Source organism: Haloferax mucosum ATCC BAA-1512 (assembly GCF_000337815.1).
GTDB lineage: Archaea > Halobacteriota > Halobacteria > Halobacteriales > Haloferacaceae > Haloferax > Haloferax mucosum.
Genome location: NZ_AOLN01000006.1, coordinates 1 through 57,187, shown reverse-complemented (window position 1 = coordinate 57,187; position 57,187 = coordinate 1). Strand labels below are relative to the sequence as shown.

Genomic DNA, 57,187 nt, shown 5'->3' with positions numbered 1-57,187 from the left:
ACCGACCACGACCGGGAAGAACAGTTCGAATTCGAGAACCGCCCGCGGAGACCCGAAAGTGACCCATCCGGCGCTGGTGAGAACGCCGCCCACGCTCGGGGCGGCGAGCCACGTCAGCGCGCCACAGATAGCGAACGCCACCGCCGCCGCGACGAGGTGTCTGGCGGCCGCGCGGAGCGTGACCGCGGCGTCGCGGCCGGTTAGCAAGACGAGGTGCGCGCCGCCGCCGAGGGCACCCGCGAGAGCGGTCAGTTCGAGGCGGACGAGGAACACCGGCGACTGCACAGCGAGGGCGTCAGTTCGGATTCCCGCGGTCGGCGACAGGGTACTGGGGTCGCGGACAACGGCGAAAACGACGACCGCGACGAGGAGACTGCTGACGGTGAGTCGTCGCACCCGACATCTGAGTGTCGCGCCGAGCGGCGACAGCCCGTGTCTCCGTGGGTCAGCCGATTCGACGACACCTGTCGCGTCCATATCGTGGCTGTGGCGGCACCTCGTTGTCAACTTTTTGACGGCGGGACGAGAGACACGTCGGTGCATCGAAAACGCACGCGTGACGTATCTTGAAGCGCCCTGCCTGCGAGGCCCGTCGCATGGAGGTCACACTCGCCACCGGTGCGGTTCTGTTCGGTGTCGTCGCGTTCGGCGGATTCGTCACCGGCGTCAACGGGTTCGGGTTCGCCGTCGTCGGAACGGCGCTTCTCGCCGCGACGGTGGGACCACAGACCGCGGTCGTCGTGATGATACTCCCGATACTCGCGGGGAACGCCGCGCTCGTGCGCGAACTCGACCGCGAGAGTCTGTCGGCCTGCGTCCGTCGCTTCTGGCCGTACGTGGGCGCGGCGCTCGTCGGAACTCTCGTGGGGATGCAACTCCTCTCGGTGGTCCCGACCGAGCCGTTGACGCTGGCACTCGGCGGTTTCGTTCTCGGTTACGTCATGTTCTCCCAGTCGTTGGTTGCCGTACCGGGAGAAGCCCGCCTCCGAGCGTGGTGTTTCACGGACGGGACGGCGATGAAAGCGGGACTAGGACTCGTCTCCGGTCTCGTCTTCGGCGCGAGCAACGTCGGCATGCAAGTAATCGCGTACCTGCGAAGTCTCGGACTAGACCGATCGACGTTCGTTGGTGTCACGGCGATGATTTTCCTCGGCATCTCGGTCGTTCGCGTCGTCGTAGCCGCGACACTCGGGTTGTTCGAAAGCAACGAGGTCCTGTTGTTGTCCGCGGTCGCCGCGATACCGGGACTCGTCGGTGTGAGCGTCGGCCGCAGAGTTCGACCCCGGATTCCGAGTCGGTATCAAAAAGCGGGGACGATGGGATTGCTCACGCTTATCGGTCTCCGACTGGTGAGCCGGGGAGCAGGGTTCTGACGGCGCTCAGTCGCTCGCTCGACCTTCGAACCGGGACGGCGGAAGGTAGCTCGCGTCGGCTTCCGTTTCGAACTCGGGTGGCTCGGGAATCACACAGCGGTTCGGCTGTCTGTTGACGTGCTCGTACTCGTCCGGTGCGTTCGCAAGCGGGTGTGCGGGGTTCTCCCGGCTGTCGATTCGGGCGGCACGAAGTTCTTCGAAGCCGGCGATGCGCGCTTGAATCCCGCGCCAGTGGTGTTCGCTTCCGGCGGGGACGATGATGCGCTTCGGCGACTTCCAATCGGGGTGGTCACCAGCGAGAACCGCGTTGTTGACGTTCGCCGCCAACTCGTCGTGGTCAACCAACACTCCGACGCGGGACCCCGGTGGTGCTCGGTGTGCGAGCACGTCCAGTCCGAGATGGAGCGCTCGATACTCCGAGACATTGTTGTCCGGAGCGATATCTGAGAGTGCGATACGGGCGACGCGCTCGCCGTCGCGGGTCTCTATAACGACACCGAGACCGCCACCGTTCGGACGGTACGACCCGTCGGTTGCGACGTAGAAGTGACGTTGGTGCGTCCGCGGTGGGTGTGCGATGTGGGGCGTCGGCGACTCGTCGAACAAGTCCCTGAGGTTAGGACGGCCGGTCACGGCCATACAAGACGTTCGGCGATGGGAGTTAATAAGCGTACCCCGTGTTAGCGTGGGGACGGCACTATGGTATTATGGAACAATATATAGAGAAGTAAAGATGTGGCCGGGTCGCGGCGCTGTATCTCAGGAATACCGTCGAACTCGGTCCCACAGACGACCACTTCGAGAGTCCGTGTGAGACGCGACGCCCGGCCGTCGGTGACGCGCCGCACCCCGTGGCGACTCCGGCGAAACAGCCCCGTAACGAAACGTTCAGGCTCCCGGCGAGCGCACCACCGCTGTGACACGGTATCGCAACCTCGGGCTATTCGTCGTTCTCGCCGCCGTTTGGGGTTCCGCGTTCATGGCAATCAAGGCCGGATTGGCGCACTTTCCGCCGGTTCTCTTTGCCGCGCTCCGATACGACGTTGCGGGCGTGATAATGCTCGTGTACGCGGTTTACGCGACTGATTCTCCCATCCCGGGTGGCCGAGCGGAGTGGACAGAAATCGCCATCGGGGCGGTCTTTCTCATCGCAAGCTATCACGCGCTCTTGTTTATCGGCGAAACCGACCCGGCCGTCACGAGCGCCGCCGCGGCCGTGCTCGTGAGTCTCAGCCCGGTTTTGACGACCGGATTCGCCCGCTTGTTGCTTCCGAGCGAGCGTCTGACACCGCTCGGCGTGGCCGGACTTCTCCTCGGACTCGTCGGGGTCGCGGTGCTCTCCGAACTCGACCCGAGTAACCTGCTCGCCGGCGGAACCGTCGCAAAACTTCTCATCTTCGGTGCGGCGGCGGCGTTCGCACTCGGTTCGGTTCTCACCCGCCGCGTGGATTCCGAGATGCCGATAGAGACCATGGAGGCGTGGTCGATGCTCGGTGGTGCAGTACTGATGCACGTCCTTTCCGCCGGACTCAACGAGTCGTTCGCGGCGGTGAGCATCAATCTGGAGTCGGTCGCCGCGCTCGCGTATCTGTCGCTCGCGGCGAGTGCACTCGGGTTTCTCATCTACTTCGACCTGCTGGAGCGACTCGGCCCCATCGAGATCAACCTCGTCTCGTATATCGCGCCCATTTTCGCGGCGCTGTCTGGGTGGGTGTTTCTCCAAGAGGTCCCGAATGCAACCACGGCGATTGGATTCGCTCTCATCTTCGTCGGCTTCGTACTGTTGAAACGCCGGGCGATTCAGGACGAACTCCGGTATCGCTTCGGCAACGAGGTTTCGACGTCCGACTGACCGTTAGTCGTCGATTCGCTCGACTGAGACGACTTCGCCGACCATCGTCCATCCGTTTTCTCCCGAGGGTTGCCGTCCAACGATGACGCGTTCGTTGTCCTCGGTCGTTGCAAACCGATACGTTGCGTCGTCGCCGTCTCGTTTTCCCTCTGCTTGAAACTCCGTCTGGAAGAACTCGGCGCTCTCCAGTGTGAACGCTCCTTCGAGTTCCTCGCCGACGACGAGATGCATGCTGTTCGGATGGATGTTGTACATGCGCTTTGCGACGCGATTGAGATCGGGCATCGTTCGACAGTCGTTGTCGGCGAATAAATCCCTACGGAACGACCAACGTCTACGACGTCTACAGACGAGCAAGCGAGGTCTCGCAAGTTGGTCTGCGATTTGCTGGAGACAGACCCGCTTCGATTTCCCTTGGTTTGCACCCCAGTTCACCAAATCTGTCGTCGCATGCCTGGCACCGTGCCCGATACAACTTGCCGAGTGTATCGACGGTACCGACGCTCAGCTCGGCCGTGATTCATGGCAGATAAGTACCACAGTGACACGGGGTAGTCAGGGTTTCGTGACGTTCTAATAATTCAGATTGTTATCATGAATAAAAGAGTTAAAAGATGTTTTAAAGTGTTAAACGGTTTTTGAGAAGATAATAAACGTTCACGTTTAGCAGATTGTAACAGGTAAATGAGGATGAAACGAATCGAATTCTCGTGTGTAATTATGACCCCTCGTATCTATACAGTAGGTGTAGGTGTCCCCCAAATGTCGAACTCCTCATCTACGGTCCCACGTGAACGCCTCTCTCAGCTCCGAGAGAAGGTCACGGACGAACAGCAACTCAGTACCGGGCTTCGCCTCGTTACCGCACCAGTCAGATTTGTCGGCTTCTGGGCCGCAGTCGCACTGCCGTTTCTCTACCTTCCGCTGTTGGTCGGTGGACTCTCCGAGACAGTGACGCTGTCTGCGAACCTCTCCGGAAACGAACTGACCGTCTTCGTCGCGCTCGTCACACTGAACGTGGTCGCGCTCGTCATCGGCCACGACTACGCGCGCTCGTAGAGTCGATTGCGGTGTCCTGCCCTCCACATCCGTTACAGCCCCTCCTCGATTCCGGTCTCGGTTGCTATCGGTATTTCTTCTTTCCCTCCCTCTCTTTTCTCCTTCGCCTGCGTGCGAGACAATAGATTATATGAGTGATCGGTAAATCGAGGGCCTTTACCACTGGTCCGGTCGTCGAATTTTGTATGTCGCTGGAGATGGTTCCACTGGGACGGACCGGAACGAAAGTTTCCGAGATCGCCTTCGGAACGTGGCGGTTCGGTCGGCAGAATGACGGTGGTTTCGTCGAGGTCGGAGCCGAACGAGCACACGAACTTCTCGATGCGTACGCCGCCGCCGGTGGGAATTTCATCGATACCGCAGATATGTACGGCGACGGAGCGAGCGAGACGTTCATCGGTGACTGGCTTTCTGACCGTGACCGAGAGGACTTCGTCATCGCGTCGAAGATTTTCTGGCCGACCCGCGAGGACGCGAACGGTCGGGGACTCAACCGGAAGCACCTCCGTCGCCAAATCGACCTCATTCTCGACCGACTCGGCACTGATTACGTGGACCTCCTGTATATCCACCGCTGGGACGACGACACGCCCGTCGAGGAGTTCATGCGAACGCTCGATGGGTTCGTCCGCGACGGGAAAGTGAACTATCTCGGCACGTCAACGCTCGAACCCAACGCGTGGAAGGTCGTCAAAGCCAACGAACTCGCAGACAAACGCGGCTACGAACCCTTCCGGCTCGCACAACCCCGGTACAACGCGGTCAACCGCGAAATCGAAGGAAACTACCTCGATATGTGCGCCGACTACGACCTCGGCATCATTCCGTGGTCGCCGCTGGCCGGCGGGTTCCTCACCGGAAAGTACACGCGCAACGAACGCCCGCCCGAGGACTCCCGTGCCGCAAACGACCAGCACTTCGCCGACTCGTATCTCACTCCCACGAACTTCGACACGCTCGACGTCATCGAGACCGTCGCGGCCGAAGTCGATGCGTCACCCGCACAGGTGAGTCTCGCGTGGCTCAGACACCACCCGCAAGTCACCGCACCGATCATCGGCGCGCGGACGGTTGCCCAGCTCAAAGAGGACATCGTCGCGGCCGATATCGACCTCACCGACGACCAGTTCGAACGCATTTCGGCCGCCAAACGGCACCGTTCCCAGTGAACACGTCGAACCGTCAGGTGTAGGTGTCGCCGGCGGATATCTTCGGCCATGACCGACGACGCGTTCGACCCCGAGACATACGTCGCCGAACTCCGGGAGAAACGGGCGGAAAAAGACGACTTTTTCGACACCCACCCGCAGTCGCCGATTCCGCCGGCAGAGCGAGACTCGTTCGACGGGCTGGACTATTTCGACCCGGACCCGGACTACCGCGTGACCGCCTCGGTCGAGACCCACGACGACCCCGAACCGGTCGTGATGGACACTTCGACGGGCCGTGAAGTTCGGTATCTCCGCGTTGCGACGTTCCACTTCGAACTGCGCGGGACCGATCTCGAACTCGGTGCGTACCGGCAGGAACACGACGATTCGCAGACGCTTTTCGTTCCGTTCCGTGACAAGACGACCGGACAACAGACGTACAACGGCGGTCGCTACATGGAACTCACGCCCGACGCGTCGCTCGACGAATTGGACGACGTCGTCGTCGATTTCAACCTCGCGTACAACCCGTTCTGTGCGTTTACGGACACGTTCGACTGTCCGTTACCGCCGGAAGAAAACTGGCTCGACGTAGTCATCCCCGCAGGTGAACAAACGTACGAATCCGCGTAGCAATCGAAAGCGCAAGTTCCATATCGAACGCTTCCGGAGCGGTAGATATGGGACTGCTCAGTTCGCGCAAGGCCATGGTCGGGTTGGTGCTGATGATTATCGGGACGGTCGGCATGATGCCGGGGTCGCTCCCGGGTAGCGAACCGTCGTTGACCTACGCACTCATCCCCGGAGCGCTCGCGCTCACGCTCGGAACGTGGATGGTCGGGACGTCCGAAGGCGGACGCCCGGTCTAGACTCGACCCGCTTTTCTTAGCACCGCTTAAAAAACAGCCTTCGGTGAGTTACGCCTTTGGACCGCTCCATTTCCGGAGCGTCGCGGAATTCTCACCGGACTCGGAATTCCAAACGATGCGAACGACCTGATTGTGGAGCGAACTCCCACTTTCAGGCTTGATTGTGAGTGACGTGCCTGCTTTCACATCGACTTCCGACCCGCCGTTCAGAGCGGTCCACGTTCGGGTTTCGGCGGCGTTGCTAGCGTCAGCTTCCGCGGTACCGTAGATTTTGACGCCCGCCGTAACGTTGAGTCGATCAGAGTTAATCTGGTCGCCGCTTTCGTGGGTGATGTTGAGGAAGTCGTCACCACTCTGATTGTAATCGAAACTGAAACTCGCCTGGGGTGCCGTTGCCGTTTGCTGTCCGAGACCGAGCACAAACGTCCCGATAACAGCGGCGAGGATAACTGTGATTGCGACCATCAGAATGACTCCGATGACCGGCGAGACTGCGTCGTCGTCCGTGAGTAACTGTTTGAATCTCATTGGTATGAATGTCAGCTCCAATGAATGTTCAGTTTGACTGGACCTAAAGCTACCGGGAATTCTGACGTCCAAAGAAAACAATTGCGTGAAGATTGATTCGTCGTTAGGCGTCGGGTCCGGACCACTTCTGCAAGGTGGCGGAGTTACTGCCACTTTCGGAGGTCCAGACGATACGGAAGGTTGCGCTATCGAAGTCGTTGTCTCCGACCTGCACAGACGTTCCTGCCGTCACATCTCCGGAGACTCCCATGGCGGCGAACGTCTTCGAGTCGTTTGTCGTTCCATCGGGCGTGCCCGACGTGATGAAATCGAAGTCCGTCGTCGAACTGAGGTTGAGACGTTCACCGTCGATAGCGGTTCCACTTTCGTGGGTGACAGTTAGGTTGTCGTTCGGTGAGCCATCTTCGTAGTCGAAGGTGAAACTCGCCTGGGGTGCGGTGTTGCCGACTTGGTCGCCGAGACCGAGGACGAACGTGCCGATGACGGCGGCGAGGATGACGGTAATCGCAACCATCAGGATGACCCCGATAACGGGGGAAACCGCGTCGTCGTCAGCGAGGAGTTGCTTGAAGTTCATTATCCGCTGTAGGTCCACTTCTGGAGCGTGGACGACGTACTGCCGCTTTCGGAGGTCCAAACAACACGGACAGTCTCGCCTTCAGTGAACGCGTCATCACCCGAACTTTGGATGATTACAGACTCTCCCGCCGATATTTGGCTCGCACCGAGGTCGGACCACTTATTATTCGGATCGGAGACGTTGACATCTCCAGTGACAGTGACAAGACCCCCGTCGATCTGTTCGCCACTTTCGTGGGTGATAGTCAATTCACTGCCATCGTAATCGAACGCAAAACTCGCTTGCGGTGCCGTTTCGCTCACCTGGTCACCGAGTCCGAGGACGAAGGTTCCGATGACGGCCGCGAGGATAACGGTAATCGCAACCATCAGGATGACCCCGATGACTGGGCTGACTGCACGGTCTTCCGTGAAGAGATGTTTGAGTTGCATACTTGTGTCCGACACCCGGACGGTGTTGCCGCCGAACTAGGCTGGCGCGCAGTGCTGGTGCGCGTTTCAGCCAGCTCCCTGCCCGGCACCCGTCACGGTGTGTCCACCCGACTGGTATCCCCGGGGTAACTTAAATGTACGTGACAAATTAATGTGGTATTTCCAGCTCAGTTTAGGCACTTAATATACTGTTTATATGCTATTTAAGAGTAGAGTGTAGATACACCGTTACGGCCTCTAATAAATTTTTGACACGTTTGTTCGGGTTCTCTATTCGCCGGTCTTCCATTAACACAACGCGGTGGCCTACGCGTGCGTCACGCGCGAAAGAAGCACATATCATTATCCGACAGCAGTGGCTCAGGGGTTAGTTACTTCGAGAACGAAAACGCCCCCGGAGAACCGGGGACGCCGTTCCTACCCAAGGTGGCGTGCGCACGCACTAGATACTCATCTGTAACGCTACAAATGCTTTGTGGACCATATGCCGAGTTCGGCGGCTGTATTACACGAATGCTAACGTTTCTAAAACGCTTCAATCACACAAAGTATTTACCGGGAACGCCCAACAGGTGAAACTGTACCCCTGCCCATGGAGACATTCGTGAGTACCTCGCCTCGGCCCGGGTTCTGCCCGGCTTGGTTCCGTCCGAGGACTGACGAAAACGATGTCCCCGACTGCAACACCCATCAAATCAACAATGACACGCAATAAGCAAATCCGCGCGGTACTCCTCGCTGCGCTGATGGTCTTCTCGGTCTTCGCCGGGTCCATCGCGTTTACGGGTAGTGCTGCTGCAGATGCGTCCAGTGTGAGCGGTTCTGTGTCTGGCGACACGGCAACTGTCTCCGCGACGCTTGCTGGCGACGAAGGTAACGCTACCGCGTTCCTTGACGTCAACGGCAACGACGCATTCGATTCGAGCGAACCGTCTACAGAAAATACGTCCCTCGGTGGCGCCACCAATCTCGAAGAGGAAGTTGACGTCAGCGGCGTCGCTGGCGGTAACTACGACGTCGGTGTCGTGACCAACATCACGGCTTCGTCCGAAGCGACGACGATGGCTGGCTCCTCGCTCACCATCGACGACAACGAAGCTCCTGAACTCGAATCCGCCGTCCACTACACGGACGCGAACGGAGACGACGTTCTTGAGCTCTCCTTCACCGAGGAGATGGACGACTCTACCCTGAGCAACATCGAAGTCTACCAGGACGACGAGAAAGTCACGGGTGCTGTCGTCTCGTCCACGAACCAGCCGAACCCCGGTCAGGTTGTCGTTCAGACGACCGACCTCTACACTGGTGACATCGTTGTCAACCTCGAAGGTGTCGAAGACACCTCCAGCACCGAAATCGGCGACGGTCTCGACGACGACAACAACGCGACTGTTTCCGTCGCAACCGTCACCATCACCGAGAGTGGCTCGGGCGTCACCGACGCCTACAAGGGCGAAATCGTCGCTCTGACGAACGGTGACCTCAACACGCCTGTCGAAGTCGAATCCGACGAAGGACAGGACGACAACGAAGGTTACTCGTTCTCGGGTTCCACCGGTCAGACCTCCGAGGTCTTCACGTTCGACACCCAGAAGCGTGCCGTCGGTGAGCGCTACAACGTCACCATCGCTTCTGACGACGACAGCAAGGTCAAGGTCCTCAACCTCAACCTCTCCGTTGCGCTTGAAGACCTGAACGTCACCAACGAAGACATCATCGAGGGCACGGCCTCTGCACGCGCAGGCAACCGTGAAATCGACGTTAACCTCCTCGACGACGACGGTGACGAAGAAGACTCTGTCTCCGCAGAACTCAGCGGTCAGGGTGAATACGACTTCGAATTCGACACTGAATCGCTCGACCTCGACGTCGGCGACTACACTGTCGAAGTTGTTGACACCGCATCCGGTGTCACCGTCGAGTCCGACACCATCACCGTGACCAAGGCTGGCGAAGGTAAGACGGACTTCAACAACTCCGTCATCGAGGATGACCGCGGCGACGTCGTCGCCATCCCGGTCACGCTCGAAAACACCGACATCGCAACGGTTTCTGTCGGTACCCCTGACCAGGGTTACGCCGCAAACGTCACCGTCGAAGACGGTAACGACGACGGTACGGTCACTCTCCTCTGGGACAGTTCCAAGTCCACGGTAACGAACAACCCGCAGAACAACGTCTTCGATGTTGAGGATAGCGACGACGACATCCTCTCTGGTAACGACGGCACGACGGAAGTCACCGTCAGCACCAGCGAACTCATCGACACGGGTACCTACGACCTTGAGGTCCGCACGGGCGACTCGCCTTCGGACGCAGAGAACGTCGCTCAGCTCACCCTCAACGAGGCTGGCGTCACGAACGTCCAAACGTGGACGGCTCCGTCTAACGAGCCCCTCACGGACCTCGAAGAAGTCAACGACGCACTCGACAACTCGAACCTGACGCAGGACCAGAAGATTGCCTACGAGGACAAGGTTATTGTCCAGATCGAGGCCGCTGGTCTCGAAGGTACTGTCGGTGCCCAGGACGACGAGACGCCGAACTTCTTCGACTCCGGTAACGGATTCGGTGACTCCTACCGCCTGACCGTCAACCAGTCCAACCCTGGACCGAACCGCGACCCCAAGATCCTCGACGTCGCTAACAACGCATCTGTCGTTGCTGATGGCGACAACAACACGTACTTCGTCGTGTTCGACTCCAACGACATCGAAGCATACCGTGACTCCAACGACAACGGTGTGCTCACCAACAGTGAGCGAACCTCGGCGAACAACGTTGACGTCGAAGACGACGACGAGTACAACGTCGAGTTCAAGATGGTCGAGAAAAAGGAAGTCCAGAGCAGTCTCGCACTCGTTGACGATAACTCGTCGGCAGTGAATTCCTACAGCCACGTCGAAGCCGAGCATACGTTCGATGTCTCCGACAACGACGAGGTCAACGTGACGAACGCTGAGGACCAGGTTATCTCTGGTTCCTCCAACGTCGCGCCCGGTACGGAAGTTACGCTCAAGGCCGAGTCCTCTGGCGACACGCAGCCGAAATTCCTCAAGACCGCCACGGTCTACGTGCAGGAAGACGGTACGTTCTCCGCCAGCTTCGACTTCTCGGAACAGAGCGTCGGTGACACGTTCGAAGTGACCGCCGACGGCGGCGTCGCACCTGACGAGACGGTCGACGGCAACGTCCTCGAAGAGGTCCAGACGGAGACCACGACGACTGAGGACAACGGAACGGACACCACGACGACTGAAGAGCCAACGACGACTGAGACCACGACGACCGAGACCACGACGACTACGTCGAACACCACGGAGGAGACCACCACGGGCTCCACGCCTGGATTCGGCGTTGTTGTCGCTCTCGTCGCTCTCGTCGCCGCTGCGCTCCTCGCAGTCCGTCGCGACTAACTCCACTAACTAACCACCGGGACCCTTCCCGGCCTTTTTCCTTTCTTTCGACGCTTGACAGGGAGCGACAGCGCTCGCTGGTGCCGCAACCAAGTCTGTGATTACTGACTCGGTAGCGTCGCTACGCGCAATCAGCCACATCGACAGCACGCGCGCCTGGATAGCAGATGCTATTCTGAGTGGTATCCCACTGAAACGACGAACACAACTGGTTATCGTCGTCTCAAAACGACCCGAATATCGGATCGCCGAAGGCGGTTCTGGAGACCGTGATACGGCCGAATAATCGGTGAAGGGCACAGTTCCCCTACAGCGTTAGCCGCTCTGTATGCCACAGGAGATACGAAACTGAGGTGCTTACTGGGTGGCACCTCCGGCTGGAGGCTGGACGCTGGAGAGTCCTCACCTTCGCTGGGGGTGTGACTACTGAGGGACGGTCTCGGTGTCCACTGCGTTCAAAATTGTTCAGTCGTGTCTGTCGTTTCCGAAGCCATCGGAAGCGTCGATTCGCACTCCTCGCTGACAGTCCGTCGAGTCTCCTCGACTAATCGCTACAACGTCCTCGGAAGTCGAGATACGTCGCAGTAACTGCAGGGTGTTGTTATAATAGAAGATGAGAGCGGAAAAGCGGGAGCGCGTCCCGCGGTCGGTCAATACGCGATTAGCGTGCCGTCAGCACTCGGACCAGCCGCAGTTCTGACAGGTCTTACAGCCCTCAGAGTAGTAGAGGTCCATCTCTCCACACTCAGGGCACTCGGGGCTTTCGCCCGCCGCAAGGAGGTCGGCAACGGCATCCGAGTTCTCGTCGGAGCCTTTGTCAACGGCGACACCACCGTCGGTATCGGTATTGGTGTCTTCGGCGACCGCGGTCTCGGCTTCGACTTCGGTCAGGTTCTTCTGCTGTGGGTAGCCCTTGTCGATATCGCCGTCGAGATACCGGCGCATCGCGGTGCCCATAGCGTCCGGGATGGAGTTGATCTGCTCGCCTTTGTCCCAAGCGACCTTCGGACTACGGATACCCTTCAGTTCGTCCGCAATCTCTTCCGGGTCAACACCCGAGCGGAGCGCGGTGGAGACGGTCTTTGCGAGCGCCTCGGTAAAGGAGGCGGTGAAGCCGCCGGAGTTGCCGATGTTGGCGAACAGTTCGAACGGTTCGCCCTCTTCGTCTTCGTTGATGTTGACGTAGAGCTTCCCGTAGCCGGTGTCGATGCGCTGGGTGACGCCGTAGAGCACGTCCGGTCGGGGGCGCTTCTTACCGACTTCGCTGGGCGAGTCGGCGAAGGCGAGTTCGAGTTCGTCGCCAATCAGGTCGGAGGCTTCCTCGGATTCGAGGAAGGCATCCACGTCGCCGAAGACATCTCGAATCTGCGAGACGATTGCCTCAGCGGCTTCTTCGTCGTCGGAGAACTCAGTGTTCTTCGCGCGCGTGGTGAGGACCTGCTTCGAACGGGTGCCGTCACGGTAGACGGTGACGCCCTTACCCCCGTGGTCGTAGATGTAGCGGTAGACCTCGTCCATGTCCGCCTTGCTGGCGGAGTTCGGGAAGTTACAGGTCTTCGAGATGGCGGAGTCAACGCCCTTCTGGAGGGCGCACTGGACGCCTGCGTGTTCGAGACCGGTGAGGTCGGACGTGACGACGAACAGTTCGCCGATAGCGTCCGGAACCGTCGAGAGACCTTCGACGCCGTCGAACTCGTTTGCGGCCATCTGCTCTTGTGCTTCGAGTTTGACTTCCTCGACGTCGATGTCGTTGGACTCCAGCACACGGAGGAAGTAGTCGTCGAACTCGACGAGCATCTCGTCGCCCTGCACGTCGTCGGAGACGTTCTTGTAGTAGGCGACGTTGTAAATTGGCTCACAGCCACCGGTGGTGTTCGACACCATCGAGGTGGTGCCCGTCGGCGCGATGGTCGTCGTGTTGTGGTTGCGGATGGGGAAGCCGTCTTCCCAGTCGTCGGCGGACTCGCCGGTGTGGTGTTCGAACCACTCGCGGTACTCGGTCGGGTTCGCGTACTTGGAGTCGTCCCACGCCTCGAACGAGCCGCGTTCTTCGGCGAGTTCGTGCGAGGCCCACTTGGACTGGTGGTTGATGTGGGTCATGAGCTGGCGCGCCATCTCGTTACCCTCGTCGGAGCCGTAGCGGACGCCGAGCTGGATGTAGAGCTGTGCGAGACCCATGATGCCGAGGCCGATCTTCCGGAGTTCGCGGACCTTCTGTTCGATCTTTTCGACCGGGAAGTCCGACATCGTGACGACGTTTTCGAGGAAGCGCGTGCCGTTTTCGATACGGTGGTCGAACGCGTCCCAGTCGATAGCGTCTTCGAGGAAGGCGTCGATTGCGTCCGAGATATCGTCGTACTCGTCGCCGTGGCGGTCGTACCAGACGCGCCAGTCGGGCGCGTCCATGTCGACGAGCGTCGAGAGGTTGATGTGACCGAGGTTACACGCCTCGTACTCTTCGAGCGGCTGTTCGCCACACGGATTCGTTGCGAGGATGCGGTGGTCGGGGTGTTTCTCGACGTCGAAGGAGTGCTGTTTGTTCGCGCGTTCGAGGTAGACGACGCCGGGTTCGCCGTTCTCCCACGCGCCGTCGATAATCTGGTCCCAGAGTTTGGCGGCGGGAACAGACAGGATTTCGCCGACTTCGACGTACTCGCCGAGACCGAACAGGTCGTAGATTTCCTTGGTCTGCGGCGACGCGATGTGCGGCTCTTCGGTGCGGGGGTTCGTGAAGATGAACTCCTCGTCGTTGTAGAGCGCCTCCATGAAGTCGTCGGTGATACCGACCGAGATGTTGAAGTTCGAGAGGTGGCCTTCGACGGCATTACGGAGGTGCTTGGGGACGCGACCGTCCTCGTCGATGAGTTCGCGCGCCTCTTCGAGCGCGTCGGCGAACTTGGTGTGCGTGAAGTCGTCGGGGTCGTTGAGACGGAGCGTGTGCGCCAGCGAAACGTCCTTGTTCTTCGCGTGGAGGAACTGGATGACGTCGGGGTGGCTGACGCGCATAACGCCCATCTGCGCACCGCGGCGCGCGCCGCCCTGTGCGATGGTCTCACACATCTGGTCGAACGTCCGCATGAACGTGATTGGCCCGGAGGCGATACCGCCGGTCGAGCCGACTGCGTCACCGTAGGGGCGAAGCTTCCAGAATGCGTAACCCATGCCACCGCCGGACTGGAAGACCTCTGCGGCCTCCTTCGCCGTCTGGTGGATGTCAGTGATGTCGTCGCCGGGAGAATCGACGAAACACGCCGAGAGTTGCTGGAGTTCGTCGCCAGCGTTCATCAGGGTCGGCGAGTTCGGCATAAAGGAGAGCTGTTCCATCATGTCCTGGAACGTCTCTCGTTTCTCGACGACGGCCGTGCGAATCCCCTCTGGGAGTTCGGGAACGAGCGTGTCGTAGGCGAACTTGTTGACGTTGTAGACAGAAAGCGTCGTCTCTGCGTCCGCGTCGTCTGCGGTCGTACCCTTTCCAAAGACTTCTTCGGCGAGTTCGTCGCGGCGGGGGTGGCCGGGCTTGATGAGGTCCGGCGTGACGGTAATCTCGATGCCGCGTTTTTCGGCCTCGAAGACGGCCTCCGCGAGAGCGATATTCTTTGCGACGCGGGGGAAGAGGTCCTCCTGCGTCTCGACGAGTTCGCCGTCGGCGTCCTTACGCAGGTACCGCGCGGGGAGAATATTGTTGTACGCGTTGCCAGTCATCCGCTCGGCGAGCGTGTCGCCTTCGGTTCGCTTGACCGGCAGAACGAGTTCGTCCGTAGAGAGTTCTGCGTCGCTCATTTACTGTCCCTCCCACCCGTGGCGTGTTCGGGTGAGGTTGCGTCGATAATGTCCGGTAATTCCGCTCATTGGTAACGGTGTTGGTGTGTGTGATGTGGTCGGTTAAGGCTTCGGTCTCAGGCGCGTTTCAGGCCCGAATATATCACATTTAGTTCAAATGTATTCGAGTGCAGTGCCCGACCCGAAGTGCACATCTTCCTAAAACGAAGGCGGGTCACATAACGGTAGCCAGAGCGGAGTGAAAGTAGAATTCTATTCGGAAAAATCGCAAGACGTGGCCGTGATATCCAGTAGAATGTGAGGGGGGATGAACAGCGCTCGAAGCAGTCGCATGGTGATGTTTCTCGTGTTGCACCGTCAAATATAAAGCAACACACGAACGTCGGAACCCACAAAACTATCAGAATTCGTATGTTGTGGTTACGACCGATTTAGATGACGCTGAAATCGTTCGTTTCACCCCGGATAGTCGGCACTCCACACTGGTTGGAACATCCCCCCACAAGCTTATTCTTCCCACCGGTGTCATATCGGTGTATGGTACTTTCCCCACTCGCGGTTACACCGCTCCAGCTCGGCGGGCTTCTGTCCGGGCAACTCGGCCAAATTCTGCTGGTACTTGTGGCGATTGCCGTCGTCGTTCTCGTGGGTCGTCTCGTACTGAAAGTCGCGTGGCGACTCGTCACGATTGCCGCAATTATCGTCGGTGCGTTGCTGTTGCTCTCGTTTTTCGGCATCAACGTGCTCTGAAAACCGGCGTGTCTCTCTCGGCGAGTTTCGGGCGAGTTAGCGTTCGATGATGTGAGTTTAGCGTTCGGCGATATTCGCGGGCCGAACCACCGTGACCGTGATCACCTCACGCCACGTCGAACCCGGCGACCGCCGAAAGAAAGTTTCTGACGACGCCGTGTCCCGACCCGGTGAGCACGCTCTCGGGGTGGAACTGGACGCACTCGATAGGGTACTCACGGTGTCGAACGCCCATGACGAGCGATTCGCCGTCGTGGTCGGTCGTCGCCGACACCGAAAAGCAGTCGGGAACCTCGGTTGCGACGAGCGAGTGGTACCGACCGGCTGGGAACTCGTCGTCGAGTCCCGAAAAGACTCCGGCCCCGTCGTGGGCAACGGGAAAGGCTTTCCCGTGGGTTGGCTCCGGCGCGTGGCCGATGGTCCCACCGTAAGCGTACACCGCGGCTTCGAGACCGAGACAGACGCCGAGCGTCGGGGTTTCCGGCGACAGTTCGGTGAGAACGTCATTCGTCACGCCGATGTCACGGTCGTTTTCCGGATGGCCCGGTCCCGGCGAGATGACGATGGCGTCGGGGTCGAGCGCGCGGATTTCGTCCAGTGACGCGGTGTTCTTCCTGACTTCGATGTCGAGCGGGCCGCCGCCGACAGTCTGTTCTGAGAAGTACTCGACGAGATTGTACGTGAACGAGTCGAAGTTATCGACGATGACGAGACGCGTCATCGCCGCACCGCCGTGGGTTCGTACTCGATGCGACGAATCGCGTCGAGCACGCCGCCCATCTTCTGTTCGGTCTCGTCGTACTCTGATGCGGGGTCGGAATCGGCGACGATACCCGCACCGGCTCGGACCGTGACCACGTCTTCGGTGCCGTCGGATTCGACCGTCGCGGTCCGGATGACGATTGCCATGTCTGCGTCGCCGGTCCACGAGTAGTAGCCGACGCCGCCGCCGTAGACGCCGCGCGGTTCGTCTTCGAGGTCGTCGATTATCTCCATCGCACGAACTTTCGGTGCGCCGGTGAGGGTTCCTGCGGGGAATGTCGCGCGCGTAGCGTCGAACGAATCCGCGTCGGCGTCGAGCGTCCCCGTGACGGTCGATTCGATGTGCTGGACGTGGCTGTATTTGATGATGCTCATGAAGTCATCGACGCGAACGCTCCCGGGTTGCGAGACCCGCCGAACGTCGTTGCGACCGAGGTCAACCAGCATGGTGTGTTCGGCGCGTTCTTTCGAGTCTGCGAGGAGTTCACCGGCGAGTCGGCGGTCTTCGACCGGGCCGCTTCCGCGCCGGCACGTCCCCGCGATGGGGTTGACGGCGACGCGGTCGCCGCGGACAGAGACGAGTGTTTCGGGGCTGGCACCGATGACGTGCCGGTTGCCGTGTCTGAGCAGGAACATGTACGGCGACGGGTTAACATCGCGGAGTGAGGCGTACAGGCCGACGGGGTCAACCTGTCCGCGGAGTGTTCGGGTTCGAGAGAGAACACCCTGGTAGATGTCGCCGTCGCGGACGTGCTCTTTGGCTTTCCGAACTGCGGCCTCGTACGATTCGCGCGACCCGGCCTCCTCGCCGGTTCGCTCGAACCCGCCGGGCGATGGCTCGTCAGCGGCGGACAGCGTTTCTGCGACCCGCTCGGCCTCCGCGACGACCGAATCGTAGACTACTCCAGGGTCGTCTTCGGGGCGGACGACGGGCGTACAGACCAGTCGGACGGTTCCGTCGCGGTGGTCGAACGCGAGCGTTCGCGTCGTGAGTACGAACTCGGCGTCCGGGTCGTCCGTGTCAGGGCGTTCGCGGCCGACTTCGTCCAACCAGAGGTCGTAGACGGCCTCGTAGGCGAGGAATCCGACCAGTCCGCCGGTGAGCGTCTGGCGGTCGGTTTCGGGGAAGTTGACGCGCGGCAGGTCGGGGAGTGCGCCGCGGAGGGAGTCGAGCACGTCGCCGTCGGGTTCCGTGACGAACTCGGACGCGGGACCACCGAGGTCGGAAACCGAGACGCCGTCCGGGCCGACCGTCACGACTGCCTCGGGGTCGTAGCCGACGAACGAAAAGCGTGCGTGGGAGTCCGCGGTCGTCGTCTGCGACGAAAACGCGCCCTGCGGGTCGCTCGAAGAGACCTTCTCGGCGCTCTCCAAGAGAAAGCCGTAGTCGCTTCGGTCGGCGAGCGCGGTGTACGCGGCAAGCGGGTCTACAGCTACGTCGAGCGCTGAACTGAGGTGTGTCACCACTGGTTCGGCACCGTCACCGACACGGGACCGCTGGGCCGACGTGCTTCGGTCGGTGGCGTCGGTGACAAGTTCGACGAACTCGTCGCGCGAGGTCTCGGGGCGCGTCACGCGACCACCTCGTGTTCGTCGTGGTCCTCGGGACTCTCGTGTGCGGTCGTCGCTTCGGCGACGAACGCGCGAACCGCGTCGTGGTCTTTGACCCCGCCGGCCGCTTCGACGCCGCTTGCGACATCGACGCCGTACGGTTCGACTGTTCGAACCGCCGCGGCGACGTTCGCCGGGGTCAAGCCTCCGGCGAGTACCACTGGCACGTCGACGGCCGCCGCGAGCGTCCGAGAAGCGTCCCAGTCGTGTGTCTGCCCGGTTCCGCCGGCACCCGACTCGGAGGGCGTGTCTACGAGAATGGCGTCCACGGCGGGGGCGAGCGCGCGTGCACGTTCGACGTTGGTCGCTTCGACGACGGGAACGGCCCGAACGCCCTCGGCGCGGACCGCGGCGAGTTCGTCGGCCGAGAAGTCAGCGTGGAGTTGGAGCACGTCGGGTTGTACGTCGCGGACGAGGTCGCGCGCCTGTTCGACCGACGTTGGCATCGTGACGAGAGTCGTCGAGAGGAACGGCGGTGCGACGTCGAACAGTTCGCGGGCGCGGTCGGGGGTAACTTCCCGGGGTGTCTCGACTGGGACGTCACAGATAGCGCCGATTGCGTCCGCGCCCGCGGCGGCAACGGCTTCGAGGTCCGATTCACGGGTGACGCCGCACACTTTCACGCGGACCATCTCACGCCTCCCGGAGCGCGTCGAGTTTGGCTTTCGCCGCGCCGGTGTCGATGGCGTCGCGGGCGACATCGACGCCCGCTTCGAGCGAGTCCGCGAGACCGGCCACGTAGACCGCGGCCCCTGCGTTGGCGAGGATGAGATCACGTTTCGGACCGGTTACGTCGCCGGTCAGGATACCTTCGAGGTCGCGGGCGTTCTCTTTTGGCGTGCCGCCGGCGACAGCCTCGATTGGGGCCTGTTCGAGACCGAGGTCGGCCGGCGTAAGCGTGTACTCTAGAATCTCGTCGTCGGTGACTTCGGCGACCGTCGTGGCGTCGTGGAGCGCAATTTCGTCCATGCCAGAGCCGTGGACGACGAGCGCGCGCTCGACGGGCATATGAGAGAGCGCGCGGGCGACTATCGGCACGAGGTCGGAGTCGTAGACGCCGAGCACTTGTGCGTCGGCCCCGGCGGGGTTCGTCAGCGGGCCGAGAACGTTGAAAATCGTGCGCATACCGAGTTCTTTCCGCGGGCCGATGACGGCCTTCATCGCGGGATGGAAGACGGGTGCGAGCATGAACCCGAGACCGTTGTCGTCGATACACCGTTCGACGGCTTCGGGTTCGGCTTCGACGTTCACACCGGCGACGTCGAGCACGTCGGCACTTCCGGAAGACGAAGAGACAGAGTAGTTCCCGTGTTTTGCGACCGCCGCGCCCGCCCCGGCGGCGACGAGCGCGCTGGTCGTCGAGACGTTGATGGTGTCGTAGTCGTCGCCGCCGGTGCCGCAGGTGTCTACGAGCGGGCCGCGAGACGGTTCGATAGTCAACGCGGCGTCGCGCATGCCTTGCGCGAAGCCGGCGATTTCGGCTTCCGTCTCCCCCTTCGCGCGAAGTCCGGTCAACAGCGCGCCGATCTGTGCCGCTGTCGCACCGTCGAAGATGGTTTGTGCGGCCTCCCGTGCCTCATCGACGGTGAGGTCTGACCCGCCAGTGACGCGTTCGATATAACCTTGCATTAGTAATCACCAGTGTACGTATTCGAGACGTGATGTACAAATTCGTACACTGACTTAAGCATGTCGGGGCGGCGAAAATCGCCGGCTCCGCGCACGCCTCTTGGACCTCAATCTGGAGCCTTAGCCGGTGAGGCCGTGCTGTGCTGTGAATCGCCGCACGTGGTCCGATTCGAAAGCTTAAATTGTAACCCCGGATAACGGAGAGATACGTCCGAACGGACGTGGGAAGCACCGTAACCGGGTTGGTGGTCTAGTCTGGTTATGACACCTCCTTGACATGGAGGAGGCCGGCAGTTCAAATCTGCCCCAACCCACTTCTCTTCCCACGTTTTGGAGTTCGGTCGATGTCAGCAACACATCGGGTTGGTGGTCTAGTCTGGTTATGACACCTCCTTGACATGGAGGAGGCCGGCAGTTCAAATCTGCCCCAACCCACTTCTCTTCGACGCAACGACCGCGAGAGACCTCTGTGTCACTTGCATCTGTGTCGTGTGACGCAACCACGGCAGATTTGAACCCACGAGCAACGCGAAACGTTGCGAGTGAGGTCCAAATCTGCCTTAACCCGCCTTCTGACACTTCGCAGTTTCGCTCGACGTGGGCGGGGTGTGTATCCGTCGGGATACGGAATGCGGAACCGATGGCACAGCTCAGTCAGTGCGTCTGTTGAGAGACAACTACGGGTATGCAGTCCCTCCAGATTCCAGTCGGCCCGGAGCTCCTGATTCTTGCCTCCTGTTTTCATCCTCACGACGTTCATCTGCCTCTGCTACGAGGTTATCCAGGCGCTCCGCACGTTCGAAGATGGCCAGTCGAAACAGTCACTGACGCTTATCGTCCTCGCCGCGCGGGAGAATCTCAGTACTGACACAACAGTACGTCTTCGTTCGAATATAGTTTGTTCCGCGCTGGCCCGCAGACCTGACTGCGCGAGACGGACGCAAGCCGGGCCGAGTCGGTGTGTAGGGGCGCACCAGAGGTCTGGTACGACCGGTAGACGACGAGGTCGTCCGTCGCGGACTCGCCGGGTGGAACCGTCATCTGCGCGGCGAGGTGAGCACCGGTTCGCCTGAAGACAGCCGTGTAGGGAGCGTCGGTGAATATCGGTGGCGTCTCCTCGTTCGTGACGTCCCCGATAGTCTGGACGGCATCGACTTCCGACTCAGTGAAGGCGTATCGCTGTTGCTTCGAGTCGAAGACCGGGTTGTCCGGCGTCGCCGGTCCGGCGACCAGCATGATTCCAGGGGCGGCGACGGCCAACAGGACGAGCGCGGCGGCGGTCACCCGCGGGTCGAGGTGGTAGACGGCGTGGCGGACGCCGAGCGCGCCGCCGACGACCATCGGGACGTACATAAAGGCGTACCAGCGTCCGGGGAGGAACAGGCTCAATCCGAGAATCGGGAGCACGAGAACGAAAAGCGCCATGAACGAGATGGTACCGAGGTGGAAGATTCCGGCGTGGCTTCGCTGTTGCCGTCGCAGGAGATAGAGACCGCCGACCCCGGCGAGACAGAGCAACAGCAGGAATCCGAAGACGTCGATGTATGCGATTATCTTCTCGACGAAGGCCGTGTCCGCGCTTCCGGCGGTCGAGGCGACATTCTTCGAACTCGACACCTCCAGCGCTCGGTCCGCCCCGCCGAACAGCGTGTCGCGGAGTCGTCGGAGCATGACCGACGTAAAGGTTCCCTCACCGTACGGGGTGAGACTCCAGTCGAAGGTGATGACGCCCCCGGTGAACGCGAAGAGTCCTACCGTGTTCGTCGGTTGCGAACTGGGTACGAACCGGTCGCTCGTGGCGACGAGTTGGGTGAGGAGCGCGACGCCGACGACCGTGAGAAGAATAAATGCGGCCACCTGGTTGGTGACCGTGATAGCGACCGCAAAAAAGCAAAACAGCAGTACGTCGTGCACGTGAAAATCATCCTGTAAGACTCGGACGAGGACGACCATCGCGGGGACGAAAAACGCCAACCCGAGACTGGTCGGTTTGAGGTTGAGTCCCCAGCGCACGACCTGCGAACTCAGCATAAAAAGCGCTGTCGCAAAGAGCGCCCAGCGCGAAGTGAGAAAGCGCCGCGCGCCGAAGTAGACGAACACCGACGCGAACACCGCGACGGCACCGACGGAGACATAAAGCGCATTGCGAAGCGAGACGCCCGCCGTGTCGGCGACCGCACTGACGAGCAGGTGGTACAACGGCGCGGCGATGTACTTCGTCTCCAGCACGCTGAGCGTTCCCTGACTGCGAATGGTCTCGACGAACTCCATGTGGGTCCACACGTCGATGCCGACGAATCCGGCGACCGAGAACAGCCCCACGAACCGAACCGCAGTCGAGAGAGCGAGCAGTTCGACGAGGACGACCCCCGGCCGAAGCGCCCGGTCCGAGACGAATACGATTTGCACCAACACGAGCGCGCCGACGACGCTGGCGAGGTAGAAGAAGGCAGTCGCCCGCTCACCCCAGACGGCACCGATCGAGAACAGTCCGGCTACGCCGAAGAGGACGAGCGACTCAAGTACCGCGCCGCCGGTCTGGGACACCGTCGGGAACGGATAATCCAGTTCGCCCTCGCGTCTCGTCGTCCAGAGGTAGACGCCCGCGGCGACGGCGAGTGTAACGGGCAGTGTCGTCGTGTAGATGTGTGGGACGACGAAGCGAAGCGGGAGGGTAAGGAGGGCGAAGACGAACGCGAGAGTGGCGGCGACGCGGTCGAGTTGTCTGTGTTCGAGCCACTTCGAGATGCGCTCTCTGTTAGGTAAGTTCGGCATCGATAGAGTAGTGTATAGATGTTTGCCAACGCACACTTGCTTAATTCTATCGGGTTTAATATATTGGTTATTTATTAAATTCCGATGATGTAAATCAATCAATAAGATAACACCATACGTATGAATGGATACAAAATACAGAGATATTCATAGTAAATTTCATAGTTCATTTGAAAATGGTTTAAACAAGAACGGGTTGTCGGCGTCAAATATTACTTTGTAAATAATCGGTAGCGTGGCTCTCTATCCGAGTGTCGTTCCACTGATGTGGATTTCACACATGGTTGGTAGAAAGGATTATTTATCGAGAACTTGCCGGTCATGACAGATGACGAATCTAGTTAGCCGGTGGACACTCGACATCGTATTCGGTATCTATCTAACGCTCCTCGTCTCGGCATTGGTCGTCTTCGCCGACGCTCCGACACCAGTGCGGGCAGGGGTCGTCCTCCCGTTTCTGACATTCGTCCCCGGATACGGACTGATCGCCGCGCTGTATCCCGAGCGTCGCACGGATTCCGACAGGAAGAACGAGGCGCAAACGAGTCCGTCCGCATCGGTTGCGTCTGGTGGTATCATCTCTACGGCGGAGCGAGCCGCGCTCACGCCTATCGCCAGTGCGGCCCTCGTGGGTTCCGTCGTTCTCGTCCTCGAATTCACACCGTTCGGATTGGAGCCTCTCCCGATACTCGGTTCCATCGCGGTTGCGACGTGCACGTGCTTCCTCGTTGCGTTCGGCCGCCGGGCACAACTACCCCCGGAACAGCGGGGCGGTGTCGCCGTCGCACCCGCCTTCGACCATCTTAAGAGCCAATTCGTCGTCACCGCGTCGTCACCGTTCGGCTTCGAGAGCGATGGAGCGACGAATCACCGTCACGTCGTCTTGAACCTGCTCGTGGTCGTCGCACTCGTCGCCGTCGTTGTGAGTGCGGGAACGCTGGTTGTGTCAGAAACTGCGGGACAGGAGTTCACCGAGTTCTACCTCGTCGGAGAGAACGAAACCGGAGCGTACACCGTCAACAGCGTTCCGCAGAACTTCACCGTCGGTGAGTCGCGTTCCGTCGTTGTCACGTTGACTAACCAAGAGGGTGAGCCGCACAACTACACCGTCATCTCGAAGTACCAGCGTGTCAACCGAACGCCGAACGAGGCGCAGGTCGTCTCAGAGCGTCGATTGGGGACGTTCGAAGAAGACGTTGCTCCCGGTGAAACCGCCCGCATCCGCCACCGCCTCGAACCGAACCAGCCGGCGACTAACGCGCGAGTGGTGTATCTCCTCTACACGGGAGACCCACCGACGAACCCGACCCGTGCGAACGCTGACCAGTCGCTCAGACTCTGGATATCTGTTCGCGGGAACTAGCACGCTCTGTCTTTTCGCTCGGGTCAACGGCGGTTCGTTCCGGACCAAATAGAGATTCATATATAGTACTTAATTACTCCATTAAATACATTGACATTCTATGCCACATTACCTAGACTATGACTAACACACTTGAGTTCTTGCGGAGAGAGGTGCTCGAACTCACTGGGTCTGCATTCGTGGGAGGTGGCACTGGTAGACGGGAACCGAATCAGGTGGGGGAGACAACCGGCTCACAGGCCGAAGACGCAACAGTCGAAGAGACGTTTCGTGGCTCCCTCGTACAGACCGACCACCTGCTTACGGAGTCTCGAAACGTGGATGTCGTCATCTGGAAAGACGACGACGGCACCATTCATGCAGACGGCGGCGACGAAGTCATCGCCAGCGACGACGACTTCTCGACGGTCGTCCAGTCTGCGGTTGCCACTGGCGTCTCGAAACTCGCTATCGACGACGGCCACTACGTCGCGACCGAGCAAATCGAACTCGATTCGGGCACGATAGTCGAAGGGATGGGCACCCAGACGACCATCGAAGTCGCGGGGAACGTCGCGTTCTCGGTCTCTGGTGAGCGGGGTTATGAGACGCGAATCACCGCGGACCTCGAAGAGGGGGACGACTCCGTCTCCGTGGTGGACGCATCGCAGTTCGATGAGGGGCAGTTAGTGCTGATAACCTCCGACCGGACGACAGCCTACCGAAACCAGCCCTACGGGGAGATTCATCAGTTGTCCGCCGTCGATGGAGAGAGCGACCGCCTCAGAGTCTCCGAAGGTGGATTACTCGACTTCTATCGTACCTCGGACGACGCGGTCGTTCACGGATTGGACGCCGTCTCAGACGTCGTCGTGCGCGACATGGAGTTCATCGGGAGCGACCAGAACGCCTACCGGTCGGGTGTCACGGCAACGTATGCGAACCGCGTGTTCGTCGAGAACTGCAAGATGCACGACCTCGGCTACGCCGGTGTCGCCTACATCTCGACGGTCTTCTCTGCCGTCTCGAACTGTGAGATGTACGACATCGGCTACGACGGTGGCGGCGTCGGGTACGGTGTTTCGCTCGTCGACGCGGTCCGGAACATCCACGTTCGAAACAGCGTCTTCCACCAGCTTCGAAACCACGGGACGACTGTCGGTGGCAACCGCGAGGACGGTCTGCCTCGGCTCATCACGTTCCAATCGAACGAGTACTACCGTAACGACGCCGACGTGCACGTGGGCGGCGTAGTTCAGTTCGACGGCAACCGCTTCGTGAACGCGAACGGGAGTATCATATCCGGCGCGGAATCGACCATCGTCCGAGACTGCGAGTTTCGGGGACTCTCAAGCGACGCCATCAAGAACCGCGGCGACCCCGAGATGCTGGTCGTCGATGGGTGCCACTTCCGGAAGATTGCGGGTCGAGGAATCGACTTCTACGACAACATCTCGACCATCGATTCGCTCACGATATCCGGGTGTGACTTCAGCAACGTTGACTCGAACGTGTTCCGATTTCGCATCCCCGACGGACACGTTGTTGACAACATCACAATCACCGGAAACGAGATGCGGTCTTGCGGAACCAACGCCGTCATCATCGAAGAACTGGGCGCTAGCGAAATCACCGATCTCGAGTTCTCGAACAACCGAATCGACGACGTGGCCGGTGTCGCACTCCTCGCAAGCGAGGTTTCGGGAACGGTTCGCGTGCTCGGAAACGCCGTCTCCAACACAGACGGTTCCTACGTCGTCGCCGTCGGCGGCCGACGGAACCTCGTATCGAACAACGATTTCAGGACGTTCACCGACCGCGGCCTGCTCGTCCGCGGGGGCGGACTCGTCACGGGGAACACCGTCGTCAACGGTGACAACGACGCGGTACTCGTGTACCGAACGGCCGGTGTCGTCGTCGCACAGAACCAGTTCGTCAACACCAGCGGTGCCGATATCAACGAAATCGACTCGACGGACTGCAAGTTCGTCGGCAACGACCTCGCGTCCGGTCTCGATAGCGACGGCGAGTCGAACGTAGTACGGGAGAACTTCGGCTATCAGACTGCAGTGTCAGGAACCTATACGACCAGCGGCGACGGTACAGTACGGTTCGAGATTCCGCACGAACTCGACGGCAACGCGGAACTCGCCCACGTGTGGGCCGAAAGCGCCGACGCCGCCGGAGCCTTCTACGTCTCCGACAAGGGGGCGGATACCGTCTCGGTGACGTACGATAGCCCCCCGCCACGAGGGTCGAACAACGTGACGTGGGGCTACGAGTTCAAGACATACACCGATTGACATCCCGACGGCGGCCCTGCGAACGACGTTTCGGTGACTGCGGTGCCCTGACCACAGAGTACCCCCCGCCGAGTGGTTCCGAACAGTCTGTGGCTCCCCCGGTGTTTCTCGAAGGCGGGTGACGCGGTTGCCGACCGGACGCTAGCGTCGCTCAGTCGTCGGCCGGAGCGCGAATCGCGCCGAGTCGTTCGGACCGGTTACAGTAGACGGACACGAGTTGCAGGACGAGACCGTAGCCGACGATGGCGAGCACGACGGCGAGAACCGTATTCCCGAGCAGTTGGCGAAGCACGATGTCGAACCCGGCGTCGAGAGACACGTCGGCGGCCGAGACACCGGGGACTGGGCCGAGGAGATACGACCCGAGCCAGAAACTCGCGCCGTAGACGGCCCACTTGACCGGTGGGTTGAACACGACGAGCGTGGCGGCGAGTGCAAGCTTGTTCGCGCGCTCGACGAAGTACGCGACGAGTGCGAACAGCGCGAACGCGGTTCCCGCGGTCGGCATCGCCACGACGAACACGCCGAACGCAAAGCTCGCGGCGATCTCGTGCGGGGTGTGGTCTGCCGCCACCGCGTGTTCGAGACCCGACCGGATGCGGTCTCGAATCGACGCTATTTGCTTCTCCACGTGACACTGTAGAGACGAGAGACTCGTATGAATTCTTCGGCGAAAGTGACTGGCACCTATCTGAACCGGCGGTCGGAGTCCCACTTTTCTCGGAGTCCGACGACGTCGCCGATGTCCTGTGCGACGTCCGAGAGGCGGAACACGATGTCGGTCACCGTCACGATACCGACCATCTCCATGTCTTCGACCACGACGAGTTTCTTCACGCGCTCCTCGCGCATCTTTTCTGCGGCGACGCGAGTTGACAACCCCGGACGGACCCACTTGATGGGACTCGACATGTTCGCGCGAACCGGAAGCGCAGAGAGCGGTTCGTCCGCCTCGATGCCGGCCCGGAGGATGTCGGATTCGGTGACGATACCGATGGGGCGGTCGCCATCGACGACGACGACACTACCCGCGCCCTCGCTGAGCATCGTCCGCGCGCAGTCGGCGAGACTGTCTTTCGCATCGGCGGTCGCCACCTCCTCGGTCATAATCTCGGCGACGTGCATCGTCAGTCGTCCGCCGGCGATTGTACCTGTTCGCCGTGTTCGTCGGGGTGGTCAGCGGTTGATTCCGAGTGCTGTGTCTGTGACTGGCTTCCGCCGTCGGTTCCGACCTCGAACGCGTCGAGGAGGTCGTCGAGGTGGTTGACGTTCGTCGAAAGCTCGCGGATGTCCTGATTCACGCCGTCGAGCGCGGCGGTTTGCTGTTCTGCGGCCGCGGAGACGGTCTGTGCTTCGGCGGTGGTCTCCTCGGAGATACCTGCAATCTCGTCGGTCATCGACAGCACCTCCTGTGAGGAGTCGGCCTGACTGCTCGTCGCGTCCGAAATCTCGTGGACGCTCGCGGTCGTCTCTTCGACCCGCTCGACGATGCCGTCGAAGGACGCAAGCGCCTCATCGACGGAGGTCGCGCTCTCTTCGACCTGCGCGCGCATCCGTTCGATTCGAGTGATGACGGCGTCGCGTTGGCTCTCGATCTCTTCGACGAGCGTTTCGATGTCCGCCGCGGAGGATTTCGTCTCCTGTGCCAACTGCTTGACTTCGTTGGAGACGACGGCGAAGCCTTCGCCGGCCTCGCCCGCCCGGGCCGCCTCGATGTTCGCGTTGAGCGCGAGGATGTCCGTCTGTTCCGCAATCTCCGTGATAACCTCGACAATCTGTTCGATCTGTTCGAGGCGCTCGTCGAGTTCGTTGACCTCGCTGACGGTCGCTTCGGTCTCGGCGCGAACCGCGTCGATATCGCCGAGCGCGTCGGTCGCGGCGGACTGGCCGTCACGCGAGCGTGCTTCCGCTTCCTCGGTCAGACGTACGAGTTCGTCGGCCGACGAGGCGATCTGTTGAATCGACGCCGAGAGGTCGTTTATCTCGTTGGCCGCGGCCAGCAGGCTCTCTGTCTGTTCGCTGGCACCCTCGGAAATCTGCTGGATGGACCCCGAGACCTCCTCGCTCGCGGTGGACACGTCCTCGGCGCGCGATGCGACGCGGTCGGCGAGGCGTGTGACGTCCTCGCCGAACGCTTTGACGGTTCCGACGGTCTGTTCGATGTCGTCCATCATCTCGTTGTAACCCTCGGCGACGAGCGTCATATCGCGGCTATTCGAGTCGGTCGGGAGTCGAACGGAGAGGTCGCCGTCGGCGGCGCGAGCCATAGCGTCGCTGTACTCGCGGGCATCGGCGCGTTGGTCTCGAAGGTCGTTCCGGAGGTTGTCGATGCCGCGGACGACCTGTCCGAACTCGTCGTCGCGGGTCGTTTCGAGTTCGACGTCGAGGTCGCCGTTGCGGAGTTCGGAGACGGTCGATGCGAGGTTGACGAGGGGTATCGCCGTGTTTCCGCGGATGATGAACGCGAACGCACCGAGACCGACAATAAAGAGAAACAGAAGCGTGGCAATCTGGAAGCCGACGCTCCGCGAGAGCGAAAAGACACTGCTCGCGGGGGCGTGCAGGAGAAGCACGTCACCGCCGCGAACCGGCACGTACGCGACGACGTGCGGCGAGGAGACGAATCCTTCGACCGGCGAGAGTCGAGCCACGCCCGTCTCGCCAGCGAAAGCGCCGTCAAGGGATGTGGCGTCTGCCGCGGGGTACGCGACGTTCGACGCGCCACCGCCGCCGTCGTACAAGACGGTCCCGTTTTCGGTCACGAGTTGCGTGAATCCTCCTTCGAGACGACTCCCGTCGAGTGCAGAGCCGAGAGACGACGCCTCGGCGACGAGAACGACTGCGCGGGGTTTGATGGACGGAAGCGGGGCGACAAAGCCCATGTAGGCAACCCCGTCTTTGACGAAGACGGTGGTTCGTTCGACGCCGTCGTCGGAGAGGTCGGCGCGTTCAGGGAGCGGGAGCGTGCCGCTCTCGAAGAGTGTCGTGCCGACGGTCCCGTCCTCGGACGAACCGAGGACCTCGGTCGTTTCGGTGTTGACGAAGTGGAGCGCCACGACATCCGACGGCATGTCGGATTTCGCCTGTGCGAGCGCCGTCGAAGACCGGTCTTCCATAGTACTGCCAACAGATGGGTCGGCGGCGACGATGCTGGCGAGACGCTCGTGTTCTTCGAACCACGAGTCCACCTGTAACGCCTCGCGTTCGGCCTCGGTGAGGAGGTCGGCGCGGGCGTCTTCGTCGATGCTCGATGCCGTCTGTTGATACTGAACGATTCCGACACCAGAAACGAGGACAGAAACGAGAAGCATCGCGGCGACGAGCCGACGCATGTAGCTCTCTGTAATCGCGTCAGGAAGCCGTTCTTCGGCCTCTTCAACGATATTATCGACCATTAAATGAACCGACCGGAATAACGTCTATAAATCCGCGTCCCCGAATATCATCTCAGATAATATTGGTATCGTATAGCAGTCCTCTCGGCGGAAGGTCGCTACTATAGAAAACGACTTCCAGAAGACGAGCGTCAACCACATAGTTGTGTAGAGCTAGCAAGCCACATGGAGATTGGCTTCCGCCTTCTTGTTGCGGGATTCTGTATCCTCGCGCCGTCGCTCATGTTCGTCGGCTTCGTTCGCGTACTCGACGCTATGCGGGACGGTGCGCTCGTCGAACGCGTCCTCGACAGGCTCGACGAGGACGCAGGCCCGACAGGGACGTCGCTGGACCCGACGACGTTCCTCCACCGTGCACAGGAAAAATCGCGCCAACGGGTGGTCGTCTGCGAAGCGTGCGGCGCGCCGAACGCGTCCGGGAGCGGTCGTTGTAGACTCTGTGGGACGCGCGTAAACGAAAAGTGAGAGAGCGAAGACTTAGAGGAAGTCTTCGATGTGGTCGGCGACTTCGTTCGGGGTGTCGCCCACGGGGACGCCCGCGTCGTTGAGGGCGGAAATCTTCGACTCTGCGGTGCCGGTGCCGGACCCGGAGACGATAGCGCCGGCGTGACCCATGCGCTTGCCCGGCGGTGCCGTTCGGCCCGCGATGAAGCCAGCGACGGGCGTGTCCATGTTCTCGGCGATGAACTTCGCCGCCTGCTCTTCGTCTTCGCCGCCGATTTCACCGCACATGACGACCGCGTGCGTGTCGGGGTCGTTCTCGAACGCTTCGAGGGCGTCTACGAACGACGTGCCGATGATTGGGTCGCCGCCGATACCGATGGCGGTGGTCTGGCCGATACCGCGCTCGGTCAGATTCGAGACGACCTGATAGGTCAGGGTTCCGGAGCGCGAGACGAGACCGACGTTACCCTCCTCGAAGATGTTTCCGGGGAGGATGCCGAGTTTGGCCTCACCGGGCGTGATGATGCCCGGACAGTTGGGACCGATGAGACGTGTATCGGTCTCCGACAGGCGCTTGTTGACCTTGGCCATGTCCTGCGTCGGGACGCCTTCCGTGATGGCGACGACGAGGTCGAGGTCCGTATCGAGCGCCTCGAAGATGGCGTCGGCGGCGAACGCCGGCGGGACGAACACGACGGAGGCGTTGGCGTCTTCCTTTTCGACGGCCTCGGAGACGGTGTCGTAGACGGGGATGCCGTCAACGTCCTGTCCTCCCTTTCCGGGCGACGTTCCGGCGACGACGTTCGTGCCGTACTCCACCATCTGTCGGGTGTGGAACTTGCCTTCCCCACCGGTGATACCCTGTACAACTACCCGCGTGTCGTCGTCAACGAAAATGCTCATTGGGACACCTCCTGTGCGTTCTCGACGGCACGCTGGACTGCGTCTTCCAGCGTCCCTTCGACCTGTACGAGGTCCGTGTTCAGAATCTCCATCCCCTCCTCGGCGTTCGTGCCCGCGAGGCGGACGACGACCGGCTTCGGAATCTCGTCGAAGCTTTCGAGCGCTTCGTTGATACCCTTGGCAACCTCGTCGCCGCGGGTGATGCCGCCGAAGATGTTGAAGACGACGGAATCGACGTTCTCGTCCGAGAAGACCATGTCCAGCGCGTTGGCCACGCGCTCTGCTTTGGCACCGCCGCCGATGTCGAGGAAGTTGGCGGGCGTGCCACCGTAGTAGTCCACGAGGTCGAGCGTCGTCATGACCAGCCCGGCACCGTTGCCGATGATACCGACGTTACCCGACAGACGGACGTAGTCGAAGCCGTACTCGCCGGCTTTGGCTTCGAGTTCGTCCTCGTAGGAGTCTTCTTCCATCGCCGCGAGGTCGTCGTGGCGGAAGAGCGCGTCGTCGTCAATGTTCATGACGGCGTCAGCGGCCACCACGTCGCGGTCCGAGGTAATCATGACGGGGTTGATTTCGATGTCGGACGCGTCGTTGGCCTCGTAGAGGTCGTAGAGTGTCGAGAGGAACGAGGCCACGTCGAAGGCCACGTCGCGGGGGATGCCCGCCTCGAAGACGATTTTACGAGCCTGGTAGGGGTGCAGGCCGAACGCGGGGTCGATGTGCTCGCGCGCGATGGCTTCGGGCGTCTCTTCTGCGACTTCCTCGATGTTGACGCCACCCTCTGTCGAGACCATTGCGACGGGCTTGCCCTCGTTTCGGTCCATCGTGATACCGACGTACAGTTCGTTTTCGAAGTCAACGCCGGCCTCGACGAGGACTTTCCCCACCGTGTAGCCCTTGAGGTCCATTCCGAGGATGTCCTCGGCGGCCTGTCGGGCCTCGGCTTCGTCTGTGGCGATTTTGATGCCACCGGCCTTACCACGCCCACCGACGTGTACCTGCGCCTTGATAGCGGCGGGGTATCCAATCTCATCGACCGCCTCCATGACCTCATCTACGGACGACGCGAGGTGGGACTCTGGCACCGGAATCCCAGCCTCTGCGAAGATCTCCTTCGCCTGGTATTCGTGAAGCTTCATTACCATGCGTGGGAGGGGAAGGCACGCGCTTAAATCCCATTCATCTTCGTTCAGGAACGACTGGACGATGCCAAATCTGATGGGAAGACTCTTTGACCTGTTGCATTCTACAATGCAACAGCAATGAACCAAGATACACTGAGCCTGATCAGTGAAAATATCGAGAAGAACCACGACAAGTACGTGGCGATGGGCTCTCCCGGCGAAATTAGCGACGAGCGAGTCTAATTCTAAAACCGTTTCTAATAACGTTCTCTCTGTACCTACCGTTTGCAAGGTCTTCGGGTGTCGAAATTCCCTCTGTAGACAACCGAGACAATAACTCCCTTTCAGACAGGTACATTGGACCACCGCGTCCTTGCCATGGCGCAAGATTTCGGTCCATACTGGAGGCAAAATACGTAGTAGGATAAGAACTTCTCTGTAATCATGCGAGCAGTCAGATTCCACGAACACGGTGGACGTGACGTACTCCGAGTAGACGACATCGACACGCCCGAACCGACCGCCGGCGAGGTCCTCGTCGAAGTCGCCGCCGCCGGGGTCAACCCCGTGGATACGTACTTCCGAAGCGGGTCGTACCAACCCTTCGCCATGCCGATGATTCCGGGCGTTGACGTGGCGGGAACGGTCACGGCAGTCGGTCCGGGCGTAACCGAGTTCGAGGCGGGTGACTCGGTCATCGGGACCGGAATCGGCAAGGACCACTACGGCGGCTACGCCGAGTTCGCGGCCGTCCCGACCGACCGCGTCGCACCACTCGCCGGCGGTACCGACCTCGTTGCGGCGGGTGGCGCGGGCGTCGCCGGCGTGACCGCGTGGCGGGCGCTCATCGACCACGGCGAGATGCAACTCGGTGAGACGGTGTTGATTCACGGCGGGTCCGGCGGCGTCGGCCACGCCGCGGTCCAACTCGCGGACGCGGCGGGCGCGCACGTCATCACCACGGCGGCCCCAGAATACCACGAACGCGTCGCCGAACTCGGTGCGGACGTCGTCTTCGATTATGAACGCGACGACCTCGCCGAGGCCGTGCTAGCGGCCGCCGAGGGAGACGGCGTCGAGTTGACCCTCGACCACCGACTCGACGAGTACCTCCAGTTCGACGCCGAAGTCGCCGCTACCGGCGGCCGCGTCGTCGGCATCGGCGAGAACGACCCGCAGGTCGGCTTCGAACGTTCGTCGGCCGCTCGCGGCAAGGACCTGAATATCACGCTGATGAGCATGTTCAACACGCCCGAACTCGCCGTTCCGCTCCGCGAATTGGCACGCTTGCTGGACGCGGGCGACCTCGAAATCGACATCGCGCGAACGTACGACCTCGACGAAGCGGGCGAGGCTCACCGAGCGGTCATGGAAGATAGTTTCCTCGGAAAGTTGGTCATCACACCCTGAGCGGTCGGTTGAAAGACGGAGCGATAGAGACGAAACGAGAGGAGAGTACCGGTCCGACCGACGGAAGGTGCCTCCCGCGACCGAATTATGTTGCATGCGTACGAACAGCACACATGGACGTATCATTTGACTACGATGGAACGGTCGCAGTCGTAACCGGTGCGAGCGGAGCGCTCGGCGGCGCAATCGCCCGCGCATTCCACGAGTCGGGGGCGTCGGTCGCGGCCGCAGACGTGGTTGAACCGGACGACGAAGATGACTTTTTCGACGCAGATAGGGTTCGCTTTTACGAGGGCGATTTCACCGACGAAGACGACGTCGCTCGCGTCGTGGATGCCGTTATCTCTGACTTCGGCCGAATCGACCACCTCGCCAACATCGCCGGCACGTGGCGCGGCGGCACGCCAATCGACGAAACCGACGCGGAGACGTTCGATTTCCTCTTCGGCGTCAACCTCAAGACGATGTTTCTCGCGTCGAAACACGCGATTCCACACCTCCGCGAGACGGGCGGAGCAATCGTGAGCGTCTCCGCCCGCTCGTCGCTCGGAGGCGGCGAAGGCGACGGTATCTATCGCGCGTCGAAAGCCGGTGTCCGGCTACTGACAGAGACGATTGCCGAGGAGAACCTCGGCGTCGTGCGCGCGAACGCGGTGATGCCGAGCGTTATCGACACGCCGATGAACCGCGAGATGATGCCGGACGCCGACTTCGGCGCGTGGGTTGCGCCCGAGGAAATCGCCCGGACGGTTCTGGTTCTCTGTTCGGATGCCACGTCGGTGACGAGCGGTGCCGCAGTCCCCGTCTACGGCGAGGCCTGAGACGAAACGTACCGCGTCGAGCGGGCACTGCGTTTTGGCGCGCGCAAATTTTTACGGCCCAAGTGAACGAATCACAAACACGACACCCGTTAGAAAATAGAGGATATATCACATCTATATTCGGACGAACGTACTAACATATATAGTGGGTTGAAGAAATGTGTTGATTTTTCCTCCGATATGCGACTGCATACCGCATCATTTATCACACCCACATCAGCAAGAGGGTGATAGATATGAGCGAACGTGAAACGTGGGCAACCAGGGCGGGTTTCATTCTCGCCGCTGTCGGTAGCGCGGTCGGTCTCGGGAACATTTGGCAATTCCCATTCAAGACCGCCCAGTTCGGCGGGGCGTCCTTCCTGATTCTCTACCTCATCGCGGCACTCGGCATCGGCCTTCCGGCCATCCTCGCCGAGTTCGTTATCGGACGGAAAACCAACCTCAACACCATCAGCGCCTTCGAGAAACTCGGATACAAAGAGTGGCGAGTCGTCGGCGCACTCGGGTTGTTCACCGGCTTTTGGATTCTCTCGTACTACAGCGTCGTCGGCGGGTGGGTCCTCAGATACATCGGTGGGAGTCTGACCGGCGCGTACTTCGCCGCACCGGCAGAGTACTTCGGTCAGGTGTCGGCCGGCGTGGAAGCGCTCGGACTTCACGCCGTCTTCATGGTGCTCGTCGTCGGTATCGTCGCGGCCGGTATCGAAGACGGCATCGAGAAGGCGACCAAACTGATGGTTCCGAGTATCATCGTCATCCTCGGCATCCTCGCCGTGTTCGCCTTCACGCTCCCCGGCGCGTCTGAGGGGTACGCCTACTTCCTCTCGCCCGACTTCAACGCGCTCGCAGAGAACTTCGGTGACATCGTTCCGTTCGCCGTCGGGCAGGCGTTCTTCTCGCTGTCGCTCGGCATGGGCGCGATGATTACCTACGCGTCCTATATCGACGGCGACCAGAGCCTGTTCGGCGACGGTATCACCATCGTCTTCCTGAACAGTTTCGTCGGCATCCTCGCCGGTCTCGTCGTGCTTCCGCTCCTGTTCGCACAGGGTATCGACCCCAACACGAGCGGCGCGGGTGCGGTGTTCATCAGCGTCGCTGGCGCGTTCGGCGACATCCCAGGCGGCCAAATCATCGGTCTGGTCTTCTTCGCGGTGGTCCTCATCGCGGCGCTGTCGTCCGCAATCAGCCTCCTCGAGGTGGTCGTCTCGTGGGCCATCGACAACTACGACGTGAGTCGCCCGCAGATGGCAGTCGGCCTCGGAAGCTTCATCTTCCTCTTGGGCGTCCCATCGGCGCTCGACTCGGCGTGGCTCGGCTGGTTCGACACTCTCGCGTACAAACTTCTGCTTCCCCTCTCGGTGCTCGGCATCCTCGTCTTCGCGGCGTGGGTCTACGGCGCTCCGGCAGTCGATGAACTGCTGAAGGGAAGCGGACTCGGCGAAGGCGTCGGTCTCACGTGGCTCTGGATCGCCCGCACGCTCGTTATCGTGGCGGTCGTGGCGACGCTGGCACTCGGCCTCGAAACGTTGTTCGTCGGTAGCGACCCGGCTATTGTCCCGCCGCCGCTTCCGGTCTGAAACGGCGAACAATCACGTTTTTCGACTGCTTAGGAATCGTTAGTGGTGACAGATTATTTCTGAATAATTGACGGTGTTTTTTGGATACACAACACCTAAAACCGTTAAATTTCTCGGGTGACGTTTCGTCGGTTCGAAAGTCATTTTAATCATGGGCTGTCAATGGGTGTCAATGGCACGAGAAACATGGGCAACACGGCTTGGGTTCATCCTTGCCGCCGTCGGCAGTGCGGTCGGACTCGGGAACATCTGGCGGTTCCCGTGGCAGACCGCCGAAAACGGGGGGAGCGCGTTCCTCGTCGTCTACCTCGGCATCGTCCTCCTCGTCGGTGTTCCCGGGCTCCTCGGCGAGTTCGTCATCGGTCGGCGAGCGAATAAATCGCCAGTCGGCGCACTACGGGAACTCTCGGGGTCGAAACGGTGGGGCTTCGTCGGCGCGTTTTCTGTTATCACTGGTCTATCACTGCTCTCGTTTTACAGCGTCGTCGGTGGGTGGATTCTGCGGTACCTCCTCGAAAGCGGGGCCGCCGTCCTCGGCGGTAATCCGGCGTATTTCACTAATCCCGGACAGTACTTCGGCGGCGTCTCCGCTGGCACCGATGCCGCACTCTTTCATCTCCTCTTCCTCGGACTGACCGGACTCATCGTCCTCGCAGGCATCCGCAAGGGCATCGAACTCGGCACCAAAGTGATGATGCCCGCAGTGCTCGTGCTCCTACTCGCGCTCGCGGGGTGGGCCGCGACGCAACCGAACGCGGCCGCCGGATACGCCTTCTTCCTCCGTTTTGACCCCTCCGTCATCACCGAGAACTTCTTTGCTATCCTCGGCCCGGCCGCCGGTCAGGCGCTCTTTACGCTCTCGCTCGGTGCGGGAACGATGGTTACCTACTCGTCGTATCTCGGCGAAGACCGGTCGCTCCCCCTCGACGGAAGCGCCATCGCCGTTCTCAACACCAGTGTCGGCGTCATCACCGGTCTCGTTGTCTTCCCGCTTCTGTTCTCGCAGGGCATCGACCCGACCGCGACCGGGACCGGTCCCGGCGCACTGTTCGTCGGTCTCGCGGGCGCATTCTCGCAACTCCCCGCGGGAACGCTCATCGCCACGACGTTCTTCGCCGTCGTGACGCTCGCGGCGCTGTCGAGTTCCATCAGCATGCTCGAAATCCCGGTCGCGTTCCTCGTGGACGAATACGGCGTCTCGCGGCGGGCCGCCGTCCTCGGGATGGCTGGCATCGTGGCCGTAACCGGGACGGTCTGCGCGTTCAACCCCGGTATCTTCAGCTTCGTCGCCGGGACGCTCGTGAACATCCTCCTGACCACGGGTCTCGTTGCCTTCCTGCTTTTCGTCGGCTGGGTGATGGGCCGCGACGCAATCGAGGAGTTCTCCTCGGGAGCGGGCAGTCTCGGTCGCCGTCTCGGCACACCGTGGCTCTTCGCCGTCGGCGTCGTCCTCCCGCTGTTTCTCGTCTTCACGCTCTTGACGCACTTCGGTGTGGATACCAACATCGGGTTTTGGCCGACTGTAGGCCTCACCGTCGTTGCGAGCGTCGCCGCGTTCCTCGGTCTCCGCCAGCCGAATTCGGTGGTCTGAGCCGGCGACTCTGGCCCCTTCGAGTCCGTCGTCCGTCCGACGCGCTCTGTTTTTGCTTCGTCGCCCTTCTCCTGACCCCCCACTACGACGACCCCCGGTGCGACCGCGTTCGCGCCGCTCAATTGTGATGATTGTTCGGGTGTTTATACGTCAACTGTCGAAGTAAGGGTTGCCGGATTGCGGAACTCCTTTGACCCCGGACTGCGGACCGATGTTTCAATGAGCGAAGGTGGTCTGGCATGACGATGGAAGACCGGATCGACGAACTCCGCGAGAAACGCGAGGAAGCGCTGAAAGGCGGGGGCGAAGACCGAATCGCCTCCCAACACGACAAGGGCAAGATGACCGCCCGCGAGCGCATCGACTACTTCCTCGACGACGGAACGTTTCGAGAATTCGACCAGTTCCGAACCCACCGGAACCACAAGTTCGGGATGGAAGAGACGAAACTTCCGGGCGACGGCGTCGTCACCGGCTACGGCAAGGTAGACGGTCGAACCGTCTTCGTCTTTGCCCACGACTTCACCGTCTTCGGTGGGTCGCTCGGTGAGGTGTTCGCCGAGAAAATCTGTAAAGTGATGGACAAGGCGATGGAAGTCGGCGCGCCGGTCATCGGCCTGAACGACTCCGCCGGTGCCCGGATTCAAGAGGGCGTCCAGTCCCTCGGCGGCTTCGGCGAAATCTTCCGCCGCAACACCGAGGCGTCGGGCGTCATCCCCCAAATCTCGGCGATTATGGGACCCTGTGCCGGCGGTGCAGTGTACTCTCCCGCGCTGACGGACTTCACCTTCATGGTCCGCGACACGAGTCACATGTTCATCACCGGTCCGGACGTCATCAAGACGGTCACGGGCGAGGAGGTCACCTTCGACGAACTCGGCGGTGCGACGACTCACACCTCGACGAGCGGGGTGGCCCACTTCGCTACTGACACCGAAGAGCAGGCGCTCGACGACATTCGCCACTTGCTTTCGTACCTCCCGCAGAACAACGTCGAGGACCCGCCGCGAGTCGAACCGTGGGACGAACCCGACCGCGTCGATGACCAACTCGCGGAGGTCGTTCCCGACCAGCCACGGAAGCCCTACGACATCCACGACGTGCTCGACGGCGTGCTCGACGAAGGGTCCTTTTTCGGCGTCCAAGAGGACTTCGCAAAGAACATCGTCGTCGGCTTCGGTCGTCTCGACGGCCACTCGGTCGGTATCGTCGCCAACCAGCCGCGCATGAACGCCGGGACGCTCGACATCGAGGCCTCCGAGAAGGCCGCGCGGTTCATTCGCTTCTGCGATTCGTTCAACGTCCCGGTTCTGTCGTTCGTGGACGTGCCCGGCTTCCTCCCCGGAACCGACCAAGAACACAACGGCATCATCCGCCACGGCGCGAAGCTCCTGTACGCCTACTCCGAGGCGACGGTCCCGCTCATGACGGTCATCACGCGCAAGGCCTACGGCGGCGCGTACGACGTGATGGCGTCGAAGCACCTCGGCGCGGACGTGAACTACGCGTGGCCGACCGCCGAAATCGCCGTGATGGGACCGCAAGGCGCGGTCAACATCCTCTACCGGAACGAACTCGAAGCGGCCGACGACCCCGACGAACGCCGCGACGAACTCATCGAGGAGTACCGCGAGGAGTTCGCAAACCCGTACACTGCGGCCGACCGCGGCTTCATCGACGACGTTATCGAACCCGGCGAGACCCGGCGTCGTCTCATCGCGGACCTTCGGATGCTGAAATCGAAGCGGAAGTCCCAACCCGACAAGAAACACGGCAACATCCCGCTATGACCGACGACCTGCTTTCGGGACTGTCGATTCCCGACGACGCGGACCCGGAAGAAGCGGCGGCCATCGTCGCGGCCGTCGGCGCGCATATCCACGACCAGACAGTCGCCGCGGCGGCCGCCGCCGCGGACGACGGAGAGACGTGGACCGACAAGCGCTGGCAGTACGCCGGCCGCCTCGACTCGGTGACGGGCTGTGCCCGTCGCGTTCCCTCGGGCGCACCGACCGACGCGTGGGCCGCGTCGGGGCGTGTTGACCGGTTCTGAGTCGATTCGACGATACCTCGAGCCGAACACTTACGCCTTCGTCCGACGTTTGACCGTCCACCAATGGTCCAACCCCCGCCCGTCTGGCTGTTTCTCAACGTCGGTCTCACTGGCTTCGCCGTCGTCGCGGTCGCCGCACACTACGCCGACGAGGGGGAACCCGACTTCGTCTCCGCGGCGCTCGCCGCCGTCTTCGTCGGCACCTGCGTCGAACTCGGGATAACGAACGGCTACCTCCCCAACAGCGCCCTTCCGAATGTCGCCGTCGGGGGGTGTATCGTCGTCGGCTTCGCCTCGTTCGCGCTCGGCGTGAAACGGGACCAGACGGCGTTTCAGGCGTTCCGCGGCGACGCTCGGTTTTGATAGTTAGTGCCAGTAGTTCACTCCGCGAACGCTGGGTCGTCGATAACGACGCCATCGACACCCCGCTCACGGAGTTCCGTGACCGCCTCGCGGTCGGGGACCGTCCACGTGTTGACCTCGAACCCCGCGTCGTGTGCCTCGGCGATGCGGTCCGCAGTGAGCAGTTCGTAGTACGGGTGGATGGTCCTACAACCGAGGTCGGCGGCGATGTCGAGCGAGTCCTCCCAGTCGGTCGCAAAGAGAAACGCGACCGGGAGGTCGGTCGCCTCGCACACGTCACGGAGCGCGTCTCCGTCGAACGACGAAACCAACACCTCGTTCGGCACGTCGGCGACGATGGAACCGAGGTCCAACGCGAGACCGCGTTCTTTCAGTTCGACGTTGACGGCGACGCGGTCCGGAAGCGCCTCGAACACGTCGGCGAGCGTCGGAATCGCCTCGTCGGTGCCGTCGATTCGCACTGTGCGGAGGTCCGAAAGCGGGGTTTCTGCGACGGGGCCAGTCTCGTCGGAGAGGCGGTCGAGCGTCTCGTCGTGGAAGACGACGAGTTCGCCGCTGGCGCACCGCCGAACGTCGAGTTCGACCCAGTCGAGTCGGTCGGCGGCGGCGGTGAAGGCGGCGAGGGTGTTCTCGGGGGCGATAGCGGGGCAACCACGGTGGCCGATAACGCGCATAGCTGAGCATCACGCGACGAGCGACTAAACGGTATCTAACGTGCGAGTGGTCGGCAGGGTCGAAAAGCGCGTCCGCTCTCGGACACGGTGAGAAGATGAATCGCAGAGAGAATCGTCTGCTTCGTAATTACGCGGTCTGGCCGCCCTTCTTGCGGGTGATGTAGCCGGCGATGCGGTTGCGGACGCCCTTCGATTCGACGGTGGTCAGTTGCTCGACGCTGTCTTTGTTCGTCTCGAAATCCGTGTTGAACGCCTGCGGGTAACGCTCCAGCAGGGTGTTACCAAGCTGCTTGACGTACTTGGGCTTGATTGCCATGTCGGAGATTTCCCCGGACGAACACTAAAACGATTCGTTCCGTCGCTCCGACGCCCGCTCGCGCCAACCGGTCAACTCGTCGATTCGTGCGAACGCTTCGCGCTCTTTCGGGCCGCCGCACTTCTCGACCGTCTCCGCGAAGTAGACGAGTCGAGAGAGCAGTTCGTCGGTGTCGAATGCGGGAACGTCGAGTCGGGAGGCGGCGACCGTCGCGTCGATGACGGCTCCGAACCCGCGGTTGATGGTGTACGGGCGGGTCTGCGTAATCCCGGCTTCGACGGGGGTCAGTTCCCACGTCTCCCACCGCGTCCCGCCGTCTTCACCCGAATCGACCATCGATACCTCGACTTCGACCCACGCGTCGGCCGAGTCGAAGACCGGCGACTCGGACTCGGTAATCGTCATCGCGGCCGCGACGAAGTCCCGCGGGTCGGTGACGAACTGGACGACGCCGCCGCCCTGTCTGTGGAAGTTTCTTCGCGTTCGGGTGTTCCCCCACGTCGTCGCGGTGACACTATCCGTGTCGTCTGCCGACGCGTCGGGGTCGGACGCGTGAAGCCCGAGTGCCGCGAAGTTCCACAGGTCGTTCGGGCCGAGCGTGGCGACGACAGACTCGGTAACACCGCGGAGTTCGACGGGCCAGTCGGTGCAGGTGTCGGACGTCTCGGTCGGGCCGAGTTGCTCGTCGCTCACAGCGGCACCCCCCGCTCAAGCGCGACGAACGTCGCCGCGCAGACGATATCGGCGGTCGTTCCCGGATTGATGCCGTCTGCGACGAAGTCCGCGGCGAGTTCGCCGGCTTCGGCGAGCGTCGAAGCGTCGGCGGCGCGGGCCATCACGTCGCGGGCGACCGACTCGCCGTGGGTCGTCACGACGAGCGTGTCGGGTTCCTCGGCGAGCAGGTCGAGAAACGCCCGTGCCACGCGGTCTGTCACCGGGCCGTCGTCAGCACGTATCGCGTCGGCCGCGCGGAAGGTTCGGGCGAACCCCCCGGTCCACTCGCGGGCGTTGGCGTCACGGTCGGCGCTGAGTTCCATCACGTCGTACAGCGTGTATCCGCGGTCTCTGAGCGCCGGTTCGGCGTCGCCGCCGCGTCGAACGTCGAGGTCGGCGGCGGCGTCGGGCGCGTCGCCGACGGCCACGTCAACGTGCTCGAACGCCCGGTAGAAATTCACCGCGTCGTCGATGGTGGTCGCTTCCGCGACGTCGGCCGCACCGTTGGGAGAGAGTTCGCCCGCGGCGGCCGCCTCGACGAGCGGGACGAGAAGCAGGAGACAGCCAAACTGCGTGTTTCCGCCGCCCTGTCTGCTCATTCCGGCGACCGCGGTCTCGAACGCCGTACCGACTGGTGCGCCCGATTCAGCGAGACTGAGTCCCTCGGCTGACCCGACAGCGCCGGTCAGGAAGTGCTCGAAGTGGAGGTCCGGGAGGTCGTGGCGGCGGTCTACGTTTCCCGGTTTCGGAGTCCCAGCGACTTCGAGCAACAGCGCGAGTTCCGCGTGGCGGGCGGGACCGAATCCGCGGTCGGTGACCGGCGTTGGTGCCATCAGACGAACACCTCGTCGTCGGACCGTGGTGTCCCGGTGCGATTGCCGGCGAACCAGTCGTCAACGGCGGTCCTGACCCGGTGGAGGACGGAGGGGTTGTCGCTCGGCCGACCGACGCTCACTGCGTCAGCGCCGTATTCGAGGTACTCTCGGGTTGTCTCTCGGTCCCGAACGCCGTTGTTGGCGACGAGAAAGAGGTCCGTCCCGGCGTCGGCGACGTCGGCGACGACGGATTCCGTGTCCATCGCGTCGATGTGGAGCCAGTCCGCCCCGGCGTCGGCAACTCGCGTTGCGAGCGACGGGAGGTCAACGCCCTCGACTTCGGCGCGGACCTTGACTCCGACGGGAGTGCCCGAGTCGACGGCCGCGTCGACGTATGCAGTCAGTCTGTCGGCGTCGCGGAGGAGCGTCTCGCCGCAACCGACGGCGCGGAGTTCCTCCTGTCGGCAGTGGGCGTTCAGTTCGATTCCTGCACCATGGTCGGCACACAGCGTGGCGGCTCGACGAATCGGCTCGGAGGCCGTGGCTCGGACGTTGACGGCGACGAACAGGTCTTTGCCGTCCAGCGCGGCGAGTTGGTCGTCGAGGAACGCGAACGGGTCGTCCGGAAGGAACTCGGAGCGCCCGCGGGCGACGAGTTCGCTGGCGGCCGCTCGGGACGTGTCGTCGAGCGCGATACCGCCGAGGAAGACCGCGCCGACGTGCGGGGCGGCCGCCTGCGCCCACGCGGCGTCAGATTCACCGCTGAGGCTCGCGGTTGCGACGCGCGGCGAGAACATCACGCGACCTCCGAGAGCGCGTCAGCAACGGCGCTGGCGACGCGAGCGGCGTCTTCCGCCCCGTCGATTCGGGTGTCAGTTCTGACGGCCGGTCTGTCGAGGTCGGTGCCGTCCTCGTCGTCGAGAACGAACGCGTCCGCGAACGGGTACGCGTCGGCGACGCCAGCGGTCGAGGGGTCGTAGCCGACACCGGCCATGAGGTCGGCGGCCGGTCCCGAAAAGACGGTCTCCTCGACGAACGGCGAGACGGCGACGACCGGAGTGTCCGCGAGGGCGTCGGCGAAGTCGTCGAGCGCGAGCATCGGGCCAATACTCGTGACGGGATTTGACGGGCCGACGACGACAGGGTCTGCGAGGGCGTCGGCGACGGCGTCGGTGATGCGCGCGTCGTCAGCGCCGCGGAATTCGACGTCGCGGACGGCGGGCTCGGCCCGGTGGTGGACCCAGTACTCCTGAAAGTGCATCGTTCCCTCGTCGGTGTTGATGAGCGTCGAAACGGGGTCGTCGCTCATAGGCAGAAGCGACACGTCGAGACCGAACGCGTCCGCGAGCGTCTCCGTGACCTCGGTGAGCGAGTTCCCTTCGTCGAGAAGCGACGTTCGAGTGATGTGAACCGCGCGGTCGCGGTCACCGATTTCCATGAACTCCGCGACGCCCGAAAAGCGCCGCCAGCGGGCGATGTCGCGTCCGGCTGTCTGCGCCTCGGCGGGGAGGAACCGCGGGCCGGATTCGAGACCGGCCGCGTCGGCGAGGCGGTGGAGTTCGTCGTCGGTTGCTGTGGTGTCGTCGGCGATGCCCCACCATCTGTCGGTGTCGAGGACGCCGCCGCCCGAAAAGAGGACCGTATCCACGTCGGGACAGACGAGGTGGCCGCCGAGTTCCACGTCGTCACCGGTGTTGGCGACGACGGTCGTCTCGGCGGGGTCGAACACCTCCGCGGCACCGTCGAGGAGTTTGGGGGTGCCCGTACCCCCAGCGAGGAACGTGACCATGCTCCGGCGTACGGCGAGTGGCGGTTTGAAAGTTCCTTCACCGGAGACGACTGACTGCGGGGAGCGCGCGTCGCCCTCGCGGTGAATGCTCGGGTATTTGACGCCAGTTGTACAACTGCCGATATGACCGCCGTCAAGGACAGCGTCCACGACTACATCTCGCTCGACCCTGTGGCCGCGGCACTCGTCGATACGCCCGCGTTCCAGCGACTTCGACACATCAAGCAACTCTCGACGGTTCGGCTCGTGTATCCTTCCGCGAGCCACACTCGATTCGAACACAGTCTAGGCGTCTATCACCTCGCCTCGCGCGCCCTCTCGCATCTCGGTATCGAGGGTGACCGCGCCGCCCACGTCCGCGCCGCCGCCTTGCTCCACGACATCGGCCACGGTCCCTACGGCCACCAGACCGAAGACCTCATTCGACGTCGGACCGGCCGCGACCACGACGAAATCTACCACCTGCTCGACGGAACCGTCGTCGGCGACATCCTCACGTCGCACGGGTTGGACCCAACCCGTGTCGCCGAAATCGTCGATGGCGCGGGCGGTCTCGGCCAACTCGTCTCCGGCGAACTGGACGTAGACCGGATGGATTACCTCGTGCGCGACGCCCATCACACCGGCGTCCCCTACGGCACCATCGACCACGGGCGACTCGTCCGCGAACTCCGGTACCGAGACGGCGAACTCGTGTTAGCCGAGGGGAACGTCCAGACTGCCGAATCACTGCTTCTCGCCCGCGCACTCATGAACGCGACCGTCTACCGACATCACGTCTCTCGTATCGCCGGCGCGATGTTAGAACGGGCTTCGGAACGCCTCGTCAACGACGGTCTCCCAATCGAGGAGTTCGTTCGGATGGCCGACCACGACCTGCTCGTCGCCCTCTGTGACCGCGTACCCGAACTTGGCGTGCGCATCGAGCGCCGCGACCTGTACAAACGCGCCGTCTGGGCACCCATCGACTCGGTTCCCGCGGATGTCGTCGAACTCGGGTTCGAGGCGACGCGCGAGACCGAACGCGAGATTGCCGCCGTCGCCGACGTTGCCCCCGAATCCGTCATCGTCGACGCCCCCTCGCGGCCCCGTATCAAGGAATCGCGGTCGCGGGTCGTCGTCAACGGCGTCGTCCGGCGACTCGAAGACGCGTCCGAACTCGTCGGCGCGCTCCGGTCGGCAGAGCGAACCCAGTGGCGACTCGGCGTCTACGCACCCGAGGCAGTCCGAGACGAAGTTGCGGCCGCCGCGGTTGACGTGCTCGGGCTTCCGATGCGCGTGACTGCGCCGGTGTAGTCGCCAGCGGGGGGGAGTCCGCCGAGACGGTCGTCAGGAGAGAGATGCACTCACACCTCGCCCGACCATTTTTACCCGATGCCGGTCGATTCCAGACGATGACGACCATCAAGGACAGCGTCCACGACCACATCGAGGTCGAGGGCGCGGCCGAAGCCCTCCTCGACACGCCGGAGATGCAACGCCTCCGGCGCATCAAGCAGTTGGGGACGGTCCAACTCGTCTACCCCTCCGCGAACCACACTCGGTTCGAACACAGTCTGGGGGTCTATCACCTCGCCTCGCGCGCCCTCTCACATCTCGGCATCGAGGGCGACGCCGCCGCCCACATCGAGGCCGCGGCGCTCCTCCACGACGTCGGGCACGGTCCCTACAGCCACAACATCGAGTCTGTGACACACCGCCACACTGGCAAGTATCACGACGACGTCGAGGAGTTAGTCGCCCGCGGAACCGTCGGCGAGACGCTCGATGCCGAAGGGTTAGACCCCGAGCGCGTCGCCGCCTTAGTGGAGGGTGACGGCGAGTTCGGCCAACTCGTCTCCGGCGAACTGGACGTAGACCGAATGGATTATCTCGTGCGCGACGCCCACCACACCGGCGTCCCTTACGGCACCATCGACCACGAGCGACTGATTCGTGAACTTACCTTCGTCGATGGCGAACTCGTATTAGCCGAGGGGAACGTCCAGACTGCCGAATCACTGCTTCTCGCCCGCGCACTGATGAATCCGACCGTCTACCAGCACCACGTCGCGCGCATCTCCAAAGCGATGCTCCGACAGGCGTCAGAACGACTGCTCGCGGAACCGGACATCGACGCGCACGAACTCCGCCGCATGGACGATTACGACTTACTCGTCGCGCTCCGACTCAACCCCTCGACAGCCGAGTTCGCCGAGCGGCTCGCCACCCGCGACCTGTACAAACGCGCCGTCTGGGCAGAACTGCCGAACGTCCCCGACGACATCATCGACGCCGAACACGACGCGATAGCCGACTTCGAGCGAGACATCGCCGCCGCCGCCGACGTCGACCCCGAATCCGTCATCCTCGACGTTCCCTCGCGCCCGTCGATGACGGAGTCGTCGTCGCGGGTGATGGTCAACGGCGAGATGCGACAGTTAGAACGCGAGTCGCCGCTCGTCGGCGCGCTCCGGACCGCACAGGAACAGCAGTGGCGACTCGGCGTCTACGCGCCGAGAGACGAGACCGAACGGGTCGGCCGCGCGGCCGCAAACGTCCTCGGTCTCGATATCTCGGGCGCGCTCGTCGCCGAGGTTCGGAGCGGTCTCAACGCCACACTCGACGAGTTCGAATAGCGACGCGGCCGTTCGGGCGCGCGCAGTTCGCCACGTGTCTGCTATTTAGGCGTCCGCACGGGCCGTCCCGAGACGGGAGGTTCAAGCCGTGGGGCGTCCGATTCGAACCCGATGCAACTCGAGGGCACGGTACTCCGCGGCCGCGATTTCGAGCCGATCGAAGGGCGGGTCGTCGTCGAAGATGGAATCATCACCGCCATCGAGGAGGTGGAGACCGATTCGACGGATATCATTCTTCCCGCGTTCGTCAACGCACACACGCACCTCGGCGACTCGATCGCCAAGGAAGCGGGCGGCGGTCTCTCTTTGGACGAGTTAGTCGCCCCGCCGGACGGTCTCAAACACCGACTCCTCCGCGCGGCGAGCACAGAAGAGAAAGTCGCCGCGATGCACCGGTCGCTTCGACTGATGGAACAGGGGGGAACGGCGACCTGTCTCGAATTCCGCGAGGGCGGGGTCGAAGGCGTCGGTATCATCCGACAGGCCCTCGACGGGAGAGACATCGAAGCGGTCGTCCTCGGACGCGAGACCGCGGACGCAATGGAGATTGCCGACGGGTTCGGAGCCTCCGGCGCGCGCGACGCCGAGTTCGCAACCCTCCGCAACGCGACCGCAGAAGCCGGCAAACTGTTCGGTATCCACGCCGGCGAGCGCGACGCACACGACATCAACCCGGCGTTAGACCTCGAACCGGACTTTCTCGTCCACATGGTCCACCCCGAACCGCTCCACCTCGAACGCGTCGCAGACAGCGAGATTCCGATCGTCGTCTGTCCGCGGTCGAATCTCGTCACCGGTGTCGGCGTCCCGCCAGTGCGTGAACTGGCAGACCGGACCAAAATCGCACTCGGCACGGACAACGTGATGCTCAACAGCCCCTCGATGTTCCGCGAGATGGAGTTCACCGCGAAACTCGCCGACGTGTCCGCCAGCGCGGTTCTCCGGATGGCGACCGTCAACGGGGCAGACATCGCGGGCCTGAACTACGGACTCGTCGAAGAAGGTCGTGAAGGGAAACTACTCGTCCTCGACGGCGAGACGGACAACCTCGCGGGCGTCCAAGACGTGGTTCGTGCCGTCGTCCGACGCGCCGGCTTGGCCGACGTGAAAGACGTGTATCTCTGAGCACTGCGCGACGCCGAAAGCGACGGTCGCTACTCACGGCCGCCGAGGTGATTCCGTCTATTCAGCCGTCTCTGTCTCGTCGCCACGGCGGTTGCGTGAACGAATCGCGGACAGGAGAACGACCCCGCCAAGGAGTCGTACGACCGCGACGAACTGGCTGTTCCACTCGACATCCGACGAAGCGTGGTAGCCGAGTGTGCCGCCGAACGCGAGATACCGTCTCGGGACGGTGAGCGCGATTGCACCGACCGCACCGAGAATATCGAGCAATCGGGCGAAGGGCGTTCCACCGAGCAGACCTCCGACGAGCAAGACGAGACCCTCCACCCTGACGGCGGGTTCGACCCACGCACGCCGGACGCACTCGTCTCGGTTCTCGATGGCGAGATTCGTAGGCCTTCAGGCTCCGGCCTGGAAGCAGTGCGAGGACGACACCCAAGAGAGCGACGACTATTCGGACCATGACTGAATCTACCACACCAAGCGAAATTAGTGAGGCGGTAGTTCTACCCTCCAACCCCGCTTCGGTCGTGAGTCGGGCGTTGGAATCCGTCTCTACCGTCGAATGTCTGTGAGCGATGTGGTTGCTGGCCGTCTCTCAGCCAACCTATTCTCGCAGTACTCTTCGCGTAGCAAAGTGTTATTACCAGTGCCGAGAATATGTTATCACGTGTCATGGTATTGTACGACCGAATCATCGTCCCCATCGACGGCTCCGACGGCTCTGAGCGCGTCGCGGTTCACGCCGCCGCGCTCGCCGCGGTTCACGGCGCGGAGTTACACGGAGTGTACGTGGTAAACGCCGGAAGCTTCGCCGGACTGCCCATGGAGTCGTCGTGGGAAGGCGTCGATGACCTGTTGCGCTCAGACGCCGAGGCGGCTCTCGAACTGCTCAGACGAACCGCCGAGGCACAGAACGTCCCGGTCGAGACGCACGTCCTCGAAGGCTCGCCAAGCAGAGAAATCGTCGAGTTCGCCGAGCGTGGCGACTGCGACCTCATCGTGATGGGAACCCACGGTCGAGGTGGCATCGACCGATTGCTCTTAGGCTCGGTCGCCGAAAAAGTCGTCCGCGCGTCGAACGTCCCCGTCTTGACCGTCCGTATCGCGGGCGACCGAGACGACAGCGACGGACCCGCTATCGAGGTTCCGGTCGATTCCACGTCGGAGTCGGCCGTAGACGCCGACGCAACAACTGACACGACAGCCCCCGCCGACGGAGAGCGGTAGGGGGGCGCTCAGCGACCGCCGTCGGTCGCCGGGCGCAGGTGTTCGCAGTCGCCAGCGTGGACGCGTGTCTCGCCCTCGCTGGTCTGGACGACGAGCGTCCCGGGATGCTCTACGTCCACCGCTTTTCCTTCGAGTACGCCGCCCGCGGTGTGGACTCGGACGTGTCTCCCGAGCGTGTCCGCCCGCTCACGCCACGCCGGGAGCACACCGTCGAGGTCTGCTCGGAGTTCGTCGAAGCGTTCGAGCACCCGCTGGACGAACACGCGGCGTTCGACCGCTCCGGCCTCAGCAGAGATGCTCGTCGCGCCTTCGGGGAGTGTTTCGGGGTCGAGATTGACGTTGGTGCCGGGTCCGATGACCAACCACGAGACGCGGTCCGCCTCGCCTTCCATCTCGGTGAGGATACCGCAGAGTTTTCTGTAGCCGCGGTCGGACTCGCCGGAATCGACTGCGCGGTCGCTCTCAGCACCGTCTCGCGTGCCGCTCACGATAACGTCATTCGGCCACTTGATACTCGCATCGACGCCCGCCTCGCGCGCCGCATCGCAGACCGCGACGGCCATCGCCAGTGTGTAGAGCGGCGCGTGTGCTGGTGGTTCGTCAGGCCTGACGAGCAGGCTCATCCAGACGCCGCCGTCGGGTGCGGACCACTCGCGGCCTTTTCGACCCTTGCTTGCGATCTGCTCGCGGGCGACAACGGCCACGTCGGTCGCGCCCTCAGCGGCGAGTTCACGGGCGCGGTCGTTCGACGAAGCGAGCGCCTCGTGGAATTCTACGTCGTAGTCGGCGTCCAATCCGAACTCGATTGCCGGACCACCGTACTCGGGAACGTCGGTGATGGCGTAGCCGTCTGCCGTGCTCTCGACTTCGAACCCGTCGTCACGGAGAGATTCGACGTGCTTCCAGACCGCGGCGCGGGAGACGCCGAGGCGGTCGGCGAGGTCGGGACCGGAGACCGGTCCCTCGGCGAGTGCATCGAGAAGGGCGCGTCGCGTGTCGCTCATGAGGGCGGCTACGACGGCGCGAAGAAAGAGGTTCGTGGTTCCTGTTCGGGAGCCGTCGCGGGCCGCCTATTCGAGGACGAGCAGTACGTCGCCCATATCGACGCTGTCGCCTTCGCCGATGAGGACTTGCGAGACGGTGCCGCCGCGCTCGGCGACCACGTCGTTTTCCATCTTCATCGCTTCGAGGATACAGACGGTGTCGCCCGGTTCGACCTCGTCGCCCTCTTCGACTTCGACGGCGAGGATGGTTCCCTGCATCTCGGCGGTGACGGACTCACCGTCGCCTTCGATGACCTGTTGGCCACCGTCGTCGCCGTCGGTACGGCGCTTTCTCGGGCCGGACGCGTTGGACGAGGCGGCGGAAGCCGCCGACGCACCGCCGAGCGGAATCGCAGGCGCGCCGCGTTCTTCGAGACTGACCTCGAAGCGCTTGCCGTTGACCTCGACGGTGAAGGTTCGTTCTGTCACGTCGTCATCGTCGCCGTCGCCGGCGACCGCTTCCGGCGACCATCGCTCGACCGCGGCCTCGATGCGCTCGGGGTCGAGCACTTCGTCGAGGTATTTGGTCGTGTGGCTTCCCTCGCGGAACGCCTCGTCGGTGAGCATGAGGCGGTGGAACGGGATGACCGTGCGGAGTCCCTCGATGTCGAACTCGGCGAGTGCGCGCTCGGCGCGAGCGAGAACTTCCTCGCGGTCCGAACCGGTGACGATGAGTTTGGCGATCATCGAGTCGTAGTCGCCGCCGATTTCGTCGCCTTGACGGACCGCGTCGTCCATGCGGATACCGATGCCGCCCGGCGGGTCGTAGGTCGCAAGCGTGCCGGTCGCGGGCGCGAACTCCTTTTCGGGAGCCTCCGCGTTGATGCGGAACTCCATCGAGTGGCCGTCGATTTCGACGTCGTCCTGCGAGAAGTCGAGTTCTTCGCCGGCGGCGACGCGCAGTTGCCATTTAACCACGTCGAGACCCGTCACTTCCTCGGTGACGGTGTGTTCGACCTGAATCCGCGTGTTGACCTCCATGAAGTAGAACTCGCCGTCTTCGACGAGGAACTCCACGGTCCCGGCGTTGTGGTAGTCGGCGGCACGGACGCCGCGGCGAGCGGCCTCGCCGATCTGCTCGCGCAGGTCGTCGGAGAGGGCGGGCGACGGCGCTTCCTCGATGACCTTCTGGTGGCGACGCTGGAGCGAGCAGTCGCGCTCGCCGAGGTGGCGAACGTTGCCGTGTTCGTCCGCGAGAATCTGGACTTCGATGTGGCGCGGCGATTCGAGGTATTTTTCGACGTAGACGGAGGCGTTGTCGAAGTACGCCTCGCCCTCGCGTTTTGCCGTCTCGAACTGGTCGTCAACCTCGTCTTCGGAGTGGACGACCTTCAGGCCGCGACCGCCACCGCCGCCTTCGGCCTTGATGGCGACCGGATATCCGTAGTCTTCCGCGACGGCTTTCACGTCCTCGGCGGACTCGGCGGGTTCGGTCGTCCCCGGGACGACCGGCACGTCGGCGTCCTGCATGAGCGCGCGCGCCTTCGTCTTCTCGCCGAGTCGCTCCATCGCGTCGGCCGACGGGCCGACCCACTTGAACTCGGTGTCTTCGACCTTCCGAGCGAATTCGGCGTTCTCCGCGAGGAAACCGTACCCCGGGTGGATGGCGTCTGCGTCCGCCTTCCGGGCGGCTTCGATGACCGACTCGTGGTCAAGATAGGAGTCGGCCGCGCGGGCCGGACCAATGTTGTACGCCTCGTCCGCGTAGCGCACGTGTCCGCCGTGCTTGTCGGCCTCGCTGTAGACCGCGACAGTTCGGACTCCTAACTCCTCGCATGCACGCATGACACGCACTGCGATCTCGCCTCGGTTGGCGACGAGAACCTTGCTGAACATTTGCGGTAGTCTTTCAGGGAACTACACGTTATTCTATCGGTTTCTCCAACGCACGTCGGTTTTATGATTCGACAGTCAACGATTTACGTGTTCGACCATGAAGGAATCGCCCGAAAACCGGTCGTACGAGCGGACTGCCGTGGATATGGGAGCAAACCCAAACGGCCTTATGCGTGTGCCACCCAACGACATGGATAATGGCACTTCAAGTCGGAATCCTCGGTGCGACCGGTGCGGTTGGACAGCGATTCATCCAGCTTCTCGAAGACCACCCGACGTTCGAACTGGCGGCCGTAACCGCGAGCGAATCGAGCGCGGGCAAGCGATACGGCGACGCGGCGAAGTGGCGCGTCAATACCCCGATACCGAACGACGTCGCCGAGATGGAGGTCGGTCGAACCGACCCCGCGGACGTCCCCGACGACATCGACCTGCTCTTTTCGTCGCTCCCGTCGTCGGTCGCCGCCGAGGTCGAACCCGAGTTCCTCGAAGCGGGCTACGTCGTCTCTTCGAACTCCTCGAACGACCGCATGGCACCCGACGTCCCGTTGACGATTCCGGAAATCAATCCCGGCCACCTCGACCTCATCGAAGTCCAACGCGACGAACGCGGGTGGGACGGCGCGCTCGTGAAGAACCCGAACTGCTCGACTATCACGATGGTTCCGACGCTCGCCGCGCTCGACCAGTTCGGTCTCGACCGCGTTCACGTGACGACTCTCCAAGCCGTCTCCGGCGCGGGCTACGACGGCGTCACCTCGATGGAGATTATCGACAACGCCATCCCCCACATCGGCGGCGAAGAAGCGAAGATGGAGTCCGAATCGCGCAAGCTTCTCGGCACCTTCGACGGTGCGGAACTCGCGCTCCACGACGCCGAAGTCAACGCCTCCTGTAACCGAATTCCGACGCTCGATGGCCACCTCGAAAGCGTCTTCGCCGACCTCAAAGAAGACGCGTCGCCCGAAGACGTCGCGGCCGCGATGCGCGACTACCCCGGTATCGACCTCCCGAGTGCGCCCGAGCAACTCATCCACGTCTTCGAAGACGACTTCCGCCCACAGCCACGTCTCGACCGTGAGCGCGGCGACGGCATGCAGATTTCCGCCGGCGGCATCCAAGCGACCGACCGCGGCGTGAAGTACAACTGCCTCGCGCACAACACGATTCGCGGTGCGGCCGGTGCCTCGGTCCTCAACGGCGAACTCCTCGCCGAAGAAGGCTGGATCTGAACGGTTCTTGGCCTTCTGGACGGTCCTGTAACGGTGTTGGAGTCGTCCCCGTCGCGGGGATGGTGGTTCCGACACGTGAATTCGAATTCGTGTTGGTCGGCGGTACAGTCCCCACCGACATCGTTCGAGACCGCCTGCCGAGTCGAGTTAGACACTGTTTTCACGGCGTATCTGTCGAGTGCGGATATGCAACGGCGCGGTATCGAAACCGGACTCGCCGCCGGTCTGCTCTTTGCCACGCTCGGCATCGTCGCGTGGGCGACCGGGAGAGCCTTCATCTTCCCGAGTCTCGGCCCGTCGGCGTTCGTCCTCGCGTTTGAACGCCGCGGCGCTGGCCCTCGCCCGTCTCGCGTCGTCGGTGGCCACCTCGTCGGCGCGGTGGTTGGGTTCCTCGCGTACGCGGCCCTCGCGTCGGGCGTGACACTCACTGCGCCGCCGCCCGCGTCACTGGCTGGCCTTCGGCTCGTCACCAGCGGCATCGTCTCCGTCGCCGTGACGAGTTGGGGAATGGTGAAAACGGGTGTTGTTCATCCCCCTGCGTGTGCGACGACGCTTATCGTTTCCTTGGGTCTGCTCTCGACGGCGGCGGACGTTGGGATTATCGTGGTGAGTGTGGTCGGTCTCGTGACGGTTCACCGTGGGGTTGAGGCGAGATTCTCGCGCCAAATCACGCCGTCCGACGACTGACGAGAGACGGCCGGTCTGGACAAGCCAACTGAACCAGACATCGAATCGGCGGAGAAAAATCGTCCAAGTGAACGATTCATCGACCAACGCGCCCAGCGGGACTCGCTTACGAACGCGCTGTCTACGGCACTCACCGGGACCGGAAGTGCATTGCTCGGCAGTGCGGTGACGACCGCCTCCGGTTTCGGCGTGCTCGCACTGTCGCTTTCGCCACCGCTGTAGCGGTTCGGTCTTGTCACTGGACTGGTGGGCATCATCTACAGGCGTAGCAGGCCGAGTGACTCGGAGCTTGACCCCGAGTGTGAAGGCCGTAGCCGTACGCTCCGCTAAACAGGTTCCGTTCGCTCGATATACTGCTCAATCGTGTCGGTCGAAACATCGCCTGCCGTCCCCACGTAGTACGATTCCTCCCAAAACCCACCGCCCCACAGGTACTCCTCCAAGAATGGTTCGTGCTGTTCCCACATCTCCCGGCCGTGATGTTCTTCACCGTCCGCACAATCTCGCTCGGTGAGTACTCCGGATAGGCTGACAAGAAAAGGTGTACGTGGTCGGGCGAGATGTGGAGCGACAGTATATCGTAATTGTACTGGTCACACACGTCGCGGAAACTCGCTTCCAGCGAATCCTCGATTGGTTCGAGAATTGCGTGTCGATACTGAGCGGGATCGGAGATCCCGCGAGGTACGCAAATCTTCGATTTGCTTGACTTTGGGCACCACACGAAGTGGTAGTTGACGTTGTACACCGTGTGGTTCGACCGCTTCTCACCCATATCGAAACCACTCCACCAACACAGTTATGTATATCCAAAGGATATACGCAGGTATGGCGAATCAGTTTAAAATCGACGGCGAGGAAGTTCTCGACGGAGAAGTCAAACCGTTCGGGAACAGTGCCCACGTCACCGTCCCCAAACGATGGCGTGGGGCTGACGTGAAAGTCGTCCGAACCTCAGAACCCACCGAACAAGACGAAGAATGACTGACGCACAGGCTCTCGTCAAGACGCTGGACTTCCAACTTGACATACGGAGTGCCAACGAGGGTCTGTTGTACGACGCCACGCTCGAAGCCCGCTCGGTGTACAACGAAGCCATCCGTCTCGCCAAAGACGGCGTGGGCTGGGACGCAATTCCTGACCGCGTGGCCGACGACGCCACCCTCGTGAAGAACACGACTCAGCGCGTTGTCGCCAAGGCTCTCGGTGCGATGGAGAACTACTACGACGACGATGGCGACGTGGCGTTCCGGATCAGCGCGAAGCCGTACAGCACGTCAAGGGCGTCCTCAACGGGAGTGACGCTCACCTCGGACTTCTCAAGACCGCACTCGAAAGCGACGAGTGGAAGATTGGGACGGCGGAAGCCCTCTTTCACAACGAGAATCCCGAGTTACACGTCAACGTCACCAACACCGAGCAGACCGTTGGGGACACGCACGACTCACGGACGGTCGTTGGCGTGGACGTGAATGAGGACAACGTGGCTCTCACCGCACTCTCCGAGAATGGCGTTGAGGACACGTTGGTCATCGACTTCCCCGAGATCAAGTTCGAGCGCCATCGCTACTTCACGATGCGGAAGCGCGTCCAGAACGCGGGGAAGACAGCATCCACGATACGCTTGAAGGGCGCGAAGAACGGTTCGTCCGCGACAGACTCCACAAGGTGAGCCGTCACATCGTGGAGTGGAGCCGTCAGTTCGAGAGGCCGTGTATCGTCTTTGAAGACCTCAAAGCGATGTGCGACAGTATCGACTACGGTACGCGGATGAATCGACGCTTGCACCATCTCCCGTTCCGCGCCCTACAGTTCTATACATCGTACAAGGCGTCGTTCGAGGGCATTCCAACTGCGTGGATTGACCCTGCGTATACGAGCCAACGGTGTCCGGTGTGTGGACATACGGAGCGAGCGAATCGCAACAAGAAGCGGTTCAAGTGCAAGTCCTGCGAGCATCAAGACCACAGCGACCGTGGTGCAAGCGTCAATATCGCCGTGAAAGGAATCAAGAAACTCGATTGGAATGTGCCTGCTCTCAACAGCCTTCCCGTTGTTCGGAAGGTGCGACGGCAGGCATCGGGGGCTGTGGACGCCCCGACCGTGACCCAACCGACCGTTCGAGGCCATCAGGCCGATGGTCGGATGGGAGTGTCCGACTAAACCACGGGAAGCCTCGGGGATTGACCCCGAGGCGGTTCACGCGTTCGTCGCGTGTATGACCGTGCTTCCGTGCCTTCCCGTGGCCCGAAAGCGCTTTGTCGGACGGTTCTCGTACGGGTCCCCGGACGCGAGGTGAGGTTCGGTTTGTGGTCGGACGGGACCGCCTGAAACCGATCGGAGTGCTCGTCCACCCGTACGCGTCTCCCTCCCAGAAAGCTTCTTATTCGCAAGTTCCCGACGTCCAACCGAAGCTATTTGTGTATATAACTGAAAAACAGACGGCATGCTGTCTATCCTTCAAGTAGGCGTCCCCGGCGGCCCGGAACTGTTCGCTTTATTCTTTATCGGGCTACTACTCGCCGTACCGTTAGTCGTGGCCTTCTTCGTCTACCGAGACGCAAAGCGCCGAAACAGTAGGCACGCGCTCGCGTGGGGCACCGGAGCGTTCTTGGGCGGTGTCATCGTCTGGATTCTCTACTTCGTCGTGCGCGACGAGGTCGGGTCCAGTGGCACTACTGCAAGCGTCTAAGCGAACCCGGAGACGAACACCCCTCGCAGATACCGTCTTTTGTCGAACGCTGGCGTGCGCTTTCCGAAGCATACACTTTCCATTCAGTATCTTGGGACTCCAATTGTGTGTCTAGTCGCCGGGTCAGTGACTGGCTAGTGGGCGACACTGCACAACTTGTTTCAACCCAACTAGGGTTCGTCTGTAACTCGATTACCTCCACAAGTGGGAGTACGCGACCTCGGCTTCAACCCAACTAGGGTTCGTCTGTAACACGGAAGCCAAGGAGACAATAGCACAAAGAGCCTCTGCTTCAACCCAACTAGGGTTCGTCTGTAACATACGCACGGACAGAGTTGTCTGCACTGGGTCGTAGGCTTCAACCCAACTAGGGTTCGTCTGTAACTAGCCATCGCCCGATTAGGGGATCGTTTGCTAGACGCTTCAACCCAACTAGGGTTCGTCTGTAACCGCCGGGACCACAGCATGGTACATGGCACGTCAGGCTTCAACCCAACTAGGGTTCGTCTGTAACC

At 62.0% G+C, this 57,187-nt stretch carries 52 protein-coding genes, 2 tRNA genes, 2 pseudogenes and 1 CRISPR repeat array (1 of these 57 cut by a window edge); of the genes and pseudogenes, 29 read left to right on the top strand and 27 right to left on the bottom strand.

Features of this window, described 5'->3' with window-relative positions; translation table 11 throughout:
• Positions 1-477: the 5' portion of a hypothetical protein gene (locus C440_RS03270; protein ID WP_008318224.1), read on the bottom strand. It extends 210 nt beyond the left edge of the window; 477 of the gene's 687 nt are visible here — the first part of the coding sequence; its start codon is at positions 475-477; the stop codon falls past the left edge of the window.
• 119 nt (positions 478-596) lie between these two features.
• Between C440_RS03270 and C440_RS03265 the strand changes: the two genes are divergently transcribed.
• The gene (locus C440_RS03265; RefSeq protein WP_008318223.1) at positions 597-1,373 is read left to right on the top strand and encodes a sulfite exporter TauE/SafE family protein; all 777 of its coding nucleotides are present in this window, start codon (positions 597-599) and stop codon (positions 1,371-1,373) included.
• 6 nt (positions 1,374-1,379) lie between these two features.
• Here C440_RS03265 and C440_RS03260 read toward each other — a convergent pair whose 3' ends face one another.
• Entirely contained in the window at positions 1,380-2,012 is a 633-nt protein-coding gene (locus C440_RS03260; protein ID WP_008318222.1) for a ribonuclease H family protein, read from the bottom strand.
• Positions 2,013-2,289: 277 nt separating this feature from the next.
• Between C440_RS03260 and C440_RS03255 the strand changes: the two genes are divergently transcribed.
• Positions 2,290-3,225, top strand: coding sequence for a DMT family transporter (locus C440_RS03255; protein ID WP_008318221.1), 936 nt, complete (start codon positions 2,290-2,292; stop codon positions 3,223-3,225).
• Positions 3,226-3,228: 3 nt separating this feature from the next.
• Here the strand turns inward: C440_RS03255 and C440_RS03250 are convergent, their stop codons facing one another.
• Complete coding sequence (locus C440_RS03250) at positions 3,229-3,510, bottom strand: hypothetical protein (protein WP_008318220.1); 282 nt, start codon at positions 3,508-3,510, stop codon at positions 3,229-3,231.
• 477 nt (positions 3,511-3,987) lie between these two features.
• Here C440_RS03250 and C440_RS03245 point away from each other — a divergent pair, with 477 nt between their 5' ends.
• The 4 genes from C440_RS03245 (at position 3,988) to C440_RS03230 (ending at position 6,304) form a co-directional block, all read left to right on the top strand.
• Positions 3,988-4,284, top strand: a complete 297-nt coding sequence (locus C440_RS03245) for a hypothetical protein (protein WP_008318219.1) — start codon at positions 3,988-3,990, stop codon at positions 4,282-4,284.
• Between the two features lie 185 nt (positions 4,285-4,469).
• Positions 4,470-5,453 (top strand): aldo/keto reductase, encoded by a 984-nt coding sequence (locus C440_RS03240; RefSeq protein WP_008318218.1) that lies wholly within the window; start codon positions 4,470-4,472, stop codon positions 5,451-5,453.
• A gap of 48 nt (positions 5,454-5,501) precedes the next feature.
• Positions 5,502-6,068 (top strand): DUF1684 domain-containing protein, encoded by a 567-nt coding sequence (locus C440_RS03235; protein WP_008318217.1) that lies wholly within the window; start codon positions 5,502-5,504, stop codon positions 6,066-6,068.
• A 47-nt stretch (positions 6,069-6,115) separates the two neighbouring features.
• The gene (locus C440_RS03230) at positions 6,116-6,304 is read left to right on the top strand and encodes a hypothetical protein (protein WP_008318216.1); all 189 of its coding nucleotides are present in this window, start codon (positions 6,116-6,118) and stop codon (positions 6,302-6,304) included.
• Between the two features lie 48 nt (positions 6,305-6,352).
• Here C440_RS03230 and C440_RS03225 read toward each other — a convergent pair whose 3' ends face one another.
• The 3 genes from C440_RS03225 to C440_RS03215 all read right to left on the bottom strand — a co-directional run bounded on the left by C440_RS03225 (position 6,353) and on the right by C440_RS03215 (position 7,843).
• A complete protein-coding gene (locus tag C440_RS03225) occupies positions 6,353-6,832 on the bottom strand; it encodes a type IV pilin (RefSeq protein WP_008318215.1) in 480 nt (159 codons plus the stop codon).
• Between the two features lie 103 nt (positions 6,833-6,935).
• On the bottom strand, positions 6,936-7,409 hold the full coding sequence (locus tag C440_RS03220; protein WP_008318214.1) for a type IV pilin: 474 nt from the start codon (positions 7,407-7,409) through the stop codon (positions 6,936-6,938).
• Positions 7,409-7,843 carry a type IV pilin gene (locus tag C440_RS03215; RefSeq protein WP_008318213.1) on the bottom strand — a complete coding sequence of 145 codons (435 nt, stop codon included), beginning with the start codon at positions 7,841-7,843 and terminating at the stop codon, positions 7,409-7,411. The genes C440_RS03220 and C440_RS03215 overlap by 1 nt, the downstream gene beginning before the upstream one ends.
• A gap of 701 nt (positions 7,844-8,544) precedes the next feature.
• Between C440_RS03215 and C440_RS03210 the strand changes: the two genes are divergently transcribed.
• Positions 8,545-11,259, top strand: coding sequence for a BGTF surface domain-containing protein (locus C440_RS03210; protein ID WP_008318212.1), 2,715 nt, complete (start codon positions 8,545-8,547; stop codon positions 11,257-11,259).
• Between the two features lie 672 nt (positions 11,260-11,931).
• Here the strand turns inward: C440_RS03210 and C440_RS03205 are convergent.
• The gene (locus C440_RS03205) at positions 11,932-15,039 is read right to left on the bottom strand and encodes an adenosylcobalamin-dependent ribonucleoside-diphosphate reductase (RefSeq protein WP_008318211.1); all 3,108 of its coding nucleotides are present in this window, start codon (positions 15,037-15,039) and stop codon (positions 11,932-11,934) included.
• 537 nt (positions 15,040-15,576) lie between these two features.
• Between C440_RS03205 and C440_RS03200 the strand changes: the two genes are divergently transcribed.
• The gene (locus tag C440_RS03200) at positions 15,577-15,789 is read left to right on the top strand and encodes a hypothetical protein (protein WP_008318210.1); all 213 of its coding nucleotides are present in this window, start codon (positions 15,577-15,579) and stop codon (positions 15,787-15,789) included.
• A 106-nt stretch (positions 15,790-15,895) separates the two neighbouring features.
• Here the strand turns inward: C440_RS03200 and trpG are convergent, their stop codons facing one another.
• Genes trpG through trpD form a run of 4 tightly spaced genes read right to left on the bottom strand, consistent with a single transcriptional unit; the run spans position 15,896 to position 19,791 of the window.
• Positions 15,896-16,510 (bottom strand): anthranilate synthase component II, encoded by a 615-nt coding sequence (gene trpG, locus C440_RS03195; RefSeq protein WP_008318208.1) that lies wholly within the window; start codon positions 16,508-16,510, stop codon positions 15,896-15,898.
• On the bottom strand, positions 16,507-18,126 hold the full coding sequence (gene trpE, locus C440_RS03190; protein ID WP_008318206.1) for an anthranilate synthase component I: 1,620 nt from the start codon (positions 18,124-18,126) through the stop codon (positions 16,507-16,509). The genes trpG and trpE overlap by 4 nt, the downstream gene beginning before the upstream one ends.
• On the bottom strand, positions 18,123-18,794 hold the full coding sequence (locus tag C440_RS03185) for a phosphoribosylanthranilate isomerase (RefSeq protein ID WP_008318204.1): 672 nt from the start codon (positions 18,792-18,794) through the stop codon (positions 18,123-18,125). The genes trpE and C440_RS03185 overlap by 4 nt, the downstream gene beginning before the upstream one ends.
• A 1-nt stretch (position 18,795) precedes the next feature.
• Entirely contained in the window at positions 18,796-19,791 is a 996-nt protein-coding gene (trpD, locus tag C440_RS03180; RefSeq protein WP_008318202.1) for an anthranilate phosphoribosyltransferase, read from the bottom strand.
• Between the two features lie 239 nt (positions 19,792-20,030).
• Between trpD and C440_RS03175 the strand changes: the two genes are divergently transcribed.
• Both C440_RS03175 and C440_RS03170 read left to right on the top strand, forming a co-directional pair.
• Positions 20,031-20,105 (top strand) — tRNA-Val (locus C440_RS03175).
• 46 nt (positions 20,106-20,151) lie between these two features.
• Positions 20,152-20,226, top strand: a tRNA-Val gene (locus tag C440_RS03170).
• A 423-nt stretch (positions 20,227-20,649) separates the two neighbouring features.
• Here C440_RS03170 and C440_RS03165 read toward each other — a convergent pair.
• Positions 20,650-22,566: a glycosyltransferase family protein gene (locus C440_RS03165; protein ID WP_008318201.1), complete on the bottom strand. Its 1,917-nt coding sequence runs from the start codon at positions 22,564-22,566 to the stop codon at positions 20,650-20,652.
• Between the two features lie 328 nt (positions 22,567-22,894).
• Between C440_RS03165 and C440_RS03160 the strand changes: the two genes are divergently transcribed.
• Positions 22,895-23,929, top strand: coding sequence for a DUF1616 domain-containing protein (locus tag C440_RS03160; protein ID WP_008318199.1), 1,035 nt, complete (start codon positions 22,895-22,897; stop codon positions 23,927-23,929).
• A 119-nt stretch (positions 23,930-24,048) separates the two neighbouring features.
• The gene (locus C440_RS03155; protein WP_083893981.1) at positions 24,049-26,211 is read left to right on the top strand and encodes a right-handed parallel beta-helix repeat-containing protein; all 2,163 of its coding nucleotides are present in this window, start codon (positions 24,049-24,051) and stop codon (positions 26,209-26,211) included.
• 151 nt (positions 26,212-26,362) lie between these two features.
• On the opposite strand, the gene C440_RS03150 is transcribed toward C440_RS03155, so the two are convergent.
• The 3 genes from C440_RS03150 to C440_RS03140 are packed head-to-tail and all read right to left on the bottom strand — an operon-like array spanning position 26,363 to position 29,606.
• Positions 26,363-26,842, bottom strand: coding sequence for a DUF2062 domain-containing protein (locus tag C440_RS03150; protein ID WP_008318196.1), 480 nt, complete (start codon positions 26,840-26,842; stop codon positions 26,363-26,365).
• Between the two features lie 56 nt (positions 26,843-26,898).
• Complete coding sequence (locus C440_RS03145; protein WP_008318194.1) at positions 26,899-27,336, bottom strand: CBS domain-containing protein; 438 nt, start codon at positions 27,334-27,336, stop codon at positions 26,899-26,901.
• Positions 27,337-27,338: 2 nt separating this feature from the next.
• Positions 27,339-29,606, bottom strand: a complete 2,268-nt coding sequence (locus C440_RS03140) for a methyl-accepting chemotaxis protein (RefSeq protein WP_008318193.1) — start codon at positions 29,604-29,606, stop codon at positions 27,339-27,341.
• 165 nt (positions 29,607-29,771) lie between these two features.
• Here C440_RS03140 and C440_RS03135 point away from each other — a divergent pair, with 165 nt between their 5' ends.
• A complete protein-coding gene (locus C440_RS03135; protein ID WP_008318192.1) occupies positions 29,772-30,071 on the top strand; it encodes a hypothetical protein in 300 nt (99 codons plus the stop codon).
• Positions 30,072-30,083: 12 nt separating this feature from the next.
• Here C440_RS03135 and sucD read toward each other — a convergent pair whose 3' ends face one another.
• Both sucD and sucC read right to left on the bottom strand, forming a co-directional pair.
• Positions 30,084-30,953, bottom strand: coding sequence for a succinate--CoA ligase subunit alpha (gene sucD, locus C440_RS03130; protein WP_008318190.1), 870 nt, complete (start codon positions 30,951-30,953; stop codon positions 30,084-30,086).
• The gene (sucC, locus tag C440_RS03125) at positions 30,950-32,095 is read right to left on the bottom strand and encodes an ADP-forming succinate--CoA ligase subunit beta (RefSeq protein WP_008318188.1); all 1,146 of its coding nucleotides are present in this window, start codon (positions 32,093-32,095) and stop codon (positions 30,950-30,952) included. Before sucC ends, sucD begins: the two co-directional genes overlap by 4 nt.
• Before the next feature lie 429 nt (positions 32,096-32,524).
• On the opposite strand from sucC, the gene C440_RS03120 reads away from it, so the two are divergent.
• The 7 genes from C440_RS03120 to C440_RS03090 all read left to right on the top strand — a co-directional run bounded on the left by C440_RS03120 (position 32,525) and on the right by C440_RS03090 (position 39,901).
• On the top strand, positions 32,525-33,490 hold the full coding sequence (locus tag C440_RS03120) for an NADPH:quinone reductase (RefSeq protein WP_008318186.1): 966 nt from the start codon (positions 32,525-32,527) through the stop codon (positions 33,488-33,490).
• 113 nt (positions 33,491-33,603) lie between these two features.
• Positions 33,604-34,311 carry an SDR family oxidoreductase gene (locus C440_RS03115; protein ID WP_008318184.1) on the top strand — a complete coding sequence of 236 codons (708 nt, stop codon included), beginning with the start codon at positions 33,604-33,606 and terminating at the stop codon, positions 34,309-34,311.
• 236 nt (positions 34,312-34,547) lie between these two features.
• Positions 34,548-35,894, top strand: a complete 1,347-nt coding sequence (locus C440_RS03110) for a sodium-dependent transporter (protein WP_008318182.1) — start codon at positions 34,548-34,550, stop codon at positions 35,892-35,894.
• Positions 35,895-36,066: 172 nt separating this feature from the next.
• Positions 36,067-37,485, top strand: a complete 1,419-nt coding sequence (locus C440_RS03105) for a sodium-dependent transporter (RefSeq protein ID WP_049915243.1) — start codon at positions 36,067-36,069, stop codon at positions 37,483-37,485.
• 245 nt (positions 37,486-37,730) lie between these two features.
• Complete coding sequence (locus tag C440_RS03100; RefSeq protein WP_008318178.1) at positions 37,731-39,275, top strand: acyl-CoA carboxylase subunit beta; 1,545 nt, start codon at positions 37,731-37,733, stop codon at positions 39,273-39,275.
• Positions 39,272-39,538 (top strand): hypothetical protein, encoded by a 267-nt coding sequence (locus C440_RS03095; protein ID WP_008318177.1) that lies wholly within the window; start codon positions 39,272-39,274, stop codon positions 39,536-39,538. Before C440_RS03100 ends, C440_RS03095 begins: the two co-directional genes overlap by 4 nt.
• Before the next feature lie 63 nt (positions 39,539-39,601).
• Positions 39,602-39,901 (top strand): hypothetical protein, encoded by a 300-nt coding sequence (locus tag C440_RS03090; RefSeq protein WP_008318175.1) that lies wholly within the window; start codon positions 39,602-39,604, stop codon positions 39,899-39,901.
• 17 nt (positions 39,902-39,918) lie between these two features.
• Here the strand turns inward: C440_RS03090 and C440_RS03085 are convergent, their stop codons facing one another.
• The 6 genes from C440_RS03085 to cofD all read right to left on the bottom strand — a co-directional run bounded on the left by C440_RS03085 (position 39,919) and on the right by cofD (position 44,209).
• Positions 39,919-40,575 carry a glycerophosphodiester phosphodiesterase gene (locus C440_RS03085; RefSeq protein ID WP_008318174.1) on the bottom strand — a complete coding sequence of 219 codons (657 nt, stop codon included), beginning with the start codon at positions 40,573-40,575 and terminating at the stop codon, positions 39,919-39,921.
• Between the two features lie 127 nt (positions 40,576-40,702).
• Entirely contained in the window at positions 40,703-40,891 is a 189-nt protein-coding gene (locus tag C440_RS03080; RefSeq protein WP_008318172.1) for a 30S ribosomal protein S17e, read from the bottom strand.
• 24 nt (positions 40,892-40,915) lie between these two features.
• Positions 40,916-41,584, bottom strand: coding sequence for a DUF447 domain-containing protein (locus C440_RS03075; RefSeq protein WP_008318170.1), 669 nt, complete (start codon positions 41,582-41,584; stop codon positions 40,916-40,918).
• Positions 41,581-42,438 carry a triphosphoribosyl-dephospho-CoA synthase gene (locus tag C440_RS03070; RefSeq protein WP_008318169.1) on the bottom strand — a complete coding sequence of 286 codons (858 nt, stop codon included), beginning with the start codon at positions 42,436-42,438 and terminating at the stop codon, positions 41,581-41,583. The genes C440_RS03075 and C440_RS03070 overlap by 4 nt, the downstream gene beginning before the upstream one ends.
• Entirely contained in the window at positions 42,438-43,217 is a 780-nt protein-coding gene (locus tag C440_RS03065; RefSeq protein WP_008318167.1) for a tRNA-dihydrouridine synthase, read from the bottom strand. Before C440_RS03065 ends, C440_RS03070 begins: the two co-directional genes overlap by 1 nt.
• Complete coding sequence (gene cofD / locus C440_RS03060) at positions 43,217-44,209, bottom strand: 2-phospho-L-lactate transferase (protein ID WP_008318166.1); 993 nt, start codon at positions 44,207-44,209, stop codon at positions 43,217-43,219. The genes C440_RS03065 and cofD overlap by 1 nt, the downstream gene beginning before the upstream one ends.
• A 123-nt stretch (positions 44,210-44,332) precedes the next feature.
• Between cofD and C440_RS03055 the strand changes: the two genes are divergently transcribed.
• The 3 genes from C440_RS03055 (at position 44,333) to C440_RS03045 (ending at position 47,952) form a co-directional block, all read left to right on the top strand.
• Positions 44,333-45,505 carry an HD domain-containing protein gene (locus C440_RS03055; RefSeq protein ID WP_008318164.1) on the top strand — a complete coding sequence of 391 codons (1,173 nt, stop codon included), beginning with the start codon at positions 44,333-44,335 and terminating at the stop codon, positions 45,503-45,505.
• Between the two features lie 98 nt (positions 45,506-45,603).
• The gene (locus C440_RS03050; protein WP_008318163.1) at positions 45,604-46,827 is read left to right on the top strand and encodes an HD domain-containing protein; all 1,224 of its coding nucleotides are present in this window, start codon (positions 45,604-45,606) and stop codon (positions 46,825-46,827) included.
• 111 nt (positions 46,828-46,938) lie between these two features.
• Positions 46,939-47,952 carry an amidohydrolase family protein gene (locus tag C440_RS03045; RefSeq protein WP_008318162.1) on the top strand — a complete coding sequence of 338 codons (1,014 nt, stop codon included), beginning with the start codon at positions 46,939-46,941 and terminating at the stop codon, positions 47,950-47,952.
• Positions 47,953-48,009: 57 nt separating this feature from the next.
• On the opposite strand, the gene C440_RS03040 is transcribed toward C440_RS03045, so the two are convergent.
• Complete coding sequence (locus C440_RS03040; RefSeq protein WP_008318160.1) at positions 48,010-48,279, bottom strand: hypothetical protein; 270 nt, start codon at positions 48,277-48,279, stop codon at positions 48,010-48,012.
• Positions 48,280-48,627: 348 nt separating this feature from the next.
• On the opposite strand from C440_RS03040, the gene C440_RS03035 reads away from it, so the two are divergent.
• Positions 48,628-49,182 (top strand): universal stress protein, encoded by a 555-nt coding sequence (locus C440_RS03035; RefSeq protein WP_008318158.1) that lies wholly within the window; start codon positions 48,628-48,630, stop codon positions 49,180-49,182.
• 8 nt (positions 49,183-49,190) lie between these two features.
• On the opposite strand, the gene C440_RS03030 is transcribed toward C440_RS03035, so the two are convergent.
• Positions 49,191-50,186, bottom strand: coding sequence for a biotin--[acetyl-CoA-carboxylase] ligase (locus C440_RS03030; RefSeq protein WP_008318157.1), 996 nt, complete (start codon positions 50,184-50,186; stop codon positions 49,191-49,193).
• 66 nt (positions 50,187-50,252) lie between these two features.
• Positions 50,253-52,061: a propionyl-CoA carboxylase biotin carboxylase/biotin-carboxyl carrier subunit gene (gene pccA / locus C440_RS03025; RefSeq protein WP_008318155.1), complete on the bottom strand. Its 1,809-nt coding sequence runs from the start codon at positions 52,059-52,061 to the stop codon at positions 50,253-50,255.
• 197 nt (positions 52,062-52,258) lie between these two features.
• Here pccA and asd point away from each other — a divergent pair, with 197 nt between their 5' ends.
• Both asd and C440_RS03015 read left to right on the top strand, forming a co-directional pair.
• Positions 52,259-53,293, top strand: coding sequence for an aspartate-semialdehyde dehydrogenase (gene asd, locus C440_RS03020; protein WP_008318153.1), 1,035 nt, complete (start codon positions 52,259-52,261; stop codon positions 53,291-53,293).
• A 186-nt stretch (positions 53,294-53,479) separates the two neighbouring features.
• Positions 53,480-53,980 (top strand): HPP family protein, encoded by a 501-nt coding sequence (locus tag C440_RS03015; RefSeq protein WP_008318151.1) that lies wholly within the window; start codon positions 53,480-53,482, stop codon positions 53,978-53,980.
• Between the two features lie 326 nt (positions 53,981-54,306).
• Here C440_RS03015 and tnpA read toward each other — a convergent pair.
• A pseudogene (tnpA, locus tag C440_RS03010) lies at positions 54,307-54,755 on the bottom strand (IS200/IS605 family transposase).
• 53 nt (positions 54,756-54,808) lie between these two features.
• On the opposite strand from tnpA, the gene C440_RS16965 reads away from it, so the two are divergent.
• The 3 genes and pseudogenes from C440_RS16965 (at position 54,809) to C440_RS02995 (ending at position 56,672) form a co-directional block, all read left to right on the top strand.
• Positions 54,809-54,964, top strand: coding sequence for a DUF2080 family transposase-associated protein (locus C440_RS16965; protein WP_008318147.1), 156 nt, complete (start codon positions 54,809-54,811; stop codon positions 54,962-54,964).
• A pseudogene (locus C440_RS17240) lies at positions 54,961-56,143 on the top strand (RNA-guided endonuclease TnpB family protein). The gene C440_RS16965 and the pseudogene C440_RS17240 overlap by 4 nt, the downstream one beginning before the upstream one ends.
• 283 nt (positions 56,144-56,426) lie before the next feature.
• A complete protein-coding gene (locus C440_RS02995; RefSeq protein WP_008318145.1) occupies positions 56,427-56,672 on the top strand; it encodes a hypothetical protein in 246 nt (81 codons plus the stop codon).
• A 158-nt stretch (positions 56,673-56,830) separates the two neighbouring features.
• Positions 56,831-57,186: a CRISPR direct-repeat array (repeat unit 30 nt; unit sequence GCTTCAACCCAACTAGGGTTCGTCTGTAAC).
• Position 57,187 lies beyond the last annotated feature (1 nt).

Coding starts and splice junctions, on each gene's coding strand:
- C440_RS03265 (WP_008318223.1), top strand. CDS start 597: ATGGAGGTCACACTCGCCACCGGTGCGGTTCTGTTCGGTGTCGTCGCG.
- C440_RS03260 (WP_008318222.1), bottom strand. CDS start 2,012: ATGGCCGTGACCGGCCGTCCTAACCTCAGGGACTTGTTCGACGAGTCG.
- C440_RS03250 (WP_008318220.1), bottom strand. CDS start 3,510: ATGCCCGATCTCAATCGCGTCGCAAAGCGCATGTACAACATCCATCCG.
- C440_RS03245 (WP_008318219.1), top strand. CDS start 3,988: ATGTCGAACTCCTCATCTACGGTCCCACGTGAACGCCTCTCTCAGCTC.
- C440_RS03240 (WP_008318218.1), top strand. CDS start 4,470: ATGTCGCTGGAGATGGTTCCACTGGGACGGACCGGAACGAAAGTTTCC.
- C440_RS03235 (WP_008318217.1), top strand. CDS start 5,502: ATGACCGACGACGCGTTCGACCCCGAGACATACGTCGCCGAACTCCGG.
- C440_RS03230 (WP_008318216.1), top strand. CDS start 6,116: ATGGGACTGCTCAGTTCGCGCAAGGCCATGGTCGGGTTGGTGCTGATG.
- C440_RS03225 (WP_008318215.1), bottom strand. CDS start 6,832: ATGAGATTCAAACAGTTACTCACGGACGACGACGCAGTCTCGCCGGTC.
- C440_RS03220 (WP_008318214.1), bottom strand. CDS start 7,409: ATGAACTTCAAGCAACTCCTCGCTGACGACGACGCGGTTTCCCCCGTT.
- C440_RS03215 (WP_008318213.1), bottom strand. CDS start 7,843: ATGCAACTCAAACATCTCTTCACGGAAGACCGTGCAGTCAGCCCAGTC.
- C440_RS03210 (WP_008318212.1), top strand. CDS start 8,545: ATGACACGCAATAAGCAAATCCGCGCGGTACTCCTCGCTGCGCTGATG.
- C440_RS03205 (WP_008318211.1), bottom strand. CDS start 15,039: ATGAGCGACGCAGAACTCTCTACGGACGAACTCGTTCTGCCGGTCAAG.
- C440_RS03200 (WP_008318210.1), top strand. CDS start 15,577: ATGGTACTTTCCCCACTCGCGGTTACACCGCTCCAGCTCGGCGGGCTT.
- trpG (WP_008318208.1), bottom strand. CDS start 16,510: ATGACGCGTCTCGTCATCGTCGATAACTTCGACTCGTTCACGTACAAT.
- C440_RS03185 (WP_008318204.1), bottom strand. CDS start 18,794: ATGGTCCGCGTGAAAGTGTGCGGCGTCACCCGTGAATCGGACCTCGAA.
- trpD (WP_008318202.1), bottom strand. CDS start 19,791: ATGCAAGGTTATATCGAACGCGTCACTGGCGGGTCAGACCTCACCGTC.
- C440_RS03165 (WP_008318201.1), bottom strand. CDS start 22,566: ATGCCGAACTTACCTAACAGAGAGCGCATCTCGAAGTGGCTCGAACAC.
- C440_RS03160 (WP_008318199.1), top strand. CDS start 22,895: ATGACGAATCTAGTTAGCCGGTGGACACTCGACATCGTATTCGGTATC.
- C440_RS03155 (WP_083893981.1), top strand. CDS start 24,049: ATGACTAACACACTTGAGTTCTTGCGGAGAGAGGTGCTCGAACTCACT.
- C440_RS03145 (WP_008318194.1), bottom strand. CDS start 27,336: ATGCACGTCGCCGAGATTATGACCGAGGAGGTGGCGACCGCCGATGCG.
- C440_RS03140 (WP_008318193.1), bottom strand. CDS start 29,606: ATGGTCGATAATATCGTTGAAGAGGCCGAAGAACGGCTTCCTGACGCG.
- C440_RS03135 (WP_008318192.1), top strand. CDS start 29,772: ATGGAGATTGGCTTCCGCCTTCTTGTTGCGGGATTCTGTATCCTCGCG.
- sucD (WP_008318190.1), bottom strand. CDS start 30,953: ATGAGCATTTTCGTTGACGACGACACGCGGGTAGTTGTACAGGGTATC.
- sucC (WP_008318188.1), bottom strand. CDS start 32,095: ATGAAGCTTCACGAATACCAGGCGAAGGAGATCTTCGCAGAGGCTGGG.
- C440_RS03120 (WP_008318186.1), top strand. CDS start 32,525: ATGCGAGCAGTCAGATTCCACGAACACGGTGGACGTGACGTACTCCGA.
- C440_RS03115 (WP_008318184.1), top strand. CDS start 33,604: ATGGACGTATCATTTGACTACGATGGAACGGTCGCAGTCGTAACCGGT.
- C440_RS03110 (WP_008318182.1), top strand. CDS start 34,548: ATGAGCGAACGTGAAACGTGGGCAACCAGGGCGGGTTTCATTCTCGCC.
- C440_RS03105 (WP_049915243.1), top strand. CDS start 36,067: ATGGCACGAGAAACATGGGCAACACGGCTTGGGTTCATCCTTGCCGCC.
- C440_RS03100 (WP_008318178.1), top strand. CDS start 37,731: ATGGAAGACCGGATCGACGAACTCCGCGAGAAACGCGAGGAAGCGCTG.
- C440_RS03095 (WP_008318177.1), top strand. CDS start 39,272: ATGACCGACGACCTGCTTTCGGGACTGTCGATTCCCGACGACGCGGAC.
- C440_RS03090 (WP_008318175.1), top strand. CDS start 39,602: ATGGTCCAACCCCCGCCCGTCTGGCTGTTTCTCAACGTCGGTCTCACT.
- C440_RS03085 (WP_008318174.1), bottom strand. CDS start 40,575: ATGCGCGTTATCGGCCACCGTGGTTGCCCCGCTATCGCCCCCGAGAAC.
- C440_RS03080 (WP_008318172.1), bottom strand. CDS start 40,891: ATGGCAATCAAGCCCAAGTACGTCAAGCAGCTTGGTAACACCCTGCTG.
- C440_RS03070 (WP_008318169.1), bottom strand. CDS start 42,438: ATGGCACCAACGCCGGTCACCGACCGCGGATTCGGTCCCGCCCGCCAC.
- C440_RS03065 (WP_008318167.1), bottom strand. CDS start 43,217: ATGTTCTCGCCGCGCGTCGCAACCGCGAGCCTCAGCGGTGAATCTGAC.
- cofD (WP_008318166.1), bottom strand. CDS start 44,209: ATGGTCACGTTCCTCGCTGGGGGTACGGGCACCCCCAAACTCCTCGAC.
- C440_RS03055 (WP_008318164.1), top strand. CDS start 44,333: ATGACCGCCGTCAAGGACAGCGTCCACGACTACATCTCGCTCGACCCT.
- C440_RS03050 (WP_008318163.1), top strand. CDS start 45,604: ATGACGACCATCAAGGACAGCGTCCACGACCACATCGAGGTCGAGGGC.
- C440_RS03045 (WP_008318162.1), top strand. CDS start 46,939: ATGCAACTCGAGGGCACGGTACTCCGCGGCCGCGATTTCGAGCCGATC.
- C440_RS03035 (WP_008318158.1), top strand. CDS start 48,628: ATGGTATTGTACGACCGAATCATCGTCCCCATCGACGGCTCCGACGGC.
- C440_RS03030 (WP_008318157.1), bottom strand. CDS start 50,186: ATGAGCGACACGCGACGCGCCCTTCTCGATGCACTCGCCGAGGGACCG.
- pccA (WP_008318155.1), bottom strand. CDS start 52,061: ATGTTCAGCAAGGTTCTCGTCGCCAACCGAGGCGAGATCGCAGTGCGT.
- asd (WP_008318153.1), top strand. CDS start 52,259: ATGGCACTTCAAGTCGGAATCCTCGGTGCGACCGGTGCGGTTGGACAG.
- C440_RS03015 (WP_008318151.1), top strand. CDS start 53,480: ATGCAACGGCGCGGTATCGAAACCGGACTCGCCGCCGGTCTGCTCTTT.
- C440_RS16965 (WP_008318147.1), top strand. CDS start 54,809: ATGGCGAATCAGTTTAAAATCGACGGCGAGGAAGTTCTCGACGGAGAA.
- C440_RS02995 (WP_008318145.1), top strand. CDS start 56,427: ATGCTGTCTATCCTTCAAGTAGGCGTCCCCGGCGGCCCGGAACTGTTC.